Below are 48,684 nucleotides of genomic sequence, written 5' to 3'. Positions count from 1 at the left end.
GACCCTAGTTACTTGAGCAATTCGAACAGCGCGACGTTGCCACTCTTCTCTAGGCCGGTGACCAGGAAATGCCGGCCGTTGTGCTCGATATGCGCCAAGCCTTCCGGCGCCAGCTTGCCGGAACCGGCACCTTCGCCAGCGCCGACTACCTGCAGCACCTTGGGCTGCTCAGGCGCATCCAGATCAATCAGCGCCAGCGAATCCGCACGCTCCAGGGTGGCCACCGCCAGGCGTTTGCCGAAGGCATCAAAACTCACCACGCCTTCCGGCTCGCTGCCCTTGTTGGGGCTGCGTGCATCCGGGTAGACACCGGCCTGAGCGGCCCTAGCATCCAGCTGGTTACCGGTATCACCGAGCAACTTGCCGCTTATGGCATCGAACACGCTGAGCGTGCGCCCACCACCGCTGGGCAGGCCGGCCTTGGTCTTGGCGATTTTCGGGTCGGTGTCGCCTTCATCGGCGCTGATCAGGTAACGACCATCGGCGCTGACGGCCAGGGCATCCGGCTCGCGCAGGGCGAACAGCTCGGCGGTTGGCTGATACTGGCCGTCATCGACGATATCCGCCGCATGGCGCACGCTGCCGACGCCAAACACTTTGTCCAGCTTGCCTTGCAGCACATCGATCACGGCGATGGCATTGTTTTCCTGCAGGCTGACATAGGCACGCGCGCCGTCCGGGCTGAAGGTCACGTACTCCGGCTCGATATGCTCGGGGCTGGTGCCGAACGGTACTTTCAACTCTTCGCCGTCGATCATCCGCTCCAGTAGGCGCTTGTGCTCGGCCTGGGTGGCGCCCTCGACACCTTTCAGGTCCGGCAGGGTGATCAGGCTGTGCGTGGCCGCCGCCACACCGCCACGCAGGTCGATCAGGCTGATCGAGCCGTCGCCGCTGCGAAAGCCCTCGCCGTCGCGCACATAGCCTTCACCTTCGTTGGCCACCACGATGAAATCACCCTTGGGCGAGAACGCCAGGCTGTCCGGCCAGATGCCGATTTCCACGGTATTGAGCAGCTTGCCATCGGCCGCCGCACGCAACTCAACCCGGCCATTTTTCAGGCCATCGCTGTTGCGGATGCATACGGCAAACAGGTCTTCGCTGGGATGAAAAATCGCCGAGGTGATTTCCCCCGTGCCGGCTGCCAGCAGGTTATGCCGGGCAATGCGCTTGAGGCCCTTGGCCGGGTCCAGCTGCAGCACATCCACCAAACCTTCGGCGCTGTTGGAGACAATCACGCGCAGACTCGAGGCCTGCGCACTGACAATTTCGGTGCCGGCAGCAAAGCCGCTCTGATACAACGCCAGGGGTTTAAGCTCCAGGGCCGAGGCCAAAGGAGCCAGGGCAAACAGCGCACAGAATGTAGGGATTCGCAGCACAGCAACTATCCTTATGCAAAGACACGGGGATTGGACAAATCCGCAGCAGTCTTCACGCGCAGGATGACGTTTTAATGAACCATTAATGGCGTTTTATCTGCGCCTGCGCGTTGGTATTACTGGCTTATGACCACGCGTACGCGATATTCCCGGTTGTCACTAACAGGCCGTTGAAAAACTACCTGCGTTGGCAATACTGCGTTGAAAACGGCCTCACAGCCTAAGGCTGAACGTGCTTTAGCACGGCCCCTCTGGGGTGAGCGAAGCGAATCAAATGCTCATTTACAGCACGTAAACTCGGCTTTTTCGGCCGTTTTCGCCTTGTCTGCCTGTCTCGCCTACATTTTTCAACGGCCTGTTAGCCCAGCGCACTCGCCCCCGCCCAAAACCCTCAGCTGCACTATCGCGGGCTCACCGTGCGGCCATCTGCACCTGCAACAGATCGGCCACCGGCAGCGCCACGCCCAGGCGGCTGAGGTTCCAGTAGTGCCCCTCCAGGGTGCGATTGACCAGCAAGGTGGCTGGCGCCGGTTGCAGGCTGCCCAACGCGCCCAGCACATCGGGCAATAGCCGCTGCACCTGTTCATGCAGCGGCGTGGCGGCAAAATCCCAGTGCACGCCAGGCTGCAGCAGCGGCCCGAGCAGACCGTGCAGTTGACGGTACAAGCCATAGGGCGTGGTCGATTGCGGCTGGCGCGTGCCGAGCGCCTGGAAGGCCTGTTCCAACTGCTCACCATCGCGGGCCTGCAAGGCCTTGTAGGTTTGTACATAGGCCGCCAGCAATGGCGCGGACAGCGTCTGCACGCAGCCGAAGTCATACACCACCAGCTCACCGGCTGCGGTGTAGGCGAAATTGCCCGGATGCGGATCGGCATGCAGCAGGCCCAGCTCGAAAGCCTGGGCGCTTAGCCAGCGCACCAGGGTCAGGGCCAGACGCTCACGCACCTCGGCACTGGCCTGGCTGACTTCGGCAAAGGGCAGGCCGGCTTCCTCGCTGAGCGCCAGCACACCGGGGCGACAGAGATCTTCCAGGGGCTGCGGCAGACGCAGGCCCGGCCAGCCGGCGAAATGCGCGCGAAAGTCCTGCAGGCGGCGCATTTCCGCCGGGTAATCCAGCTCCGCCTCGATCACCGCCGTTAGTTCCTGATACAGGCCCTCCAGCTGCGCGGCCGGTGCGCGAAACAAACGCCCCAGCGGCAGCAGACGGCGTAGCTGACGCAGATCCGCCTGGCAGATTTCGGCGATGCCCGGGTATTGCACCTTGAGCACCAACGCCCGACCATCCGCCGCGACGGCGCGATGCACCTGGCCCAGGGACGCGGCGGCAAAGGGTTGTTCGTCGATTTGCTGAAAGAACCGCTCGAGGTCCGCGCCATACACCTGCTGCAAATGCCCGCGCAGGGCGCTAAAGGGCAGGGCCGGCACGCGGTTCTGCAAGTTGCCCAGGGCCTCGGCTATCGGTTCGGGCAACACATCCTGCCATTGTGAAGCCAACTGCCCGAGCTTGAGCACCGGGCCTTTCATCTGCCCCAGTACGTCGCCCAGTTGCTCGGCCACCGGCTGCCAGTCGATAGCCGCGCGACCGGGCAGCAGGCTTTGCCCCATGACACTGCCGGCGATGCGCGTGGCAGTGCCGGTCAACTTGAGAAAGCGCCCCAGTGCGGAGACCGGGGGCAAGGAGGATTTGCCCATAGTGACAAGCTCGTCAGGCCAAAGCCCGATCATGCACCTGCCCAGCGGCACAAACCAGACACATCAGGGCGCGTTGCGCGCACGAAATGCCGTGGTCCGCCCCGGCCAAGCGATTGGCGCACACAGCCGCGCCACCTGGCCCAGATAGCTGAGTCTTCCGCTGGACGTTACACGCAGCTCACGCCCCCGTTTGGGTGAGTGGCAGAGTGACGCGGTGCGACTACTCTCTGCAGCTTTTCAGCGCTAGAGCCAACTCGATGCTTGCCGCTTTGCCGCAACGCCTCTACCTCTGGGAACGCCGCACCCTCTATCTCGGCCCTCTGCACTCGCCGGTTCAGCTGTCTCTTGCCGCGTCGCGGTTGTTGATCGGCCTGCAGGGCAATATCCGCTTTCGCCACTACGCTCAACAGCACGACTCTTATGCTCGCAGCCTGTTGCTGCCCGTGGGCTGGCAAGGCACGGTTGATAGCGCACGGCTGTGGGTAGCGGACTGTCACCTGGATGCCACTGGTCTCGATTATGCCGTGCTGCGCCAGCTGGCCAGCCGCCAGGAGCAGGCGGCCTATTGCGATCTGCACAATGAGCAGCAACTTATCAGCGCCTTTGACGCGGTCAGCCAGCACCTGACGCTGCCCGACACCCTCTACCCACAACTGGACGCTTGGCTGAACCCGCCCGAACTGGTCGCGCGCACGGCTTTTCGCTGCGATCCGCGCATACTTGCCACCCTGCAACGAATAAAGACCAGCACCCAGGAGAACCTCAGCGTCGACAGCCTGGCGCAGCAGGTCGGGTTGTCCACGTCCCGCCTGGTCACGTTGTTCAAGGATCAAGTCGGCGTACCGATTCGCCGTTACCGGCTGTGGTATCGGCTGTTCCTCTCCACCCAGCGCATCGCCCGCGGTGCCAGCGTCACCGACGCCGCGCTGGAGGCGGGTTTCGCCGATGCCGCGCACTTCGCGCGCACCTATCGCAACATTCTCGGCTTCCAGCCCTCGGCACTCGTGCGGCCACGCGCCGGGCTGCAGGTGTTTGTCGAAGGCGCTTAATTCACGACAGTCAATTCATTCAAGCCCAGAGCCTATCCAGCGGTTAGCGTAAGGCCAGGTCACACCGGCGCCTTGATCAGCCTGTGCGCTAAGGGGCCTGCCCGACAACAATAAAAACGCCTGGAGACACCATGCCTGCCATACCATTCAAAGGGTCTACATTCGCCTTGTGTGCTGCCCTGCTGCTGGGCAGCAGCGCGGCCAGCGCCGCGCTGTCACCCGCCGCCCCGGGTGCCGACACGGTGTGTTCCTACACCAGCGGCCTCAGCTCCACCAGCTACTCATCGGCAAAGGTCACCTACCCTTGCGGCCTGAGCGCAGCCAGTTATCCAGCCACCACCCTGACCGGCGGCTACTCCAACACCAAGGAGGATATGACCTGGCTGGCCAACCACCTGACTAGCCACGGCTATATCGTTATTGCCATTACCCCCAACAACATCTTTGGCACCCCGCCAGGCTGGGCGACCGCACACAAAGGGGGCATCAGCAAACTGAAGGCGGAAACCACGCGCAGCAGCTCACCGATCTACCGGAAGGTGGCAACCAGCAAACTGGGCATTACGGGCTTTTCCATGGGCGGTGGCGGCGCACTGCTGGCAGCGGCCGATCTCAAGACTCAGATTGCAGTCGCGCTGCCCCTCGCCCCCTACCTCGGCTTTAGCTCGCCCAATTATTCGAGCATCAGCGCCAAGACCTTGATCCAGGCCGGGGCCAACGACACCGTTTCCTATCCGTCCACCGTTGCCAGCTACTACCAGTCGCTGCCGACCAGCCTCACCCGCGCGCTGACCACCTTCAGGGGCGCGTCCCACCTGGACTGGATCAACAGCGGCAGCGCCACTCAGCATGCCCGGTTCAAAACCCTGGTGACTTCCTGGATGAAGGTTTATCTGAATGGCGACAGCGCCTACCAGACCCACCTGGATGGTGCCGAGCATGATCGCCACCTGGCGGAAGACTGGTTTACCCGTTTCGAGTATGTGAAATAAGGCCAGTCGCGTTAGCCAGCGATGGCGGCCATTTAAGGCCGCGATGAAATGCCAGCAGGGACGCTGCGCATGGCCTTATGGCCTTGAGCGAAACATTGTTCAGCGCCTTCCCCTCCTCAAAGGGCAAAGCGCTTGTCCAGCCCGCTGTAGCCCAGCCCCACCCCCTTGTGCACTTTCAGCTGCACCGGGATGCGCTCCTTGAGCGCCTCCACATGGCTGATCACACCGATCATCTTGCCGCTGGCGTTCAGGTTATCCAGGGCATCGAGGGCCACCTCCAGGGTTTCGCCGTCGAGGGTGCCGAAGCCTTCGTCGAGAAACAGCGAGTCGATGCTGGTCTTGTGGCTGACCAGATCGGACAACGCCAAGGCCAGTGCCAGGCTGACCAGAAAGCTCTCGCCGCCGGACAGGGTGCGGGTGTCGCGCGCCGCATCGGCCTGCCAGGTGTCGAGCACCTCCAGCTCCAGTTCGCCACTGCTGCGCCGCGCCAGCTGGTAGCGACCGTGCAGGCGTTCGAGCTGCTGATTGGCCAGGTAGACCAGATGATCCAGGGTCAGGCCCTGGGCGAACTTGCGGTATTTGGCGCCATCGGCCGAGCCGATCAGGCTGTTGAGTTGCTGCCACACATCGTATTCGCCCTGCTTGGCTTGGATCCCGGCAAACAGGCTTTGCTGGCCTTGCCTGCGCGCATCGTCGCCCTGCAGCTGGGCGCGGATTTCGCCCTGGCGCTCGCTCAGGGCTCTTAGTTGGGCGTTAAGGGCAAGCAGCTGTTCGTCCAGTTGCGCGAGATCGCGCACGGTGGCCGGGCTGGCCTGCAAGACGGCCAGCTGCTGCGCGGCGGCACTGGCCAGGGCCTGGGCATCGCTCAGGGCCTTAGTCAGGCGCGCCTGCAGTTCAGCGAGCCGCTGGTGCTGCTGCTTATCCAGCAAGGCGGCCAGATAACTTGCCTCATCGCTAAAGGGGCTGGCGCTTAGCGCCGCTGCCCACTCCAGCTCGGCCTGCTGCAGCCGCGCCTGATCATCCTGCAGGCGGCTGGCCAGGGCCTGGCGGCTACCGGCCAGCTGCTGCTGGCGGCGCTGCGCGTCTTCAAGTTGAACCTGCGCCTGCTGCAAGTCTGCCTGCGCATCGGCGGGCTTGGCCAAGGTCGGTTGATCGGCCAAGCCCAGCGCATTCCAGCGCTGCTGCCAAAGTTGAGCCTGCTGCACAGCAGCTTGCAGGCCATGCTCCAGCTCGCCGAGCTGGCGCTGTAAATCCAGGCTCTGCTGCTGATTGTGCTGCCAGTGCTGCCACTCGCCCTGACGCTCGCTGAGCCAGGCGCTGGCATCGTCCGGCAGCTGATAACCGAAGCTGGCCAGGGCCTGGCTGAGGCTTTCATTGCGCTCGTCGGCAGCCGCTTGCATCTGCTGCAGGCGCACCTGGCCTTGCTCGCTCTGCTCCTGGCGTTGCTGCAGTTGCAGGCGACCCAGCGCCTGTTGCTGTTGCAACTCGCTGCACTGCTGCTGCACGGCCAGCCGCGCCTGCTGGTGCTGCTCAAGCTGGCTACCCAGCTGTTGCAACTGCTCAAGTTGCTGCTGCAGTTGCTGCAGCTCACTGCTTTGTTGCGCCTGGCGCTCCGCCAGGGCAACGGCATCGGCCAGCGGGCTTTGCAGCTGCGCACTAAGCGCCTGCCAGCGTTCACCCTGCTCGGCCTGGGTCTGCCGGCCCCGTTCAAGCTGCTGCTGTTGTTGCTCCAGGCGCGCGGCGAGTTTTTCCAGCTCGCCGGCCAGTTGCCGACCTTGTTCGGTCAGGGCCTCCAGCTCGGCACGCTTGCTGCTGAGCAGCGCCCGGGTGGCCGAGACGTCCAGGGCCTGGTAGGCGCTGATCGCCGGGTGCGACTCGGAGCCGCACAGCGGGCAGGCCTCGCCGGGTTGCAGCTGGGCGCGATGGGCTTCGAGGGCCTGGATGCGCTGCTCCTGCTCCAGCAGTTTTTCCTGGGCCTGCACCTGCTGCTGCAGGTCCTTGTAGCTCAGGCGCAACTGCGCCACCTCGCCGCCCTTGGCCTGGTGCTGCTCGCGCAATAGCGTCAGGGCGTTGGCCAGCTGGGTTTGCTCGGCCGCCAGGCGTTGCCCAGCCGTGGCCAACTCGCCCAGCTGGGTCAGCACAGCGCCCTGGATATGCAGCTGCTGCCAGCGCTCACGCAAGGCTGCCTCACTGCGCCCGGCGAGCAGCGCCTGCTGTTGCTGCTGCGCAGTGTCTTCCTGCTCACGGGCCTGCTGCAGGCGATTCTGCGCGGCATCCAGCTGCTCGGTTTGCTGGCCGAGCTGCGTTTGCAATGCGGCGATGCTTGCTTGCAGCTGCTGCTGAGCGTGTTGCAGCTGGGCGATTTCCCCGGCCAGTTGCTGACGCGCTTTTAGCTGCTCGCCCCAACTGCCGAGCTGCTCACCCAGACGCCCATGCTGCGGCTGCGCGGCCAGTTGTTGCTGCACCTGCTGCAGGCGTTCGGCCAGCTGCTGACGCTGATCCTCGCAGGCGGCGAGCAGCGCGGCGCTAAGCTCGCGGGCCTGCCAGGTCTGCTCGGCAATCGCCTGCTCGACCTGGCGCTGTTCGCCGGCATTGAGCTGCAGGCCCTGCTCGGTCTGCGTCAGGCTCTGGCGGGCCTGCTGCCAGGCATGGTGCAACGGCTGCAAACGCAGCGCCGGCTCGCTGGCGGCCAATTGCGCCAGCTGCGGCTGGGCTTGCTGTAAATCGTCCTGCGCCGCCTGCTCGGCCTGCTGGCTGGCGTGCAATTGCGCCTGGCTCTTGCTCAGCTCCTCACTCCAGCGGCGCTGGCGCTGCAACTCGGCCTGCTGTGCGCCGAACGCGGCCTCATCAACAGCCAGCTGCTCGGCCTGGGCCTGCAACTCGGCGCGCTGCTCTTCGCTAAGCAGCTCGACCCCTTCGGCCTTGGCACGCAGCTGATCGAGGGCGGTTTTTACCTCGCGGCACTGCTCGAACACCCGCTGGGAAATCTGCCCGTAGATATCGGTGCCGGTCAGCTCTTCCAGCAGCTCGGCGCGCTGGTTGGCGTTGGCTTCGAGAAAGGCAGCAAAACCGCCCTGGGCCAGCAGCATGGACTTGGTAAAGCGCTCGAAATCCAGGCCCGTCAGGCGCTCGGTCTCGCGCAGCTTCTCGTTGATCTTGTCGCTGAGGATCTGACCGCTGGCAGCAGCCAGCTCGACCTTAGGCGCCTGCAATGCGCCATCGGCCTTGTCGCGGGCGCGGCGCTGGCTCCAGAAGGCGCGGTAGGCCACACCCTTGACCTCGAATTCGACCTCGGCCAGGCAGTCGGCGGTGTGCCGGCTCATCAGTTCATTGGCGCTGGCCGACACCGTATTCATGCGCGGGGTGCGGTGATACAGGGCCAGACAGATGGCGTCGAGCAGCGTGGTCTTGCCCGCCCCGGTCGGCCCGGTGATGGCGAACAGGCCGTTGTCCCTAAAGGGTTCGGCGCGAAAATCGATCTTCCATTCGCCCTTCAGCGAGTTGAGGTTTTTCAGGCGCAGGCTAAGGATCTTCATGCCTCGCCCTCACGCAGCTCACTCACCACCTGCTGATACAGCCCCAGCAAGCGCGCCTGCTCGGCCTCATCCAAGACTTCACTGCTTAGCCGTTGCGCGAATACATCCTCCACGCTCAGCTCATCCAGGGTTTCCCTGGCCTGGCCCTGCAGGCTGGCACTGGCTGTGCCGCGCTCGCGGCGGATACGCAGCACCTCCACCGGCAGCCCCTCGCACAGCGCGGCGATACGCTGTTGCAAGTCGCTCAGGTAATCATCGGTGCCGACCAGCACCTCCAGCCACACCGGCTGCTCGGCGCTGCCCTGTGTGGCCGCCTGCTGAATGGCGGCTTCCAGCTCCTTTAGCGAACCGCGCAAGGACAGCAGCGGCTGAAAGCGCGGTACCAACAGCGCAGTGATCTGGCGCAAGCCGCTGCCATCCAGTTCCACCAGCAGCACCTCCTTCTGCTGCCTGGCCTCATCGAAGCTCAGCGGGATCGGCGAGCCGCAGTAGCGGATATGTTCCAGGCCACCGACCTTCTGCGGGCGGTGGATATGCCCCAGGGCGATATAGGCGGCCGGCGGAAAGGCGCTGGTGGGAAAGGCTTCCAGGCTGCCGACATAGATCTCACGCACCGAATCGCTGGTGCTGGCGCCAACTGTGGTGAGATGCCCGGTGGCGATAATCGGCAAGTTACCGCCCAGTTCGACACGCTTGGCCTCGGCCAGGGCGTAGAGGTTCTGGTAATGCTGTTGAATCGCCTGTTGCAGCGACTGCTGTTTGTCCTGGGCGCTCTGCCCGGCCTGGCTCAGCAATACATCGCGCGGGCGGATAAAGGGGACGGCGCAGAGAACCGCCCCGGGAGAGCCATCGCGCCGATGCAGCACCAGCAGCTGCTCTTCAAGGTGTTCACTGACACCCGGAATCACCCGCGTGCCGAGTTGCGCCAGCAGGGTCTTGCTCTCGCCGAGCATGGCAGGCGAATCATGGTTGCCGCCCAGCACCACCAGCTCGCAGCCGCTGGCGCGCAGTTCGACGATAAAGCGGTTGTACTGCTCACGGGCATAGCTGGGCGGCGCGCCGGTGTCGAAGATATCGCCGGCAATCAGCACGGCATCCACCGCTTGCTCGCGCACCTGCTCGATCAGCCAGGCGCAGAAGGCCTGGTGCTCGGCCTGGCGGGTCTTGCCCATAAAGTGCTGGCCCAGATGCCAGTCGGAGCTATGCAGGATGCGCATGCTTAGAACACCCAATCCTTGACCACCATATGGGTCTTCACTTTCTGCATGCCGGGGAAGTTTTCGATCTCGCCACGAATCTCGCTCAGCCGCTGCATGCTCGACGCCTCGATCACCACCAGCATATCGGTCTCGCCGCTGATGCCGCTGCAGCGGCGCACTTCGGGGTACACCCGCATCAGCTCGACATAGTGCTCGCAGCGCCCGCCCTGGTAGAACAGCTCCAGATAGGCCTTGATCGCGGCCTCGCCGGGCAGCCTCACCTGGGCCTGGTAGCCGCCGATCACGCCGCTGTGTTCCAGCTGACGAATCCGCTCGCTGACCGCCGAGCGCGACAGGTTGACCTCGCGGGCGATCTGGCTGACGGGCAAACGCGCATCGGCGCGTAACAGGGCGAGTATCTGCTGATCGAACTTATCCACGCGGGGCTCTCAAAAAAGGCAACTCGACGGTCAATTGCGCCAACTCGCCGGTCAAAGCCGACGCTTCGCCAGCAGCCTGTAACAGGCGGGCGATTTAACATGGCGAACGAAACCGCAGAGCATACAACATGAGCCGTCTGAATCAGGAATTGGGCCTGCTGCAAGGGATTGGCCTGCTGAGTACCTCGCTGCTGGGCACCGGGATTTTCGTGATCCCGGCGCTGGCCGCCACCGCTGCCGGCGAGGCCTCGCTGTGGGCCTGGCTGCTGCTGATCGCCCTGGTGCTGCCGGTGGCCTTTACCTTCGCCCAGCTGGGTCGCCACTTCCCCCATGCCGGCGGCGCGCCGCACCTGATTGGCCGCGCCTTCGGCCCGCGCATGGAGCGCCTCAGTGCCCTGCTGTTTCTTGCCGTGCTGCCGGTGGGTTTACCGGCGGCGCTAAATATTGCCAGCGGGTTCTGGCAAACGCTCTTCGACTTGAGCCGTAGCCAAGCCCTGGCGATCCAGCTGGCGACCATCGCCGCCATGCTGCTACTCGGCCAACGTCCGGCCAAGGCCAGCGGAATGATTCAGGGCGCGATTGCCGTGGCGATTATCGCCACCATCTCCTTGATCTGGTGGGTCGGCGATCTGCCTGTCAGCAGTCAGCCGCTGCTGCCGCCGATCAGCGGCTCCTGGCACTTGCTGCCGGCGGCGCTGGGGGTGATGTTCTGGTGTTTTGTCGGCATCGAGGCCTTTACCCATATGGGCGAGGAGTTCAAGAACCCCGAGCGCGACTTCCCCTTGGCGCTGCTGCTGGGCGTGCTGCTGGCCGGCCTGGTGTACTGGGCCTGCTCGGTGGCGGTGCTGAGCCTGCATAGCTACGGCGATGTGCAGACCGATGCCGCATCGCTGCCGCGCATGCTCGACCTGCTGCTGGGCGAGAAGGCACGCTGGATCGCCGCCACCGTGGGCTATCTGGCCTGCTTTGCCTCGATGAACGTCTATATGCAGGGCTTCGCCCGGCTGATCTGGAGCCTGGCCGACGAAGGCAAACTGCCGGCCAGCCTGGCCCAGCGCAACCAGCACGGCGTACCGGCCCGCGCACTGCTGCTGGTGATCCTCAGCTGCGCCCTGTGCGCCAGCCTGGCCAACGTGCTCGACCTGACGGTGGACGACCTGATCCGCTACGCCAACGGCAACTTCGTGGTGATCTACCTGCTCAGCATGGCCGCCGGTGTGGTGCTGCTGCGTGGCATCTGGCGCGCCCTGGCCGCATTCAGCGCACTGCTGTGCGGCCTGGTGCTGCTGATGCTCGGCATGGACGCCTGGTATGCCCTGGGCTTGCTGCTGGTGCTCGGCCTGCTGGACCGCTGGCGCGAGCAACGTAATGGCCGGCTGGCCAGCCTAAGCAGCTGATAATCGCGCGCAGGACACTTAGCTTGAAGGAGCATTGCGGCTATCCTCAGCCCAGGCAATAACAAGGACCGACCATGCGCCGCATCCTCCGCGATCTGAAAATCCTGATCCTCACCAACCTGTGGATAGTGCCGGTGCTGGCCGGGTTGGTCGGCGCGCTGTTCTACTTCGCCGCGCCGCCGCCACCGATGCATGCGCGTATGGCTACCGGTGCTGCGGGCGGCGGTTACCACGCCTTCGCCGAACGCCTGCAAGCCGAACTGGCGCTGCAGGGCTTCGACCTAGAACTGGTGGAGAGCGCCGGTTCCGCGGACAACCTGGCCAAGCTCGGCCAGGGCGAGGTGGAGCTGGCCCTGGTACAGAGCGGCCAGGAGCTGAGCCTGAGCGAGGAGGCGCGCGGCAAGCTCAATGGCCTGGGCGTGATGTACCGCGAGCCGCTATGGCTGTTCACCGGCCGCAAGGTCAAGTTCCAGCGCCTGGCCGACCTGCGCAAGCTGCGCCTGGCCATAGGTTCGGCCGACAGCGGCACCCAGGCGGTAACCGCCGCGCTGTTTGCGGCCAACCGCATCGAACCGGCCGACTACCCCAAGCGCTGGCAGCAACTGGGCGGCAGCAAGGCTGCCGATGCACTGATTGATGGCAAGCTGGACGCCGCCTTCTTCGTCGGCCCGGCGGAAAATCCGTTGATCCAGCGCCTCGCGGCCGAACCCAAGGTGCGCCTGGTCAGCCTGCGCCGCAGCGAGGCCTATCTGGCGCGCCTGCCCTATCTCAGCCGCCTGGAAGTCGGCGAGGGCATGCTCGATATGCAGCACAACAGCCCGGAGCGCGACATCGTTACCCTCGGCCCGGTCGCCACCCTGGTGGCGGGTGAAGAGTTCCATCCCTCACTCACTCCGCTGATCCTCGAAGCGGCGAAAACCGTGCTGAAAAACGGCAGCCTGCTCGACCCCGCCGGCAGTTACCCGGCCCGGCCGCCGCTGTCACTGAACATCCTGGCTGAGGCCGATTACTACTACGCCAAGGGCTTGCCGATCCTGCAGCGCTACCTGCCATTTCGCATCGCCTCGCTGGCCGACCGCTATATCATCCTGGCCATCCCGCTGCTGGTGCTGTTGTTCCCGCTGTTCAAGGCCGTGGGGCCGATCTACCAGTGGCGTATCCGCGCGCGCATCTACCGCTGGTACAAGCACCTGCGCGAGATCGACCAGCTGCTCTACAAGGGCAAGCTGCCGAGCGACCTGGACGCCGAAATCGCCCGCCTGGAGCGCCTGGAAGACGAGCTGGCGCGGGTCGAGGTGCCGCTGTCCTACTCCAGCGAGCTGTACCAGCTGCATATGCACCTGCGCTATATGATCGAGCGGCTGCATGCGCTGCAGCAGCGCCAGTTGACGGCCAGCTAAGCCCGCAGCACAAGCCGCCACCTAGATTTATTGCAGACAAAGAAAACCCCGCCAAAGCTAAGCCCTGGCGGGGCTTGGCATTTCAACCGCTCACTTGATCCAGTGTTTGCCCCAGTGGGTGATGTCGTAGCTCTGGGCACTACGCGCCACACTCTTCTCGGCCTTGGCCGCCTCGATCTGGTCATCGACCACCTTGGTGGAGAACGACAACCAGCTGGTCACAAAGGCCATCGCATCGCCGTTGATCTCCAGAGCACGCTGGGCGATGTTGTTCAGGTCATCGCAACTGGCGTGGTAGCAAGGGTCAAGCGCGATCCCCGCAGTACCGCCATAAAGGTTGGCCTGCTCTGGCGTCTTCAGCACCTCGGCCCCGGTGAACAAACCACCGAAGGCGATGCCATCGAGGAAGAACTGCGCGTAATCCGAACGGAAGGTGATCTCATCGCCTTCAGAAGGCAAACCGCGCAACTTGTAGTACTCCTCAAACAGCTTCTCGATGGCTGCCGAACCGGGTGGACCTTGCAGACCGAACGCAGAACCGTCGCCGTCATAGATGAAGTAGGCGAAGTTTGGCGAAGCGATCATGTCGAAGTTCAAGTACGCCTTGAGCTTGCCCTTCTGCTCGGCCGGCAGCTGGTTGACATAGTAAGTCGAGCCGACCAACCCCGACTCCTCAGCGCCCCACCAGGCAAAACGCAGCTTGTTCTTCGGTCGCACCTTCTGCAGCTGCAACGCCAGTTCCAGCAACGCGGCGCTGCCTGAGGCGTTGTCGTTGATGCCGGCACCCTCATACACCGAGTCGAGGTGAGCCCCAGCCATCACCACATTGTTGGCATCGCCGTAACGGCTCTCGGCGATCAGGTTGAAGGTCTGCGTGCGCTCGCGCACCACGTCAGCCAGCATGCGCACCTGGGTTTCTGCGCTCTGCGCCAAGCCCACCCCCACATCGTAGGTGGCGAAGAACACCGGAATACCACCGGCATAGCTGTCACCCAGGGTGGCATTCAGTAAGCCCTTACGGTCTTCGCTGTTGCCCTGGTTGAAGATGATCACCCCTGAAGCACCGGCAGCAGCGGCGTTCTCCGCTTTCAACTGGAAGTTACAGCTGCCGCGCTGCAACAAGGCGATGGAACCGGAGGGGAAGTCGAGAAAGTCCTCCGCCTCACAACCACTGCTCGACAGGTTACCCACGCCCAGGGCGATATCCACAGCCGCCACTTGCGCACTGACCTCACCCTCTTCGGTTTGCGACAGGTAGGTAAAGTCCACATCCCACTCATACAGCGCTGGCGTCGGTGCCAAGGCCTGCAGCTCGCCGGGCCCTTGTGGGTAATAGGCGGTGAAGGGGAATGGCTGCACCTCTACGCGATAGCCGGCACTTTCCAGGGTGGATTTCACGTAGTCGATTGAACGCTGGTAACCCGGCAAGCCCGCAGCACGATTACCGCCATTGGCCTGGGCAATATCCTTGAACATCTGCAGGTGAGTGGCGGTGTTGCTCGCCTGCATACAGCGCGGCAACCCCAAGGTAGTGCTGTTGAGCAGGCCAAAACGACATTCCAGAGGACCCAAGCGGGTCGGGCTCCAAAACGCATTAAACAGTTGGCTACTACTTTTGTTCGCATCTGCGAGCACCTCGCCCGAGATCGCCGCCAGTAGGCCTCCCACAATTAAGCCGCTTTTCACAATCTTGTTATGCATGCTGCCTCCAATCCATATATGGAGCGTTTAGGTGCGGCAGCGCTTGTGACACCGCCGCGATAGGTCCCTTTACTGCGTCGTGTGGACGCTACATAACCTAGACGTGGATATTCATCTGCGCGAACCGATATCTATAATTTTCTTGAAAATAAGAACTTATCGACGAACATGAGCGCAATTGGCCAGCATTTAGCCATTAGATATTGAGCTCCAGAGGCAGATTTCGGGCGACTTAACCACCCGGCATGGCACGCGGGCAGATGGAGAGAGACCTGTACTCAGGTAAACTCTGCGCACATTTTGTAGACCGGTTCCGTGTTGGCCTCGCCAACAGCCCGGAGCCATCACCCCCCTGCGACTGAGCTGAAGACCTCGCCCATGCCGATCCGCCACTGCATCGTCCACCTGATCGACAAAAAGCCCGATGGCACCCCCGCCGTGCTGCATGCCCGGGACACCGAACTGGGCGCGTCCCAGGCCATCGAGAATATGCTCGCCGACCTCAATGAGAGCTACAACGCCAAGCAAGGCAAGGCCTGGGGGTTTTTCCATGAGGAGTCCGGGGCCTATCCGTTCAGCGGCTGGCTGAAGAACTACCTGGAAGACGGCCAGGACTTCGCCGCCTTTAGCCGCCAGGCGGTGGAGCAGCTGCAAAAGCTGATGGAAGAATCCAACCTGTCCACCGGCGGCCATGTGCTGTTCGCCCACTATCAGCAGGGCATGACCGATTATCTGGTGATCGCCCTGCTGCACCACAGCGAAGGCGTGGCGGTGAACGAGGCGCTGGACGTGACCCCGGCCAAGCACCTGGATCTGGGCCAGCTGCACCTGGCGGCGCGGATCAATATCTCCGAGTGGCAGAACAACAAGCAGTCCAAGCAGTACATCTCCTTTATCAAGGGCAAGAACGGCAAGAAGGTCTCGGAATACTTCCGCGACTTTATCGGCTGCCAGGAAGGCGTCGACGGCCCGGGCGAAACCCGCACCCTGCTCAAGGCCTTCAGCGATTTCGTCGAAAGCGAAGACCTGCCCGAAGAACAGGCCCGCGAGAAGACCAAGACCCTGGTCAGCTATGCCGCAAACCAGGCCAAGCAAGGCGAGCCCATCACCCTCGACGAGCTATCCGGACTGATCGACGAAGAACGGCCCAAGGCCTTCTTTGAGCATATCCGCAACAAGGATTACGGCATGGCCCCGGAATTTCCGGCGGACAAGCGCACCCTTAGCCAGTTCCAGCGCTTTACCGGGCGCGCCGAAGGCCTGTCGATCAGCTTCGAGGCGCACCTGCTGGGCTCAAAGATCGAGTACGACGAGAGCAGCGACACCCTGGTGATTCGCAACCTGCCGACGCAGCTGACCGATCAGCTCAAGCGGCGCAAAAACTGAGTCCATCACCCCAACGGCAAGGAGTGCCCATGAAGAAAGTTGTTCTGCTGTTGAGCGCGCTGGCGCTCTATCAATACTGGGATGACCTGCAGGGTTGGTTGCAGCCGCCGCTGGCCGATCGGCCGGGCGAAGTGGTGCTGTATGCCACGCAATGGTGCGGCTACTGCGCCAAGACCCGCGAGCTATTGGCAGAGGATCAGGTGGCGTACCGCGAGATTGATATCGAAAAGGATGCCGCCGGAGAGGCGACCTTCAAGGCCCTGGGTGGCCGTGGCGTGCCCCTGCTGGATATCAAGGGCACGCTTATTCACGGCTACGACCCGCAGGCGATGCGGGCCGCGTACTGAAACCTCGGCGCGCGCGTTCAACAGAGCGCGCCGAGTGCTTCGGCCTTACAGTGGCTTGATGGCGAAGCCCATACGTGGGAAGTGCACATGCACGGTGCCGGCGCGTGGGTCGTCGCGGCGCAGGATCAGCTCTTCGCTGCCGCTGAAGACCAATTCACCCTCGACCGCATCCACCCCGTAATCGATGGCGGAAATCGCCACCTGCTGGCCAACGGCAAAACCATTGGGATCAGCCAGTGCGGCATCCGGTAGCGCGGCCGGGGTGGCGTCGCGGGCGATACCGACAGCCTCTTCGCCGCTCATTTCACTGCACGAGCCGTGACCGAAGTCCAGCACCCGCGCCAGCCAGGTGGTCACCGCCGGGTAGGCGTCGACCAACGGCGCAGTCACCGGCGTGCCGCGCAGGAACCACAGCGGGTGAGCCATGGCGATGTCGGCCAGCGACGGCGCGCCAAACAGGAAGTCGCCCTGCTCGCGCTCAAGCTGTTGCTGCAGACGCGTCATCAGCGTGGGCCACTGGTGCTTGGCCACATCCAGCGGAATACGCGTTGCCAGGCCGCCATTGAACAGGGTCGAACGGTCGGCGATAAAGGTCTTGAGAAACTCCGGCGGTAGCTTGCCGAAGCGCGCGGCAATGGATTCCGGCTGGAACACCAGGCTGACCGCATGCAGGAATACCTGGGAATCGGCCCACTGGGCGAAGCAGGCGACGTTGAATTCCTGGCCTTCGGGGAACAGCGCCGGGGTGTGCTTTTCCGCTTCCAGACGGCGAGCGATCAGCGCAGTGTCGCAATAGATATCCGCGCCCACCTGCAACACCGGAGTCTTGCGGTAGCCACCGGTCAGTGCGGTCAGATCCGGCTTGGGCATGATTGGCGGAATCATCACCGAGCGCCAGGACAGCTGCTTGAAACCGAGCATCAACCGCGCCTTTTCGGCGAAGGGCGAGGTCGGATAATGGTGCAGGATCAACTCGTGCATAACAGGCTCCGCAGCAGTTCAGGTAGACCCGCAGCTTAACCGCGCAAGCCCTGGCGGCCTACCCGCTTAGCCTGATAACGCGTTATCAGTGACGGCGATAACAGGCATGGCGGCGACCAGGGCTTCCTTGGCCGGTTTGCTCAGGGCCTTGATCGCCCGCTCGCGGCGCAGCGCATCGCCTTTGCCGGCGCAGGGTTCGATATACACCAGGGCCTGCGCCGGGCTGGAGTGGAAGAAGCGCGCGCCCTTGCCGCTCTGGTGCTTGGCGAAGCGCTTGTGCGGGTCGTCGCTGATGCCGCAGTACAACGCGCCATTGGCCGCCCGCACCAGGTAAACAAACCAGGGCTTGGCGGCAGCGGGACTTTCCACAGGGAGCACTTCAGGCATTATGAAGATCGGCAGGCAAACACGGTCGCCGAGCTTAACAGACCGTTGAAAACGTAGCGAGGCAGGCAAGACAAGGCAAAAACAGGCGAGGAAGCGGAGTGTACTTTTGTACATGAGCAATCCGAGCCTGTTTTTAACGCAGTATTGCCAACGTAGGTAGTTTCTCAACGGACTGTTAACGATTCTTCTGAAAGGCTGCCAAACCTTTGGCTGCCTGCTGGCGAATGGCGTTCTGCACAAAGGGCGCCCAGCCCAGCAACCGACCTTTGAGGCCCAGCGCCTGAGCGGCCCAGCGCCACAGATCGAAATGATCCTGGTGCTCGCTGATCTTGCCATCGCGAAAGCGGAAGTTGGCCTCGATAGAGTTGACCACCGTATTGCCGGTCTGGCTAAAGGTATAGGTCGCCACCCAGCGCGCCGTTCCAGACTGATCATCCGCTGTCACGCCGTCAAAGGTCAGGGAAAAGCCCTGCGCCTTGGCGCAGAGCATGCGCCACATATCGCCAGCCGCCGCACCACGCAGGTCGGTAAACACCGGGTCGCTGAACTGCACGTCCGCGCTATAGCAGCTGGCCATGGTCTCGGCATCCAGCTGCTGGAAGGCCTGGTAGAAACGGCTGATCAGCGCGGCGTTGGGGTGAGTCATGGGGCGAACTCCGTTAGGGAACGTGCGAACAGTATTGTCGCTGAACCGCTGCCGCGCGATTGGCGTAAACGACATACTTGAGGTGGCCCCAGATAATCGCCGTGCGCACCCTACGGCTTAAAATACCGCGCCCTAACCACCGCCACGGTGGCCGCGCGCAGCAGGCCGATAAACAGCTGTTCCACATCCGTCAGCAGCTGGTTTTCCGGGGTGACCAAGTACACCTCGTTAACCGGCAGCTCGTCGTAGGGCGGCAGCTGGAACAACAGCTTCTGCGCCACAAAGGGTTTGGCGCCTTCCACGGTCAGGGCGCCGAAGCCGAGGCCGGCGAGGATCAGCCGGCGCACTTCTTCCTCGTTGGGCGACACCGCCACCAGGCGCCCCCAGAACTGCTGTTCGGTGCGCACCGAGTTGACCGCGCTGAGGCCCTCGCCGGGCTGATCGCTCTCGAAGGAGACATAGGCCAGGCCGCGCAGGTCCGCCGCGCTCAGGTCCGCGCGACCAAACAGCGGATGGCGCGGACCACAATAGAAGGCCATCTGCTCGTAGCCGAGCAGGTCGAAGTGCAGGCCGGTCTGGGCGGTTTTCTTGTTGCTGATGCCGATATGCAGGCTGCCCCGAGCCACCGCGTCAACGATATCGGCGCTGGGCTGGGAGCTGAGGCTGATCAGCACATTGGGATAGAGGCGATGAAACTGCGCCAGGCTGTCGTCGAAGGGTTGGCAGCTGACATGGCTGGCCACCTGGATATGCAACTCGCCGAGCACCGCACCGGCCTCGCCGGCGTACTGCTCGGCCATCTTGCCGATAATGCTGCCGGCCGAGGAAATGTACTCGTAGACCCGCAAGCCCTGTTCGGTGAGGGAGAACATGCCCTTCTTGCGCTGGATCAGGCGCATGCCCAGGTGTTCTTCCAGACGCTTGAGGGCATTGCTCACGCTGGGCTGGCTGAGCGACAGCTTGCGCGCCGCGCCGGTGATGCTGCTTTCCTCGACTATCACCAGAAAGGTGTACAGCAGGTTCCAGTCCAGGTTGCGCAGCAAGCGCTCGCGGGGCGACAGCATGATCGGTGGTTCTCCCAGGCAGGCCGTCATCTCGGCCACTCCGGGGGCAACAGTGCACCGCTCAGGCTATCGCGCGCAAGCCCGGTTTCAGTCAAGGTCATGGGCCAGCAGATCGGCGTACTCGCCACGACGACGGATCAGCCGGCTGCCCTGCTGCAGGTCCACCAACACCGCGGCAGCGGACTGGCGGCCGCAGTACTGGCTCATCATCTCCAGGGCGTAGGCGCCTACGTCGAGCAGGGCGATCACATCGCCCTGGGCGGTGGCCGCCGGCAGCTCGCGCAGGTTGGGCTGCTGCACCAGCACCTGTTCCAGTACCGCACGATGCTCGGCCAGCGCCGGCTCTTCGGCGATCAGGTCCGCCACCGCGCCCTCACCCTCGATGTCGTAGTAGGTGTCGCTGCTGTCGCACAGCGGCCCGGCCATGCGGCAATGCTGGGTGTCCCGGTCATCGGCGCGGGAGGCATTGAGCATATGGAAGTACCAGCCGTTATACAGGTCGAACAGCACGCTATAGCCGGCGTCCAGGTAGAACACCGGGCGACCCTGGCGCTGTTTGTGCGCCTCGATGCGGGTCAGCAGGATCGCGGTATCGCTGACCATGCTGCGCCCCGGCTCGACGATCAGCTCGATCTGCTCACCCAATGCCTGGGCCACCGGTCTGATCAGGTGTTCGGCAAGCAGGGCGAAGTCGATCTCGGTGCGGTAGTTGGCGCGGTAGTGCGGCGCCACCGTATCGAAGTTGGCCTCGGCGCTGCTGTAGTTCTTCGGAAAGCCGCCGCCCAGGTTCACATGCTCCAGCGGGTAAGGCAGGCGCTCACTGACCTGACGCACATAGTCGATCAGGAAGTTGGCCTCGGTCTGATACACCGCAATGTCGGTGATCTGGGTGCCGATATGGGCATGCACGCCCACCAGCTTGAGCTGCTGCGGCTGGGCAAGAATCAGTTCGATGGCCTCGCTTTGCTCGGCGGCGGTCATACCGAACTTGGAGCTGGAAGTGCCGGTCTGCCAACCGGCAGCGGCGCCGCCCTGGATCTCCGGGATGATGCGCAGGCTGACCCGCGCCTGCTGGCCCAGCTCACTGGCCACGCTGAGAATGCGCGCCAGCTCCGACAGCGAATCGACGTTGATCGCCTTGATCCCGGCGCCTATCACCTCGCGCAGCTCGCCGACCTGCTTGGCCACACCGTTGAACACCATCTGCGCCGGGGCGAAGCCGGCGAGCTGCGCCTTGTAGAACTCGCCGCCGGAGTTGACCTCCAGGTCCAGGCCGCAGTCCTTGAACAGCTTGAGCACCGCCAGGTTGGCGCAGGCCTTGCTGGCGAAGCAGACCCGGGTGTTGCCGTGCACGCGGCGGAAGTTGCCCAGGATATCCCGGGCGTTATCGCGCAGTTTACTTTCCGAGTAGACGAACAGCGGCGAGCCATAGCGCTCGACCAGATCAAGGGCGCTTACCCCATCGATCAGCAGCTGGTTATGGGCGCTTTCCAGGTGCTGCGCTCGATTCCAGGGGTGCAGGGAGACGACTTGACTCATGGCATCACTCACTCAAACAAAACAGTTGAACATCAGTATTGGCTGGCCAGCAGGCGGCGCAGGTTGTCCGATTGCGGGGCATTGAACAGCTGTTCGGGGCTGCCCTGCTCCTCGATGCGGCCCTGGTGCAGGTACACCAGCTTGGAGGACACCTCGCGGGCGAAGCGCATCTCGTGGGTAACCATGATCATGGTGCGGCCCTCCTCGGCCAGCTCGCGGATCACCTTGAGCACCTCGCCCACCAGCTCCGGGTCCAGGGCCGAGGTGGGCTCATCGAACAGCATCACCTCCGGGTCCATGGCCAGGGCGCGGGCGATGGCCACCCGCTGCTTCTGCCCGCCGGACAGGCAGTCGGGGTACATCTGGCACTTCTCCAGCATGCCGACCCGGGCCAGCAGCTTCTTCGCCTGGGCTTCCACATCGGTGCGGTTGCGCTTGTGCACCAGGCAAGGGCCAAGCATCACGTTTTCCAGCACGGTCATATGCGACCACAGGTTGAACGACTGGAAGACCATGGCCAGACGCGCGCGCACCCGCTCGATCTGCCGCTGGAAGCGCCGCGAACGCCCGCCACGGCGGTTGGTGCCCAGCTCCAGCTCCTCGCCGTGCACCCGCAGGCGGCCGCTGTCGGGGAACTCCAGCAGGTTTATGCAGCGCAGCAAGGTGCTCTTGCCCGAGCCGCTGGAGCCGATGATGCTGATCACGTCGTGCTTCTCGGCGGTCAGCGAAACGCCCTTGAGCACCTCGATACCGGCGAAGGTCTTGTGCAGGTCTTCCACCTGCAAGGCAGCGTTGGTCATAAAGAAACTCCGGCGGATACCCGCTTGGCAGCGGCTGAAGACAGGGTGGACGGCGCCTGGCGCAGGCGCTGATGCCGGGTCAGGCACAGCTCCAGGCGCCGCCAGAGCCAGACGAAGGCGCTGGTCAGCAGCAGGTAGAGCACGGCCGCCCAGAGGTACACGGACAGGTCGAAGGTCTGCGAGAAGATGCGCCGGGTCTGGCCCATCACATCGAACAGGGTGATTACGCTGACCACCGCACTGCCCTTGAGCAGCAGGATGATCTCGTTGCCCAGGGCCGGAAAGGCGATGCGGTAGGCATTGGGCAGGATGATGGCGCGGTACTGGTTAAAGCGCGACAGGCCCATGGCCACGCCCGCCTCGATCTGCCCGTAGGGCAACGCACGCAGGCCGCCACGCAGGATCTCCACCTGATAGGCCGTGGAGTTGAGGACGAAGGTCAGCAACGCGCAGTAGTAGGGGTCACGGAAGAACCACCACAGCCCCAGCTGGCTTAGCTCGGCGCGAAACTGACCGGAGCCGTAATACACCAGAAACAGCTGGGCCAGCAGCGGCGTGCCGCGCAAGAACGAGACGAACAGGCGAATCGGCCAGCGCAGCAGGGTGCAGTCGCTGCAGCGGCCGATGGCCAAGGGCAGCGCCAGGGCGCAGGCCAGCAGTGCGGCGATGGCGGTGAGTTGCAACGTCAGGCCAGCACCGGAGAGCAGTTGGGCGGAAAACCGCGTGAGGATATCCATCATGCCGCCTGCCCTCCCGTGCGGTAACCGCGGCCGGCTCGGCGCTCCATGCGGCCCAGCAGGCATTCGCAGAGCAGACACACCAGCCAGTAGGCCAGGCACACCACGAGAAAGAACAGAAAGGGCTTCTTGGTGGTGCCCACGGCGATATTGGCCATGCGCATCAGGTCGCTCAAGGCGATCACCGAGACCAGCGCAGTGTCCTTGAGCAGGTTGATCCACAGGTTGCCCAGCCCCGGCAACGCCAGGCGCAGCAGTTGCGGCAGCTCGATCACCCGGAAGATGCTCAGCCGGCGCAGGCCCATGGCCTGTCCCGCCTCGCGCTGGCCGCCATCCAGGGCCTGCCAGGCACCGCGCCAGACTTCGCTGGAATAGGCGGCGAAGACCAGGCCCAGGGCCAGCACCCCGGCAATAAAGGGGCTCAGCTCCAGATAGCCAGCCTCGGGGTCATACCAGCGCAACAGGGCGTTCAGGCCCATGCCCACACCGTGGTAGATGATAAACAGGGTGAGCAGCTCGGGCAGGCCGCGCAGGGTGGTGCTGAAAGCCAGGGCCAGGGCGCGCGCCGGGCGTGCGCCAAACAGCGCCAGCGCCGCCACCAGCAGGCCCAGCAGCAGCCCAACCGGCAGGCTGGCCAGCGCCAGGGCCAGGGTGACCCCAAAGCCCTGCAGCAACTCGTCGCCCCAGCCGGCGTCACCGAAGCTCAGGTAGATGAGCCAGTCCATAACAAATCCTCTTCTCGTTCAGCGGGTGGGCCGTGCTTGGCTCACTGCTCCAGGGTCAGCAGATTGACCGAGAAGAACTTGTCGTTGATGGCCTGGTAGGTGCCATCGGCGATGATCGCCGCCAGCGCCTGGTTCAGCTGCTGACGCAGTTGTTCATCCTCCTTGCGCACGGCCATGCCGACGCCCTCGCCGACATACTTGGGGTCGCTGATCGGCGCGCCGACCAGGCGGCAGCAGCTGCCATCTTTAGACTTCTGGGTCCAGTCGAGCATCGGGATCATGTCGCCGACCTGGGCATCCAGGCGTCCGGAGGCCATGTCCAGGTTCACCGCATCCTGAGTCGGATACAGGCGCACATCGGACTCGGGGAACCTGGCCATCAGATAATCGGCCTGGGTGGTTGCGCCCTGGGCACCGATGGCCTTGCCGGCCAGGGCGGTCGGACTGAAGTCCTTGAGCTCGGAATCCTTGGCCACCACGAAGGTCATCGCCGACTTCTGGTAGGGGTCGCTAAAGGCCACCTTCTGTTTGCGCTCCGCGGTGATAAACATGGAGGCGATCACCACATCGTATTTCCCTCCCAGCAGCCCGGGGATGATGCCGTCCCACTCCTGAGCCACCAGGCTGCACTTGGCCTGCATGCGCTCGCACAGGGCCTGGCCGATCTCGATATCGAAACCAGCCAGTTGGCCGTCGGCGGTGTAGTAGTTGAACGGTGGGTAGGCGCCTTCAGTGGCGATGCGCAGGGTCTTGCCTTCGGCGGCCTGGGCGGCGCCGAACGGCAGAAGGCCGAGGCCGGCGCAAAGCAACAGGGAACGGAGAGTCTTATTCATCTTATTTTCCTCTGGAGTCGGGTTTCGCGGTGCAAGCGGCCGTCACCCGCAAGCCGTCTTCACATCGCACTGGATGACCGCCTGGTCACCGCCGCGAGCCAAGAATCCGCCCGCGCCTAGCATTTATCAAATGTATATTTATTATGTTATGCATAACTCAGAGCTATGCGTGTGCCCGAAAAAACCGCGACCCTGAACCGCGCAGCGGGCCGTTGATGCACTGGCAATGGCCATGCGCAGCCGCCTGACACAGGCGTGAGCACCTCACGTATCTGCGACCATCCACAAGCGCTTGCGCCCCCCCTCGCCACACCAGCTAATTTGTCGCCTCTGCCGCTAAAAAACCTATAGCCCAAGCCCTCTGCCACGCCGCCCCGGCGCTTTACGGGTGGGCACGTTTTTACCTTGCCAGCGACTACAAAAATCATAATTTCGCCATTCCTCGGCGCCGAACAGAATGCGGCCAAGCCCCACACATCGCCGCAATAGAACAACAACGTTCGGAATCAGAGGACCCCTGCCATGACCGACCTGAATCAAAGCGCCTTGCACAGGCACACCGGCGCGAGCCTTGAAGGAACAGCAATCGACACCCTGGTGGTCGGTGCCGGTCAGGCCGGTGTGGCCATCAGCGAGCACCTGAGCAAGCTCGGCGTGCCGCATCTGGTGCTGGAACGCAATCGTATTGCCGAAGCCTGGCGCAGCGGGCGCTGGGATTCGCTGGTGGCCAACGGCCCGGCCTGGCACGACCGCTTTCCGGGCCTGGAATTCGACGACCTCGACGTCGACGCCTTCGCGCCGAAAGAGCGCATGGCCGCCTATTTCGAGGCCTATGCGCAGAAGTTCGAAGCACCGATCCGCACCGGCGTGGAGGTGAAGAAGGTGGTGCGCAACAGCGACCGTCCGGGTTTCACCATCGAAACCTCAGCCGGCGTGATTCAAGCCCATCGTGTGGTCTGCGCCACCGGGCCGTTCCAGCGTCCGCTGATTCCGGCCATCGCGCCCAAGGACGAAGGCCTGTACCAGATCCACTCCGCCGCCTATTTCAACCCGCAGCAGTTGCCCGAGGGCGCGGTGCTGGTGGTCGGTGCCGGCTCGTCGGGGGTGCAGATCGCCGATGAACTGCAGCGCTCCGGGCGCCAGGTCTACCTCTCGGTCGGCCCGCATGATCGGCCGCCGCGCAGCTACCGCAACCGTGACTTCTGCTGGTGGCTCGGCGTGCTCGGCGAGTGGGATGCGGAAGCCGCCCAGCCGGGCAAGGAGCACGTGACCATCGCCGTCAGCGGTGCCCGCGGCGGCCATACCGTGGATTTCCGGGGCCTGGCGCAGCAGGGCATGACCCTGGTCGGCCTGACCAAAGCCTTCGACAACGGCGTGGTGAGCTTCCAGCCCGATCTGCTGGAAAACCTTAAGAACGGCGATAAGAACTACCTGGCGCTGCTGGATGCGGCCGACGCCTATATCGCCCGCAATGGCCTCGACCTGCCGGAAGAACCCGAGGCCCGCCGCCTGCTCCCGGACCCGGAGTGCGTGACCCAGCCGCTGCGCGAACTGGACCTGGCCAAGGCCGGCGTCACCTCGATCATCTGGGCCACCGGCTATGCCGTGGATTTCAGCTGGCTGCAGGTAAATGCCTTCGACGCCAAGGGCAAGCCACAGCACCAGCGCGGCGTGTCCAGCGAGCCAGGGGTGTACTTCCTCGGCCTGCCGTGGCTGTCGCGTCGCGGTTCGAGCTTTATCTGGGGCGTGTGGCACGACGCCAAACACGTCGCCGGGCATATCGCCACCCAGCGCACCTATCTGGCTTACCGCGACAGCGCCGCGCGCCAGCTCGCCGACTGAGCGCCTTACCCCGCTCGCTGAACGAGGCCCTGCGGGGCCTCCTCAACCCCTCCCCTTACAGGAAGCAAGTCGATGCCCACCCATACCCGCATCCGCATGTTCAACAGCAAAGAAACCTACCCCAATCAGAATCTCGACAACGACCTGTGCCAGGCCGTACGCGCCGGCAACGCCGTGTATGTACGCGGGCAGATCGGCACCGACTTCAGCGGCAAGCTGGTCGGCCTCGGCGACCCACGCGCCCAGGCCGAGCAGGCCATGAAAAACGTCAAGCAACTGCTCGAAGAAGCCGGCAGCGACCTGTCGCATATCGTTAAGACCACCACCTACCTGATCGACCCACGCTACCGCGAGCCGGTCTACCAGGAAGTCGGCAAGTGGCTCAAGGGCGTGTTCCCGATCTCCACCGGCCTGGTGATCAGCGGCCTTGGCCAGCCGGAGTGGCTGATGGAGATCGATGTGATCGCGGTGATTCCCGATGACTGGAACCAGTAAGGAACGCATATGACCTTTTCCATCGTCGGCCGCTGCGCCGAAACCGGCCAGCTGGGCATCGCCATCAGCTCGTCGAGCATCGCCGTGGGGGCGCGCTGCCCCTGGCTACGCGCCGGGGTGGGTGCGGTGGCCAGCCAGAACATCACCCTGCCGGCCCTCGGCCCGCAGATACTCGATGCCTTGGAAAACGGGCTGGAGCCGGCGGCGGCGCTGGACCAGGCGCTCAGTCGCAACGGCTACAGCCAGTACCGCCAGGTCGCGCTGCTCGACAGCCAAGGCCGCAGCGCACTGTTCTCCGGCAGCCAGGCCCTGGGCCTGCACAACGCCCTGGCCGGCGAACAATGCGTGGCAGCCGGCAACCTGCTGGCCTCACCGAAAGTGATCGGCGCCATGGTCGATGCCTTCGAACACAGCCAGGGGCTGCTGGCCGAGCGCCTGCTCGCCGCCATGCATGCGGCCATGGTGGCCGGCGGCGAAGCCGGGCCGGTGCATTCGGCGGCGCTCAAGGTGGTCGGCGACCTCACCTGGCCGCTGATCGACCTGCGCGTGGACTGGGCCGATAACAACCCGATTGGCCAGCTGGATCAGCTCTGGCAAGCCTACCGCCCGCAGATGCAGGACTACATCATCCGCGCCCTCGACCCCACCGCCGCGCCCAGCTATGGCGTGCCGGGGGACGAGTAGAGACAGGCAGCCGAGGCGCTGGGTTACGCCGCTACGCGGCTAACCCATCCTACGCAGGCCGTGTAGACGCAGGCGCCGTAGGATGGGTTGAGCGCAGCGATACCCATCATCCGCAATCCACAGGAGACACCCCATGCCCAGCAGCCGCGACCTTCTGGCCCAGCTGATTGCCTTTCCCACCGTCAGCCGCGACTCCAATCTGGCGCTGATCGAATTCGTCCGCGACTACCTGGCCGACCTCGGCGTGGCCTGCGAGCTGGACTACAACAGCACAGGCAGCAAGGCCAATCTGTTCGCCACCATCGGCCCGACTGAGCGCGGCGGCGTGCTGCTGTCCGGGCACAGCGACGTGGTGCCGGTGGATGGCCAGACCTGGACCCTGCCGCCCTTCAGCCTTACCGAGCGCGACGGCAAGTTGTATGGTCGTGGCACGGCCGATATGAAGGGCTTTATCGCCTGCGTGCTGGCCGCCGTGCCGCGCTTTCTCGACCAGCCGCTGCGCCTGCCCGTGCATCTGGCGTTTTCCTATGACGAGGAAGTCGGCTGCCTCGGCGTACGCTCGCTGCTGGCCGAGTTGCAGCAACGGCCGAACAAACCCGTGCTATGCGTGATTGGCGAGCCCACCGAACTCAAGCCGGTGCTCGGCCACAAGGGCAAGCTGGCCATGCGCTGCCAGGTGCAGGGTGCGGCCTGCCACTCGGCCTATGCACCCCAGGGGGTGAATGCCATCGAATATGCCGCCAGGTTGATCGGCAAGCTGGGCGAAATCGGCCTACGCCTAAAGGCAGTGGAACGCCAGGACAAGCGTTTCGATCCGCCCTATTCCACAGTACAGACCGGGCTGATCAGCGGCGGCCGCGCCCTGAATATCGTCCCGGCCGAGTGCCAGTTCGACTTCGAGGTGCGTGCCCTGCCCAGCGACGACCCGCAGCAGGTGGCCGATGAACTCAAGGCCTATGCCGAGGCCGAACTGCTGCCGCAGATGCGCGGCGTCAGCGCGGCCAGCGCCATCGCCTTCCAGCCGCTGTCGGCCTACCCGGGCCTGGCCACCGACCCGCACAGCCAGGCCGCCGAACTGCTGGCCCTGCTTAGCGGCTCGCGGGATTTCAGCACCGTGGCCTTTGGCACCGAAGGCGGCCTGTTCCACCAGGCCGGCATCCCCACCGTGGTCTGCGGTCCCGGCAGCATGGAACAGGGCCACAAGCCGGACGAATTTGTCAGCCAGCAGCAACTGGATGGCTGCGACGCCATGCTGATGCGCCTGGCCGACTGGTTACAGCGGGATAACTGAGTCACCCTTGCCCGGCCTGCCGGGCAGAGGTGCAGGCCGGGCTTTTTTCCGCAGCATCAGCAAGCAGCGCGCCTCTGGGCATCTGCCACTGCCTGCCGTTTTGCCGGGCAGCCCACACACAGGCGGCCAAGCCCAATGGCTGGCTCGCCGGCAGCCCGCGCGGCGCCAGAAGCAGCCAGCACCTCCGCACCAGCCCGGCTATTCACGCCCCCGCCAAGCTTCGGGCCGTTTCCGGCAACCTGGCGATCACCTTGATCTCGAACTGAAAACCATACAGCCAGGTGACGCCGACGCCAGTCAGCGTCGGGTGCGGCGCATCCCCCCAGAACTCTGGCAGCACCTTCCAGATGGTTTCCAGGGTCGCTTCGGGGTCGACGATAAAGAGGCTGACATCCACCACATCGGCGAAGGTGCAACCAGCAGCGGCCAGGATCGCATTCAGATTATTGAAGGCGAGACGCACCTGGGCCTCTAGATCGGGTTCGGGCGAACCATCTTCGCGGCTACCCACCTGCCCCGAAACGAATAAAAAACCATTGCTACGAATAGCCGGCGAGTAGTGATTGCGCTCATAAAGCGCCTGGCGCCCTGGCGGGAAAATCACATCACGTTGCGTCATTGAGTGCCTCCAGCAGTACGGGAACGGGTACTGAGAGGACTGTAAGCACTTGTGCCCAGGCGATAAACGCGCAACTGTGGCTAACACTGTTTGCAAAACCCAAACAATCCGCACGGCAGCGGAGGAGCAGTAATGGACCGTTTCGCGGCGATGCAGGCCTTTGCCCGGGTGGTGGAAACCGGCAGCTTTACCAAAGCGGCTGACACCCTGCAGATCAGCAAGACCAGCGTGAGCCAACTGGTGCAGCAGCTGGAGGCACGGCTACGGGTCAAGCTGCTTAACCGCACGACCCGCAAGGTCAAGGTTACGCCGGAGGGAACCCTCTATTACCAGCGGGTCGTGCGCCTGCTGGCTGACCTGGACGAGACCGAGAGCAGCCTGTCCAGCGCCTCGACCCTGCCCAGCGGGCGCTTGCGCGTGGATGTGCCAAGCCCGCTGGCCAGCCAGATACTGATACCGGCCTTGCCTGGGTTCTACGCACGCTACCCCGATATCCAGATCGACATGGGGGTCAGTGACCGCATCGTGGACATACTCGATGAGAACGTCGACTGCGTGCTGCGCGGTGGCGAGCTACGGGAGCAGTCCTTGATCGCGCGGCGGGTAGGCGAACTCCAGCTGGGTCTGTTTGCCGCCCCCGACTATCTGGCACGCGTGGGTATGCCGGAGCACCCGCGAGCGCTGGAAGCAGCGCCCCACCATGTCGTCGGCTTTCTCTGGGCACGCAGCGGCAAACCCCTGCCCTATGCCCTGCACAGCCACAGCGAGACGCTGCAGCTCAAAGGCCGCTATGCCCTGGCCGTCGACGATGGTAACGCCTATCTGGCGGCCGGCCTGGCCGGCTTGGGCGTGCTGTGCCTGCCCAGGTATATGGCGGCAACGCACCAGGCCCGCGGCGCCTTGGTGCCATTGTTCGAGCACTGGCAGCTCGACCCGATGCCGGTTTATCTGGCCTATCCGCCGAACCGACATCTCAGCCTCAAGCTGCGGGTTTTTATCGACTGGGTCAGCGAGCTGATGGCGCAACTGGCGCCAGTCGGCGAGCGCCCTGGCGGATAACGACTGGGCCGCAAGATGCGCACTCCCCAGCCCTGAGCGATGGCATTAGCAACGTGGGCGGGCGCTCTGGGCACACCGCCGTTGCGCCGCTAAGCGCGAGGACCTGTGGTGCCGCGCGCGTTCTTCTTCTGCAGAATCAGCGACGCCTCGTTAAAAGCATTCTGGAAGGCATCGCCGCCGATCCATGCCACGGCCGTATCTTCGTCTTCAGCATGGAAGATCCCGCGATAGACGATCAGCAGGCCCATCATAAAATCGGTGGCCGCCTCCTCCGTTTCCTCCGCCACCACCAGTTCCAGCACCGGGTATTGCAGAAATACCAGGCACATCGCCAACAGGCTGATGCCCTCGCCGACCTTCATCGCCTGGAACAGATCATCGAAGTTCGCCGGATCGAAACCCTGCTCCTCGATATCCTTGAAGTCGAAGGTGCTCAGATCGATGGCCACATCATCGAACGGCTCGTTGATCAGCGGATTGGCCAGCAAAGGATGCACCCCATTGGCTTTGGCCTTGCCCACACGGTTCTGCTTGGCCTTGGCTTTGGCCCGCTGGGCGCGTTTTTGCTGTTTATCTGGAGAGGCCATGGCGGCGCGTTCCTTGTTCGAGGCAGCCATGCGGATGGCGCGGATAATGGGGCGCGTATTGTATGCAGTCTTGGCGCGTTTAGCCGGCCCGCAGGGGAGATTTATTGGCCTGTTCCAGCTATTCGCAGTCGACTCAAGGCTGCTGATAGTGATGGGCAGGAGGCGGCCAGAAGCAATGGGCCACTTGCTATGGCCGTGCTGTGACTACGGGTGCAGGAATAAAGCCCTCTGCGGTCAGCATGCGAATCACGCCGCGGAGGAGGAAGTTGTAGGTAAAGCCGAGTGTGTACTGCCGAGCACCGGGCTGGATTGGCACCAGCATCCCCCTGTCCACCAGCTTCTTGATTTGGTAGGTCCGCTGCGGCCCATTCAAGCCAGGCATAGCATCAGCAAGCTCTGCCGACTTGGCCACTCCAGTGTCAGTTTCCAACAGGCGTCGGAGGATCGACTGTTCCTGCTGAGTGATGTGCTCGCGCTCGCGGGCAAAGTTGAGTGCAGGCACCAGGATCTCGGCTTTAAGGTAGCGATAATCACACAGGCGATCGAGCTTGTTCAGCTCAGCTAGGATGCCCTTAAGCACGTAAACACACCAACTCTCCAGGCCTTCTTGGGTTCCGCGATCAGCCTCCCCGAGCCTCTCGTAATAGCGCTCGCGGTCGTTACAGAACACTGCAGTGGGATTCAGTAGACGGCCGCCAGCGGAGACATCGAACCCGTACTTAATCAGCATCAAGTAGGTCAACAAGCGGACAACTCGGCCATTACCATTAGTGAACGGGTGAATCCACCCAAACCGATGGTGCGCAATCGCCACCTTCATGAGGTCGTATTTCTGCGGGTCGCGCGCGTTGACGAAAGCCACCAGCTCGTCCATGTAAGCCGAAACCTGTACTGGGTCGGGGGGCAGGTGTTCCGATTGCGCAATACGAACTGGTCCAGTCCTGAACTGACCTGGGGTGCGATCCCCTTCGCGGTCTAGCTCGCCGACAGTGATGGCATGCAGCTCTCGAATAAGGTGCTGGCTAACCTCGCTACCTTCCGTGAAATGCTCCTCGATGTAGGTCATGGCCTTCTCGATGTTGGAGATCTCACGCAGCTGGTCGGTGGCTGCGTCACGGCCCTCCATCTTACTTTCCACGTAATCAGCCAGGGTTGTGTGGTTGCCCTCGATGCGGGCAGAGCCGAGGCTCTCCAGAATGTGGAATACACTCTTGAGCTGGAAGAAGAGGCTTGGCGGAGTCGACCCGGTGAGCCTGAAGCGGCGGAGGTGTTCCAGCTCGGTCAATACGTCGACAAGCGGCGAATCGAAGGACGGATTAAGCAGCGCCAAATCGTGGTGAGTGAAGGTAGGCATATTCTCACTATCTCAAGCCTGAATAATCAATATGTCAAAGAATACAGCCAGAGCAAGCATATTCACTGGCATTCAAGCGTTATCTCTGAGTGCATTAAGTCAAATCCCACATGAACACTATCTGAAAACTCCCTCGCGAGTAAGTCGAAAACGTGCTCTTCCGGTGCCAGTGCCGCGGCCAGCTGCGGCCCATCGGCAAATTGAGTTGACGATGGGGGCCTGGCGCCTGTCATGACCAGCAACTACTGGCCGATTGCAGCCTGCTGTATCGCCAAAAGCAAACGATTTCCCCCTTGTAAATCTGCCCCTTACTGCGGCATCGGGTTTCCAATGCCATCCCACAACCCGACCAGCCGACCATCCGCTGCCAAGGCATAGGTTGCACCGCCCACAGTCTTCGAGTTCCATCAGACCTGCAAAAGATGGTAGCTAAACGGCGCGGCCCGGAGCCTGTTCCAGGCGCGTCCATAACGCCCAGCGCGGTGCGGCGGGTCAGGCGCATTTCGTCCACCCGCATTGCCAATGGGCGCCCCTGCCCGCTGCGCCCTGACTGGAGGAAAGATGCCGAGCCCCTATCAGCCCCTGCACTGCGACCTGCACGACTATCTGGAGATCGCCTGCATGCACGGTTATGAGTTGCAGGTGGAACTGCGCGATGGGTCGAGCTTTGTGGCCGTGGCGCTGACCACGCGCACGGCGCCGAGCAAGGAGGAGTTTCTGCTGCTGCACAATGCCAGCGGCCGCTTCGAGGTACGCCTCGACCGGCTGCTGGCCATTACCCCGCTAACACCTGGGGCCAGCTTTGCCCGCATTCTGATGAGCAGTCGTGACAATGGCTAAGGCGTTGCGCCGAGCATTGGCAAGCGCTGCCTGCAGCGGTTACTGCGGCCCCTTTCCCGTCCCCAAGTTCGCCTGGCAGTACTCGACAAACAGCTGCGCCGGCTTGGTCAGCTGGGCGCGTTTGAGCCAGGCGGCGGCCAGCCCGGAGCCGGTGACGTCCTCGGCGATATCCACCGCCACCACCTTTTTGCCGTCGTAGGTGCATTCCGAATGCGGGCGGGTGACCAGCAGGGAGAAGCCAAAGCCCTGGCCGACCATGCCGCGCACCATCTCGATGGACGGCGAGCTGAAGACGATATTGGGCGTCAGGCCCAGCTCTTCGAACAGGCTGACGAAATAGGTGCGGCTCGGCAGCACGTCGAGCAGGATCATCGGTTCCAGGCACAGGTCACGCAGCGACACCTGGGCCTGGCCGGTAAAGCGGTGGCCTTCGGGCAGTAGGGCGTAGGGCTTCTGCGGGGTCATCAGCGCTTCGCTGACGATGGTGGCGTCGAGGTCGTGGTCGTAAAGAATCGCCAGGTCGAAGCGCCCGGCGGTCAAACCCTGGATCAGCTCCTGCTGCTCGCCATCGCGGATGCGGATTTCCACCCCGGGGTAGAGCGCATTGAAGCCGGCAATCAGGCGCGGCAGGTACAGCGGCGCCACGGTTTCGAAACAGCCGATATCAATCTGCCCGGCCACCACGTCATTGTCGGCCAGGGCGTTCTGCTCGAACTCGCGGGCCATGCGCATCAGCTCCTGGGCCTTCTTGTAGAAGCGCGCACCGCCGGGGGTCAGCGATACGCCCTGGGCGTGATGGCGGATAAACAGCTGCAGGCCGAAGCTTTCCTCCAGCCCCTTGATCGCCGTGGAGATCGACGGCTGGGCGATATACAGCTTGCGCGAGGCCTCGGCGACGCTGCCGCACTCCACGGTGGTGACGAAATACTTGAGCTGACGCAGGGTGTAGGCGGCCATGCGATACCTCCTTAATAGCGGCTTGCTGGCCGTCTTGTACTGATTGTCTGCCGCCAACATACCCCAGGCCTGCGGGTGGGGCTGCCCAGTTTTTTAATGGCCTGCGAGTATAAATTTACTAATTTTCCTTAAGCCCAACCTGCGCCACCATCCACTTCAACAAGCATAAGAAGCCGTTTACGGTATCGACCAGCCGCTGGCGCCACAGGGTACGTCGCTGGCAGCCCAAGCAAGAGGATAGAGGCGATGTTGGACCATAGCGATTGGCAGCAGCGCGCCGCCGCGCAAGGCTTTATCACCCAGGCACTGATCGACGGCCAGCTGCGCGCGGCCCAGAGCGGCGCGACCTTCGCGTCGATCAACCCGGCCAGCAACCAGTTGCTGGCCGAGGTGGCCGCCTGTGATGCAGCCGATGTCGATGCCGCCGTGGCCAGCGCCCGCCAGGCTTTCGAGCAAGGGCCCTGGGCGCGCATGGCGCCGCGTGAGCGCAAGCAGGTGTTGCTGCGTTTGGCCGAGCTGATCCTGGCCAACCGCGAGGAACTGGCGCTGCTCGACTCGTTGAATATGGGCAAGCCGGTGATGGACGCCTACAACATCGACGTACCCGGCGCGGCCCAAGTGTTCAGCTGGTACGCCGAAGCCCTGGACAAGCGCTACGACGAAGTGGCGCCGACCGCCAGCGACGCCCTGGCCACCATCACCCGCGAACCGCTGGGAGTGATCGGTGCAGTGGTGCCGTGGAACTTCCCGCTGGACCTGGCCGCCTGGAAACTCGCCCCGGCCCTGGCGGTGGGCAACTCGGTGGTATTGAAACCTGCCGAGCAGTCGCCCTTCTCCGCCCTGCGCCTGGCTCAGCTGGCCCTGGAAGCGGGCTTGCCGGCCGGGGTGCTGAACGTGCTGCCGGGCCTGGGTGAAACCGCCGGCAAGGCGCTGGGCCTGCATCAGGATGTGGATTGCCTGGCGTTTACCGGCTCCACCGAGGTGGGCAAGTACTTTATGGCCTACGCGGCGCAGTCCAACCTCAAGCAGGTTTGGCTGGAATGCGGCGGCAAGAGCGCCAATCTGGTGTTTGCCGACTGCCAGGACCTGGACCTGGCGGCGGAAAAGGCTGCCTTCGCGATCTTCTTCAACCAGGGCGAGGTCTGCTCGGCCAACTCGCGTCTGCTGGTCGAGCGCTCGATCCACGATGAATTTGTCCAACGTCTGATCGCCAAGGCTCAGCAGTGGCAACCCGGCGACCCGCTCAACCCGACCAGCCGCGCCGGCGCCATAGTCGACTCGCGCCAGGCCGAGCGCATCATGGGCTTTATCGACAGGGCGCAGAGCCAGGGCGCGACCCTGGCCTGTGGCGGCCAGCGCCTGAGTTTCAACGGCTCGGACAATTTTATTCAGCCGACCATTTTCACCGGCGTCACGGCGGATATGCAGCTGGCTCGCGAGGAAGTCTTCGGCCCAGTGCTGGCGGTTATGCCCTTCGACAGCGAGGACGAGGCCGTACGCCTGGCCAACGACAGCCAATACGGCCTGGCCGCCTCGTTGTGGACCGACAACCTGCACCGCGCGCATCGCGTGGCCAAACGCCTGCGCGCCGGCAGCGTATCGGTGAATACCGTGGACGCCCTGGATGTCTGCGTGCCGTTCGGCGGCTGCAAGCAATCGGGCTTTGGCCGCGATCTGTCGCTGCATGCCTTCGACAAGTACAGCCTGATAAAGACCACCTGGTTCCAGCTGCGCAGTTAGTGCGCAGCCGCTAACTGCGCCCTCAGCCCCCCCAGACAACTGCGCTGCTTACAGCGCAATGGACAGCTGCGCCCGCAAAAGCGCAGCAAACAACTGCGGCCCCTGCCGCGTATGGCTCACCTGACACAACAACAAGATTGCAGGAGAACTCCCATGCACGACCCCGATATCAGCCTTGCGTCCCCCGTTGGCCTGGCTCAAGCAAGCGCAGCCGCGCGCACACGCAAACCCAGCCTGGGCCTCACCGCCCTGCTCGCCGTGGCCATCGGCCTGGTGGTCTCCCAGGGCGTGATGGTGCTGATGCTGCAAGGCGCGGGCATCGCCGGCCTGGGCTTTCTGATCCCCCTGGCGCTGGCCTTTGTGCTGGCCCTGACCTATGTAGTGTCGTTCGCCGAGCTGGCGCTGATGATCCCCCGCGCCGGCAGCCTGAGCAGTTACACCGAGGTGGCCCTGGGGCATTTCCCGGCGATTCTGGCGACCTTCTCCGGTTATGTGGTGGTGGCGATGTTTGCCCTGTCGGCGGAATTGCTGCTACTCGACCTGATCATCAACGAGGTCTACCCCGGCGCGTTCCCGAGCATGTTGATCGCCTATGGCGTACTCGTGGTGTTTACCTTGCTCAACCTGCTGGGTATCGACATCTTCGCCCGCCTGCAGTCGGCGCTGGCGCTGATCATGGTGATCGTGCTGCTGGCCCTGGGTTTGGCAGCGGTGACCGGCAGCGGCAGCGAGCCGGCGCTGAGCACCTCGATAACCAGCGACTGGAACCCCATGGGCGCCAGCGTGATGACCCTGGTGGCGCTGGCCATCTGGGGCTTTGTCGGCGCCGAGTTCGTCTGCCCGCTGGTGGAAGAATCGCGCAATCCAAAGCGCACTATTCCCTGGTCGATGATCCTCGGCGTGACGGTGATCTTTATCACCATCGCCCTCTACTGCGTCGGTGCACTGCTCTATGTGCCGCAGGATGCGCTGGCCAGTTCGGCCCTGCCGCACTACCTGTTCGCCACCGCCCTGTTCGGCGAAACCGGGAAGATCTTTCTGGTAGTGGCCGCCATCACCGCCACCTGCAGCACGGTCAACACCTCGCTGGCGGCCATCCCGCGCATGCTCTACGGCATGGCGGTCAACGGCCAGGCCTTCCCCCAGTTCAAGTTGCTCAGCAATAAATACCAAGCGCCCTGGGTCGCCGTACTGTTCGTGGCCGCCATCACCGGCCTGCCGGTGGTGTTTATGGGCGACGACCCGGCCGCCATCGGCCTGTTGCTGCTGGCGGCGGCGGTAGCCTGGCTGCTGGCCTACATCATCTGCCACCTGGATGTGATCGCCCTGCGCCGTCGTTATCCTGATCTGGCCCGCCCATTCAAGACGCCCTTCTACCCGCTGCCGCAGCTCCTCGGCATCGCCGGCATGCTGGTGTCGATCTACTACGTGTCGCCCACCCCGGAGATGACCGCTTCAATCTTCTACAGTGCCGGTGCAGTACTCGGCCTGGTGTCGGTGATCGCCGTGCTGTGGATCAAGCTGGTAATGCGCAAACCGCTGTTCACCCCGGAGCCCATCGACAAGGTGCTGGCCCGCCAATGAAGTCCCGCCGGGGGTTCGTCCCCGGCTCACTCGAACACCACAACTATTCACCGAGGTTGCTGAAATGACCGTCCCACACACCCCCAACCGTCAGACCCAGGACTACCAGGCGCTGGATGCCGCCCACCATATCCATGCCTTTCTCGACCAGAAGGCGCTGAATGCCGAAGGGCCGCGCGTGATGGTGCGCGGCGAGGGCCTGTACCTCTGGGATAACGATGGCAAGCGCTACCTCGACGGCATGTCCGGGCTGTGGTGCACCAACCTCGGCTATGGCCGCAAGGATCTGGTCGCCGCTGCAAGCAAGCAGATGGAGCAGCTGTGCTACTACAACATGTTCTTCCACACCACTCACCCGGCGGTGGTGGAACTGTCAGAAACCCTGTTCAGCCTGCTGCCCGCCCACTACAGCCACGCCATCTACACCAACTCCGGCTCCGAGGCCAACGAGGTGCTGATCCGCAGCGTGCGCCGCTACTGGCAGATTCTCGGCAAGCCTGAGAAGAAGGTGATGATCGGCCGCTGGAACGGCTACCACGGCTCCACCCTGGCCAGCACCGCCCTGGGCGGGATGAAATTTATGCACGAGATGGGCGGCATGCTGCCGGATATCGCCCATATCGACGAACCCTACTGGTACGCCAATGGCGGTGAGCTGACGCCCGCCGAATTCGGCCGCCGCTGCGCCCTGCAACTGGAGGAGAAGATTCTCGAACTGGGCGCGGAAAACGTCGCCGGCTTTATCGCCGAACCCTTCCAGGGCGCCGGTGGGATGATCTTCCCGCCGCAGAGCTACTGGCCGGAAATCCAGCGCATCTGCCGCCAGTACGACGTACTGCTGTGCGCCGACGAGGTGATCGGTGGTTTCGGTCGCACCGGCGAATGGTTCGCTCATGAACATTTCGGCTTCCAGCCAGACACCCTGTCCATCGCCAAGGGCCTGACCTCGGGCTATGTGCCCATGGGCGGCCTGATACTGAGCAAACGCATCGCCGAGACCCTGGTGGAACAGGGCGGTGTATTCGCCCACGGTCTGACCTACTCCGGCCACCCGGTCGCGGCCGCGGTGGCCCTGGCCAATATCAAGGCGCTGCGTGACGAAGGCGTGGTCAGCCGGGTCAAGGACGACACCGGCCCTTATCTGCAGCAGTGCCTGCGTGAGGTGTTCGGCCATCACCCGCTGGTCGGTGATATCCAGGGCACCGGCCTGGTCGCCGCCCTGCAGTTCGCCGAAGACAAGGCCAGCCGCAAGCGCTTCGCCAATGAAGGCGATATCGCCTGGCGCTGCCGCACCCTCGGCTTCGAGGAAGGGCTGATTATCCGCTCTACCCAGGGACGCATGATCATGGCCCCGGCCCTGGTGGCCGGACGAGCTGAGCTGGACGAACTGGTGGAGAAGACCAAGCGCGCGGTGGATCGTACGGCCATGGAACTGGGCCTGCTGTAACAAGCGTGCCAGCGCTGCTGCCGATCACCCAACCGCCCGACCACAGGTCGGGCGATTGGGCTTCCCCCGTCTGGCGCGGACAGTGGGAGTCAGGGTTGAGCGGCCCCGAGCGGGGCCGCCGCTGTCACTTCTGGCTGTAGCTCTGGATCAGATTGGCATAGGCCGGTAAATGGCCGCCGAGGATGCCGCCAAACCCTTCGATATCGTTGCGCCAGTCACGGTGCAACTCGCAGCCAACGCTGAACCAGTTGAGCATCTGCGCGCCGGCATGGGCCATGCGCATCAGGGCGGCGTCGCGCACACTGGTGTTGAAGGTGCCCGAGGCGTCGGTTACCACAAACACTTGGTAGCCGGCTTCCAGCGCCGACAGCGTCGGGAAGGCCACACACACGTCGGTCACCACGCCCGCGATGATCAACTGCTTGCGCCCGGTCGCCTTGATCGCGTTGACGAAATCTTCGTTGTCCCAGGCGTTGATCTGCCCAGGGCGAGCAATATAGGGCGCATCGGGAAACAGCGCCTTGAGCTCGGGCACGATCGGCCCGTTTGGGCCATTCTCGAAGCTGGTGGTGAGGATGGTCGGCAGCTTGAAGAACTTGCCGATATCCGCCAGCGCCAGCACATTGTTCTTGAACTCATCCGGGCTGTAATCACGCACCAACGACAGCAGGCCGGCCTGATGGTCGACCAACAGCAGCACGGCCTCATCCTTGTTCAACCGGTTATAGGTAAAAGACATGGTTAACCTCCTTGCAATAACGATACGGGCAGGCGCGAACAGGCATGCCGTGGGCTTTCAGCATAGTGCGCTGAGCGCTTTCCAACCTCCCGGCACCGCGCAAAATGGCTTTTCGATAAACGCGAACAATGCCTACCGGTAACCGCGCTTATCCTTAACCAATCCCCCTTCCAGAGGGCTATGTACCTGTTATGTGTTGAATCGTCTCGAACAGTTTTACAGTGCATGAAGCGCGGTAATACGTAGGGTGGGTTAGGCGCGAGCCGGGAACAAGCAAACACCATCGGCTCCCAACGCGCCGTAACCCACCATGGTGGTCTACCGGGAAACCGCAATGGTGGGTTACGCGGCGCTCGAATGGCGTGGTGCCCCATAACCACCCCTCCTGCGCCGCTAACCCACCCTACAAAATCGGCCTGCAACACATAATCGGAACATAGCCTTCCAGAGAGCGCCATGAAGCTGGATCTACAAGAAATCGAGACATTTATTCAGGTGGTCGAACACGGCAGCGTCAGTGTGGCCGCCGAGCGCCTGGCGATCTCCAAGTCGGTGGTCAGCAAACGCCTAAGCGATCTGGAAAAGCGCCTGGAAGCCAAGCTGCTGTTCCGCTCCACGCGCAAAGTGACGCCCACCGAAAACGGCGTGCAGTTCTATCAGCAGGCCAAAGCGGCGGTGGCGGGTCTGCACCAAGCGGCCGAAGCCGCCGCCTTCACCGACAGCGGCCTGTGCGGCACCCTGCGCATCCTCGCGCCGATGAGTTTCGGCACCCTCTGGCTGGCTCCGCTGATCGCCGATTTTATGCAGCAGCACCCGCGCATCCAGGTGGCGTTGCAGCTGGACGACCGCGTTACCGACTTCGAGCGCGAAGGCTATGACCTGTGCCTGCGCATCTCGCGCATCCGCGACAGTGCGCTGATTGCCCGCCAGCTGGCCGTCAGCCCGCGGGTGCTCTGTTGCAGCCCGGAATATGCGGCGCGTCATGGCACACCGAGCACCGCCGCGCAGATTCTCGAACACCCCTGTATTGGTTACTGCAATGTCGCGGCGGGCCAGGTCTGGTCGTTCGAGACCCTGGATACACCCGGCGAGCCCATCACCCTGGCGCCCCAAGGCCGCTTTACCAGCAACAATGGCGAGGCCATGCGCGATATGGCCATTCGCGGCTTGGGCCTGACCGTGCTGCCAGCCTTTATCGTCCAGCCACACCTGGCCAACGGTTCACTGCTGGCCCTGGAGCCTGGCGTACGACCAAGCGATGATCAGATCTACGCCCTCTACCCGCGCTCCAGCCGCGCCTCACCCAAGGTGCTCGCGCTGTGCGACTTCCTCCAGCAGGCCCTGGCCACACAACCCTGGACACAGAAAAGCTCAGCTGCTGATACATGACACACACCGTTACACTGCGCGCTTTACCCAGGAGAGCAGTCGATGCAACAGGTTGCGGTGTACGGTGTAGGCGATGCCTCTTATCAGGCTGCCGGCGGAATCGAAGGCCTGCGTCGCCTGGTCGCGGACTTCTATCGTTTGATGGATGAACGACCCGCGGCCGCAGAGCTGCGCCAGCTGCATGGTGCGAGCCTGGCACTGGCCAGCGACAAACTGGCCTGCTTTCTCAGCGGCTGGCTCGGTGGCCCCAAGCTGTTCAGCGAAAAATATGGCTCAATCGCCCTGCCGGCCTTTCATGCCCAGTGGCCCATCAGCGAGCAGCTAAGCCAAAGCTGGCTCAACTGCATGGCGCAGGCCATCGCCCTGCAGCCCTTTTCGCCGGCGTTTGCCGACTACCTGCTGACCCAGCTGCATGTACCGGCCCAGCGCATTGTGCAGGCCAGCCGTAATCGGCATGGCGGGCTCAACACCGATCAGCCAGACTGACTCCAGCGCTCAGCTGCGGCCTGATCGGAGCAACGCCCTTCGACCCAGCGCGGGCCTTCGGCGGTGTCTTCCTTCTTCCAGAACGGCGCGCGGGTTTTCAGGTAGTCCATGACGAAGTTGCAGGCATCGAAGGCCGCCTGACGGTGGGCGCTGCTGGTGCCGACAAACACGATCGGCTCGCCTGGCTCCAGACGGCCGATGCGGTGGATCACCTCGATACCCAGCAGCGGCCAGCGTTGGGTGGCTTCCTCGGCAATCTTGGCCAAGGCCTTTTCGGTCATACCGGGGAAGTGTTCGAGAAACAGGCCGCCGACTTCGCGCCCCTCGTTGAAGTCGCGCACATAGCCGACAAAGCTGACCACCGCGCCAATGCCTAAGTTGGCGGCATGCAGGGCGTTAAGCTCAACGCCCGGATCGAAGGGTTGCGACTGGACACGAATACTCATGGAAAATTGTCCTCAAAGCTTAGCGAGCCTAGTTCTGTAGGGTGGGTTAGCGGCGCTGAACCGGATTGGCGCAATCACCGCAAGATCTGCGCGCCGCGTAACCCACCATGTGCCAGACCCAACAGCATGGGTAGCATGAGGGACATCCATGTCCCTCACCCTGCGGGCAGCTAAAGCTGTGCAATTCGGCATCCTGCCGTTTTGTCGCTGCGCTCACCCCATCCTACAAACCACTTTCAGCCGCCAGTAACAGTGGGAAAGAATGCCACTTCATCGCCAGCCGTCAGCGGCTCGTCCAGGCTGCACAGCTCCTGATTGCGCGCGCACATCAGGTTCTGCTCGGCCAGCACGTCCCACACCCCGCCGCGTGCCAGCAGGTGTTGGCGCAGTTGATCGAGGCTGGCGAATTCAGCGTTCAGCTGTTCACCATCCAGGCCGAGGGTTTCACGGTAACGGGCGAAATACTGCACGCGGATCATTTATTCTCTCCAGCCACAAAGTGGCCACTCTTACCGCCGACCTTCTCCAGCAGGCGCACGCTTTCGATCAGCATGCCGCGATCCACCGCCTTGCACATGTCATAAATAGTCAGCGCGGCGACGCTGGCGGCGGTCAGGGCTTCCATCTCCACTCCGGTCTGCCCGCTCAGTTTGCAGCGCGCGGTGATGCGCACGGCATCCGCGCCCTCAGGCGTTAACTCCACCTTGACGCTGGTGAGCATCAGCGGATGGCACAGCGGGATCAGATCACTGGTTTTCTTCGCCGCCTGAATACCGGCGATACGCGCCACGGCGAACACGTCGCCCTTGGGGTGCTCGCCCTGGGCAATCATCTGCAGGGTTTCTGGACGCATGCGCACCAGAGCTTCGGCCACGGCTTCACGGACGGTCAGGGCTTTGTCGCTGACGTCGACCATATTGGCGCGACCTTGGGCATCGAGATGGGTTAACACAGACAGACTCCAGGCAGGTGTCTGGCGATTGTAAACCCAGGGGTCAGGTTTCGGCACCTGTGAATGCCAGGGGATTCAGACGGGAGGTTATGCCGCGAGGTCCGCACCCGGCCCTGCAGCCGTAAAGGCCTGCAGGGCGAGCGAGGTGGAGGGGCGTTACATATGGGTTTCGGCGTACTCGGCAAGGATCGAGCGCGGCACCCCTTGCAGGGTGATGTGCACGCCATGCTCGAAATCTTTGAAGCGCTCCGTCAGGTAGGTCAGGCCCGAGCTGGGGGCCGACAGGTAAGGGGTATCGATCTGCGCCAGGTTACCCAGGCACACCACTTTGGAGCCGGTGCCGGCACGGGTGATGATGGTTTTCATCTGGTGCGGGGTGAGGTTCTGGCATTCGTCGATCAGGATCAGGCTCTGCTGGAAGCTGCGCCCACGGATATAGTTGAGCGATTTGAACTGCAGCGGGACCTTTTGCAGGATGTAGTCGACGCTGCCGTGGGTGTTCTCGTCGTCCATATGCAGGGCTTCGAGGTTGTCGGTGATGGCGCCAAGCCAGGGCTCCATCTTCTCGGCCTCGGTGCCGGGCAGAAAACCGATCTCCTGATCCAGACCCTGCACGCTGCGGGTGGCGATGATGCGCCGATAGCGCTTGCTGACCATGGTCTGTTCGATGGCCGCCGCCAGGGCCAGGATGGTTTTACCGGAGCCGGCCGCGCCGGACAGGTTGACCAGATGGATGTCCGGGTCGAGCAGGGCAAACAGCGCCAGTGACTGGTAGATATCCCGCGGGCGTAGCCCCCAGGCTTCCTGGTGCATCAGCGGTTCCTGGTGCATATCGAGAATCAGCAGTTCGCCGTGTTTGATGCCCTTGATCCAACCGACAAAGCCCTGCTCGTCGATGATGAACTCGTTGACGTGCACCGCCGGCAGGTTGTCGGTGAGTTGCACGCGGTGCCAGGTGCGGCCGTGGTCCTGACGGGTTTCCACCTTGTTCACGCGGTCCCAGAAGGAGCCGTCCATGTTGTGGTAGCCCTGCGACAGCAAGGAGACGTCGTCGACCAGCTGGTCGGTGTGATAGTCCTCCGAGTCGATGCCACAGGCGCGCGCTTTCAGGCGCATGTTGATGTCTTTGGTCACCAGCACCACGTTGAGACCGGGACGGCGCGCCTTCAGCTCTACCAGCTGGTTGATGATCTTGTTGTCGTTGAGGTCTTCCGGCAGCCAGGTGACCGGGGTGGCGCTCTTGCTCATCAGAATCGACAGGTAGCCGCACGGGCCGCTCTTGTCGCGCTGGATGGCCACGCCGTGCTCCACCTCATCCGGGTTGGCGCTGCCGAGGATCTTGTCGATCAGACGGATGGCCTGGCGGCACTCGGCGGCCACGCCCTGTTTGCCGGTTTTAAGCTTGTCCAGTTCCTCCAGTACGGTCATCGGGATGGCGACGTGGTGCTCCTGAAAATTCAGCAGCGCGTTGGGGTCGTGGATCAGCACATTGGTGTCGAGGGCGTACAGGGTTGGAGCGGTGGGCTTGGAGCGTCCGTGGTCATCCATACTCGGTCACCTTTTCTAGTAGCCAAGCAACGCAGGGGCGAGTCTGCGCCGCGGAGGGGCCGTCGACTCCTCAGGACGGGGGCTGAGAAGGCTGCAAAAAGGTGAGGGCCAATGGCCGCCACCTGTCTGCAGGGTTCGGCGGTCTTGCCTTTTAATTACTCCTTTTTAGATGACAGAAAAACGTTTTTTTACGCGTTTAGCGGTTTATTTATCGGATCGAAAAATAGCGCTTGGCGCACTGCGCGGTCGCCGTTAAAGTCGGAAGTCCCACCGGCGTTCGAGCCGACATATTTTTACCTGTTAGCCGTGTTCCACCCCGTGCTTGTCGGCACAGCGATTGACCTCCACGGTCACATGCGCCAGTTCGGCAATCCCCGCCAGCCGCGCCTTGTAGCGATCCGCCGAACCCTCGCCATGGGTCACCACGCTGACGATGCAGGCGAACTGCGCCCGGCCCACGCGCCATAGGTGCAGATCGGCCAGTTCAGTGTCCGCCTCCTGGGCCAAAGCGCTGCGCACGCGCTCGACCACCGGGCTGTCCATCTCGCGATCGAGCAGCACCTTGCCGGTCTCGATCAACAGGCCCTTGGCCCACACCGCGATGATCACCGCACCGATTATGCCCATCAGCGGGTCGAGCCAATCCCAGCCCAACAGCAGGCCGCCCGACAGCGCGACGATGGCCGCCAGCGAGGTCAGCGCATCGGCCAGTACATGGATAAAGGCCGCGTGGCGATTCAGGTCCTTGCCCGCAGGCGCTGCCGCGTGATCGTGATCGTGATCGTGATCGTGATCGTGATCGTGATCGGTATGAGCATGGCCGTGATCATGGCTATCGCGCAGCAGCCAGGCGGATGCCAGGTTGACCAGCAGGCCAACCACCGCCACCCACAGCGCCATATCGAAGGCGATCACCTGGGGCTGCCACAGCCGCCACAACGACTCGCACGCCAGCATCGCCACCACCACCAACAGCAGCAGCGAACTGGCGAAACCGGCTAGCACCTCGATCTTCCAGGTGCCAAAGGCGAAGCGCGGGTCATGGGCGTAGCGCCGCGCCAGCAGGTACGCCAGAGCGGTCAAGCCGATGGCGAGCATATGCGAGGCCATGTGCCAGCCATCGGCCAGCAAGGCCATGGAGTTGAACGCATAGCCGGCGACAATCTCTACCAGCATGGTCACCCCGGTCAGCGCAGCCACGCGCCAGGCCTGACGTTCGGCGGTGGTTTCCAGCGGACGGTAATCGTGGGACGGCTCCCAGCGCGAATGATTGCAGGCGGTCATAACAGCTCCTTGGCGGATTCGACCTGGGCAGACTACAACCCCGTGGCGGCCCCTGGGTCAAGCGCCTCAATCGACCTTATAGGTAGTCTCAAGCGCCAGCAGCGCGCAGGCCCTTAAAAAACGCAGGCGAGGCAGCCGAGACAAGGCGCTACGCCAGTAACAGCCTTCGGCTGGTCAAGCGGCGAGAAACGCAGCGCCGCGAAGTAACAGCCAGCGGCTGACCCGCAGGGTGAGCGCAGCGAATCAAGCGGAGTGTACGAGTTGTACATGAGCATTTGATTCGCTTCGCTCACCCCAGAGGGGCCGTGCTAAAGCACGTTCAGCCTTAGGCTGTGAGCCTGTTTTTAACGCCGTATCGGCAACGCAGGTAGTTTTTCAACGGCCTGTTAGAATCGCCACAGACTTTCAGGAGCAGAGCTTATGTTGATGGTGATTTCCCCGGCCAAGACCCTCGATTATGAGACGCCGCCGGCGACCCCGCGCTTTACCCAACCGGAACACCTCGACCACGCCCAGGACCTGATCCAGCAGCTGCGCGACTTCACTCCGGCGCAGATCGCCGAGCTAATGCACCTCTCGGACAAACTCGCTGGCCTTAATGCCGCACGTTTCGGCAGCTGGGAACGGCCGTTCAACCCATCCAACGCCAAGCAGGCGCTGCTGGCGTTCAAGGGCGATGTGTACACCGGGCTTAACGCCGAGGATTTCAGCGAAGCCGACTTCGACTTCGCGCAAACCCATCTGCGCATGCTCTCCGGCCTGTACGGCGTGCTGCGCCCGCTCGACCTGATGCAGCCCTATCGCCTGGAAATGGGCACCAAACTGGCTAACCCGCGCGGCAACAACCTCTATGACTTCTGGGGTGAACGCATCAGCGGCTGGCTAAATGAAGCGCTGGCCGCCCAGGGCGACGAGGTGCTGCTCAACCTGGCGTCCAACGAATACTTCAGCGCAGTGAAACGCAAGGCACTGAATGCGCGGATCATCGACACCGAGTTCAAGGACCTGAAGAACGGCCAGTACAAGATCATCAGTTTCTACGCGAAAAAAGCCCGTGGCCTGATGGCCCGCTATGTGATCAAGCAGCGCCTGACCGATCCGGCCGGCCTCAAGGACTTCAACGACCAGGGCTATCGTTATTCGGCCGAGCACTCTAGGCCTGATAGTCTGGTGTTCCTGCGTGACCATCCCGACCACCCCTAGCCCGAGGCCTGAGTGATGCTGATTGGCGCAATTCTGCTACTGAGCTGGCTGATCCTGCTGATCCGCTACCCGAGCAAGGCGCTGCCGATTTCCCTCGCCGCGCTGGTCGGTCTGGGGCTGATCGCCAGTTGGGTGCTCTGGCAGGAAAGCCGCGAAAACCGCCACCTGGCCCATCTCGAATTACGCCTTAACTACGCACCGGAGCGCTGCCCGGCGGATCGCCCATTGGCCCTGAACCTGAAGAACGGCAGCCAAGCCGCGCTACTCGAACTGCATTGGCAGATCGCCGCCTACCGCCCGGGCGACAGCATCAACCTGGCCGAGCGCCTGTATGAAACCCCACGCTACAGCGGCCCCGGCGAATTGCTGCCCGGTGCCGACTGGCAAACCTGCCTGCCGCTACCCACCCTGCGCAGCGGCTACCGCGCCAGTACTCTGGAGTTTCGCGCCGAGCGCCTGCAAGGCAGCTTCAGTCGCTAAGATGCCCTGCCAATAAAAACAACAAGGAAAACCGCATGACCCAACCCAGCGTACTGATCACCGGATGTTCCAGCGGCATTGGCCGCGCCCTGGCCGAGGTCTTTCAGCAGGCCGGTTATCAGGTCTGGGCCACTGCACGCAAAGCCGAAGACCTCGCCGCCCTGAGCGCCGCCGGCTTTCACGCCGTGCAACTGGACGTCAACGATGGCCTGGGCCTGGGCCAACTGGCCGAGCGTCTGAAAGCTGAAATTGGCGGCCTCGACGTACTGATCAACAACGCCGGCTACGGTGCCATGGGCCCGCTGCTCGATGGCGGCGTCGAAGCCATGCGCAAGCAATTCGAAACCAACGTGTTCGCGCTGATCGGCGTGACCCGCGCACTGTTCCCGCTGCTGCGGCAAAACAAGGGCCTGGTGGTGAATATCGGCAGCGTTTCCGGCGTGCTGGTCACCCCGTTTGCTGGCGCCTACTGCGCCTCCAAGGCCGCCGTGCATGCCCTCACCGACGCCCTGCGCCTGGAACTGGCGCCCTTCGCCATCGAGGTGATGGAAGTACAGCCCGGGGCGATTGCCTCCAGCTTCGGCGCCAACGCCAGCCAGCAGGCCGAACAGCTGATCGACCAAGCCTCGCCCTGGTGGCCAATCCGCGAGGGCATCCGCGCCCGCGCCAACGCCTCGCAGGACAACCCCACCCCCGCCAGCCACTTCGCCCGCAACCTGCTGGCCGCCGTGCAAAGCAAGCCCCGACCCAACTTGCTGCGCCTGGGCAACGGCAGCCGCAGCATGCCGCTGCTGGCCGCCCTGGTGCCCAAACGCCTGCTGGAAAGCGTGTTGAAAAAACGCTTCGGCCTTAATCGCAGCCTCTAGGAGCACGCCAGATGAGCGAGCCAAGCGTGCATAGCGTCGCAGTGACCCGCCTGGCCCTTGGCGGTGTGCTGGCGGTGATCGTGCTCAACCTGCTGCTGCGTACCTTCGTCAAACTCGGCGGCGTACTCAGCACCCTGGTTGTTGCTGCGCTTGTGGCGAGCGGCATGGCCCTGTGGTTTACCTGGCGCCACCAGCGCCGCCCCCTGCAAGGCGAACGCCGCCGTTTGCTCGCGCTCTACGGCGGCATCCTGGCCCTGCTCTACCTGGGCTTATTGGCGATGATGGCGCTGCAGGATGATCCCAGCCCGATGGGGCTGCTGATCTTTGGCCTGCATTATTTTTGTTATCCGCTGATGGCCTGGCTGGTGTTTGCCAAGGTAATAAGCAAACGCAGCTAAGGGGTCACAGGCAACCAGCCCGTAGGATGGGTTGAGCAATGCGATACCCATCGACAATTGCGCGCTCAACGCAGCCAGTCGCCCGGACAAAAAGCCTGATGGGTATCGCTGCGCTCCACCCATCCTACGGATTACCGCTTTGCTCTAGCGCTTGATGGTCTTAAGCA

General features: G+C 63.2%; 46 protein-coding genes. 21 read left to right on the top strand and 25 right to left on the bottom strand.

Translation table 11 applies throughout. The annotated features are described in order from the left end of the window. Positions 1-8: 8 nt before the first annotated feature. Together WA145_RS00670 and WA145_RS00665 are read right to left on the bottom strand one after the other, a co-directional pair. Positions 9-1,376 (bottom strand): choice-of-anchor I domain-containing protein, encoded by a 1,368-nt coding sequence (locus WA145_RS00670; RefSeq protein ID WP_422579719.1) that lies wholly within the window; start codon positions 1,374-1,376, stop codon positions 9-11. 411 nt (positions 1,377-1,787) lie between these two features. Continuing rightward, positions 1,788-3,068: an ABC1 kinase family protein gene (locus WA145_RS00665; RefSeq protein ID WP_422579718.1), complete on the bottom strand. Its 1,281-nt coding sequence runs from the start codon at positions 3,066-3,068 to the stop codon at positions 1,788-1,790. Between the two features lie 257 nt (positions 3,069-3,325). On the opposite strand from WA145_RS00665, the gene WA145_RS00660 reads away from it, so the two are divergent. Together WA145_RS00660 and WA145_RS00655 are read left to right on the top strand one after the other, a co-directional pair. Beyond that, complete coding sequence (locus WA145_RS00660; protein WP_422579717.1) at positions 3,326-4,117, top strand: helix-turn-helix domain-containing protein; 792 nt, start codon at positions 3,326-3,328, stop codon at positions 4,115-4,117. Between the two features lie 131 nt (positions 4,118-4,248). Beyond that, on the top strand, positions 4,249-5,109 hold the full coding sequence (locus tag WA145_RS00655; RefSeq protein WP_422579716.1) for a hypothetical protein: 861 nt from the start codon (positions 4,249-4,251) through the stop codon (positions 5,107-5,109). Positions 5,110-5,225: 116 nt separating this feature from the next. Here the strand turns inward: WA145_RS00655 and WA145_RS00650 are convergent, their stop codons facing one another. Genes WA145_RS00650 through WA145_RS00640 form a run of 3 tightly spaced genes read right to left on the bottom strand, consistent with a single transcriptional unit; the run spans position 5,226 to position 10,284 of the window. Continuing rightward, on the bottom strand, positions 5,226-8,645 hold the full coding sequence (locus tag WA145_RS00650; protein WP_422579715.1) for an AAA family ATPase: 3,420 nt from the start codon (positions 8,643-8,645) through the stop codon (positions 5,226-5,228). Then, on the bottom strand, positions 8,642-9,862 hold the full coding sequence (sbcD, locus tag WA145_RS00645; protein WP_422579714.1) for an exonuclease subunit SbcD: 1,221 nt from the start codon (positions 9,860-9,862) through the stop codon (positions 8,642-8,644). The genes WA145_RS00650 and sbcD overlap by 4 nt, the downstream gene beginning before the upstream one ends. A gap of 2 nt (positions 9,863-9,864) precedes the next feature. After that, positions 9,865-10,284, bottom strand: a complete 420-nt coding sequence (locus tag WA145_RS00640; RefSeq protein WP_422579713.1) for an Lrp/AsnC family transcriptional regulator — start codon at positions 10,282-10,284, stop codon at positions 9,865-9,867. A 128-nt stretch (positions 10,285-10,412) separates the two neighbouring features. Here WA145_RS00640 and yjeH point away from each other — a divergent pair, with 128 nt between their 5' ends. After that, the gene (gene yjeH / locus WA145_RS00635) at positions 10,413-11,681 is read left to right on the top strand and encodes an L-methionine/branched-chain amino acid transporter (protein WP_422579712.1); all 1,269 of its coding nucleotides are present in this window, start codon (positions 10,413-10,415) and stop codon (positions 11,679-11,681) included. Between the two features lie 74 nt (positions 11,682-11,755). After that, positions 11,756-13,081 carry a TAXI family TRAP transporter solute-binding subunit gene (locus WA145_RS00630; RefSeq protein WP_422579711.1) on the top strand — a complete coding sequence of 442 codons (1,326 nt, stop codon included), beginning with the start codon at positions 11,756-11,758 and terminating at the stop codon, positions 13,079-13,081. A 90-nt stretch (positions 13,082-13,171) separates the two neighbouring features. On the opposite strand, the gene WA145_RS00625 is transcribed toward WA145_RS00630, so the two are convergent. Further along, positions 13,172-14,782, bottom strand: coding sequence for a M28 family metallopeptidase (locus WA145_RS00625; RefSeq protein WP_422579710.1), 1,611 nt, complete (start codon positions 14,780-14,782; stop codon positions 13,172-13,174). 378 nt (positions 14,783-15,160) lie between these two features. On the opposite strand from WA145_RS00625, the gene yejK reads away from it, so the two are divergent. Next, the gene (yejK, locus tag WA145_RS00620) at positions 15,161-16,168 is read left to right on the top strand and encodes a nucleoid-associated protein YejK (RefSeq protein WP_422579709.1); all 1,008 of its coding nucleotides are present in this window, start codon (positions 15,161-15,163) and stop codon (positions 16,166-16,168) included. Positions 16,169-16,197: 29 nt separating this feature from the next. Next, the gene (locus tag WA145_RS00615) at positions 16,198-16,515 is read left to right on the top strand and encodes a glutaredoxin family protein (RefSeq protein ID WP_422579708.1); all 318 of its coding nucleotides are present in this window, start codon (positions 16,198-16,200) and stop codon (positions 16,513-16,515) included. Positions 16,516-16,560: 45 nt separating this feature from the next. Here WA145_RS00615 and WA145_RS00610 read toward each other — a convergent pair whose 3' ends face one another. From WA145_RS00610 to WA145_RS00570, 9 genes are all read right to left on the bottom strand, one after another. Continuing rightward, positions 16,561-17,496: a glutathione S-transferase family protein gene (locus tag WA145_RS00610; protein ID WP_422579707.1), complete on the bottom strand. Its 936-nt coding sequence runs from the start codon at positions 17,494-17,496 to the stop codon at positions 16,561-16,563. 66 nt (positions 17,497-17,562) lie between these two features. Then, positions 17,563-17,883 (bottom strand): GIY-YIG nuclease family protein, encoded by a 321-nt coding sequence (locus tag WA145_RS00605; RefSeq protein ID WP_422579706.1) that lies wholly within the window; start codon positions 17,881-17,883, stop codon positions 17,563-17,565. A 175-nt stretch (positions 17,884-18,058) separates the two neighbouring features. After that, positions 18,059-18,529 (bottom strand): nuclear transport factor 2 family protein, encoded by a 471-nt coding sequence (locus WA145_RS00600; RefSeq protein ID WP_422579705.1) that lies wholly within the window; start codon positions 18,527-18,529, stop codon positions 18,059-18,061. A gap of 110 nt (positions 18,530-18,639) precedes the next feature. Further along, positions 18,640-19,623: a LysR family transcriptional regulator gene (locus WA145_RS00595; protein WP_422579704.1), complete on the bottom strand. Its 984-nt coding sequence runs from the start codon at positions 19,621-19,623 to the stop codon at positions 18,640-18,642. A gap of 57 nt (positions 19,624-19,680) precedes the next feature. Next, positions 19,681-21,132 carry a diaminopimelate decarboxylase gene (gene lysA, locus WA145_RS00590; protein WP_422579703.1) on the bottom strand — a complete coding sequence of 484 codons (1,452 nt, stop codon included), beginning with the start codon at positions 21,130-21,132 and terminating at the stop codon, positions 19,681-19,683. Positions 21,133-21,164: 32 nt separating this feature from the next. Continuing rightward, the gene (locus WA145_RS00585; protein WP_422579702.1) at positions 21,165-21,932 is read right to left on the bottom strand and encodes an ATP-binding cassette domain-containing protein; all 768 of its coding nucleotides are present in this window, start codon (positions 21,930-21,932) and stop codon (positions 21,165-21,167) included. After that, entirely contained in the window at positions 21,929-22,672 is a 744-nt protein-coding gene (locus WA145_RS00580; protein WP_422579701.1) for an ABC transporter permease, read from the bottom strand. Before WA145_RS00580 ends, WA145_RS00585 begins: the two co-directional genes overlap by 4 nt. Then, positions 22,669-23,394 carry an ABC transporter permease gene (locus tag WA145_RS00575; protein ID WP_422579700.1) on the bottom strand — a complete coding sequence of 242 codons (726 nt, stop codon included), beginning with the start codon at positions 23,392-23,394 and terminating at the stop codon, positions 22,669-22,671. The genes WA145_RS00580 and WA145_RS00575 overlap by 4 nt, the downstream gene beginning before the upstream one ends. 41 nt (positions 23,395-23,435) lie before the next feature. Then, positions 23,436-24,227 (bottom strand): ABC transporter substrate-binding protein, encoded by a 792-nt coding sequence (locus WA145_RS00570; RefSeq protein WP_422579699.1) that lies wholly within the window; start codon positions 24,225-24,227, stop codon positions 23,436-23,438. A gap of 522 nt (positions 24,228-24,749) precedes the next feature. Here WA145_RS00570 and WA145_RS00565 point away from each other — a divergent pair. From WA145_RS00565 to argE, 4 genes are all read left to right on the top strand, one after another. Beyond that, a complete protein-coding gene (locus WA145_RS00565; RefSeq protein WP_422579698.1) occupies positions 24,750-26,069 on the top strand; it encodes a flavin-containing monooxygenase in 1,320 nt (439 codons plus the stop codon). A gap of 72 nt (positions 26,070-26,141) precedes the next feature. Further along, entirely contained in the window at positions 26,142-26,564 is a 423-nt protein-coding gene (locus tag WA145_RS00560; protein WP_422579697.1) for a RidA family protein, read from the top strand. Positions 26,565-26,573: 9 nt separating this feature from the next. Continuing rightward, positions 26,574-27,248 carry a DUF1028 domain-containing protein gene (locus tag WA145_RS00555; RefSeq protein WP_422579696.1) on the top strand — a complete coding sequence of 225 codons (675 nt, stop codon included), beginning with the start codon at positions 26,574-26,576 and terminating at the stop codon, positions 27,246-27,248. 133 nt (positions 27,249-27,381) lie between these two features. Continuing rightward, on the top strand, positions 27,382-28,539 hold the full coding sequence (gene argE, locus WA145_RS00550; protein ID WP_422579695.1) for an acetylornithine deacetylase: 1,158 nt from the start codon (positions 27,382-27,384) through the stop codon (positions 28,537-28,539). A 202-nt stretch (positions 28,540-28,741) separates the two neighbouring features. On the opposite strand, the gene WA145_RS00545 is transcribed toward argE, so the two are convergent. Then, positions 28,742-29,158 carry a RidA family protein gene (locus WA145_RS00545; RefSeq protein ID WP_422579694.1) on the bottom strand — a complete coding sequence of 139 codons (417 nt, stop codon included), beginning with the start codon at positions 29,156-29,158 and terminating at the stop codon, positions 28,742-28,744. 132 nt (positions 29,159-29,290) lie between these two features. Between WA145_RS00545 and WA145_RS00540 the strand changes: the two genes are divergently transcribed. Continuing rightward, positions 29,291-30,217: a LysR substrate-binding domain-containing protein gene (locus WA145_RS00540; RefSeq protein ID WP_422579693.1), complete on the top strand. Its 927-nt coding sequence runs from the start codon at positions 29,291-29,293 to the stop codon at positions 30,215-30,217. 89 nt (positions 30,218-30,306) lie between these two features. On the opposite strand, the gene WA145_RS00535 is transcribed toward WA145_RS00540, so the two are convergent. Together WA145_RS00535 and WA145_RS00530 are read right to left on the bottom strand one after the other, a co-directional pair. Next, a complete protein-coding gene (locus WA145_RS00535; protein ID WP_422579692.1) occupies positions 30,307-30,804 on the bottom strand; it encodes a hypothetical protein in 498 nt (165 codons plus the stop codon). Between the two features lie 187 nt (positions 30,805-30,991). Next, positions 30,992-32,158 (bottom strand): Fic family protein, encoded by a 1,167-nt coding sequence (locus WA145_RS00530; RefSeq protein WP_422579691.1) that lies wholly within the window; start codon positions 32,156-32,158, stop codon positions 30,992-30,994. 561 nt (positions 32,159-32,719) lie between these two features. Between WA145_RS00530 and WA145_RS00525 the strand changes: the two genes are divergently transcribed. Further along, positions 32,720-32,998 carry a Rho-binding antiterminator gene (locus WA145_RS00525; RefSeq protein ID WP_422579690.1) on the top strand — a complete coding sequence of 93 codons (279 nt, stop codon included), beginning with the start codon at positions 32,720-32,722 and terminating at the stop codon, positions 32,996-32,998. A gap of 39 nt (positions 32,999-33,037) precedes the next feature. Here WA145_RS00525 and WA145_RS00520 read toward each other — a convergent pair whose 3' ends face one another. Then, positions 33,038-33,955 carry a LysR family transcriptional regulator gene (locus tag WA145_RS00520; RefSeq protein ID WP_422579689.1) on the bottom strand — a complete coding sequence of 306 codons (918 nt, stop codon included), beginning with the start codon at positions 33,953-33,955 and terminating at the stop codon, positions 33,038-33,040. Between the two features lie 246 nt (positions 33,956-34,201). Between WA145_RS00520 and WA145_RS00515 the strand changes: the two genes are divergently transcribed. The 3 genes from WA145_RS00515 (at position 34,202) to WA145_RS00505 (ending at position 38,726) form a co-directional block, all read left to right on the top strand. Beyond that, positions 34,202-35,695: an aldehyde dehydrogenase gene (locus WA145_RS00515; protein ID WP_422579688.1), complete on the top strand. Its 1,494-nt coding sequence runs from the start codon at positions 34,202-34,204 to the stop codon at positions 35,693-35,695. Positions 35,696-35,848: 153 nt separating this feature from the next. Further along, a complete protein-coding gene (locus WA145_RS00510) occupies positions 35,849-37,279 on the top strand; it encodes an APC family permease (RefSeq protein ID WP_422579687.1) in 1,431 nt (476 codons plus the stop codon). Between the two features lie 64 nt (positions 37,280-37,343). Continuing rightward, the gene (locus tag WA145_RS00505) at positions 37,344-38,726 is read left to right on the top strand and encodes an aspartate aminotransferase family protein (protein ID WP_422579686.1); all 1,383 of its coding nucleotides are present in this window, start codon (positions 37,344-37,346) and stop codon (positions 38,724-38,726) included. A gap of 124 nt (positions 38,727-38,850) precedes the next feature. On the opposite strand, the gene ycaC is transcribed toward WA145_RS00505, so the two are convergent. Next, entirely contained in the window at positions 38,851-39,465 is a 615-nt protein-coding gene (ycaC, locus tag WA145_RS00500) for an isochorismate family cysteine hydrolase YcaC (RefSeq protein WP_422579685.1), read from the bottom strand. Between the two features lie 456 nt (positions 39,466-39,921). Between ycaC and WA145_RS00495 the strand changes: the two genes are divergently transcribed. Together WA145_RS00495 and WA145_RS00490 are read left to right on the top strand one after the other, a co-directional pair. After that, positions 39,922-40,854: a LysR family transcriptional regulator gene (locus WA145_RS00495; protein WP_422579684.1), complete on the top strand. Its 933-nt coding sequence runs from the start codon at positions 39,922-39,924 to the stop codon at positions 40,852-40,854. Positions 40,855-40,896: 42 nt separating this feature from the next. Beyond that, positions 40,897-41,340, top strand: coding sequence for a group II truncated hemoglobin (locus WA145_RS00490; protein WP_422579683.1), 444 nt, complete (start codon positions 40,897-40,899; stop codon positions 41,338-41,340). On the opposite strand, the gene moaE is transcribed toward WA145_RS00490, so the two are convergent. The 5 genes from moaE to dmeF form a co-directional block, all read right to left on the bottom strand. Further along, positions 41,328-41,786, bottom strand: a complete 459-nt coding sequence (gene moaE / locus WA145_RS00485) for a molybdopterin synthase catalytic subunit MoaE (protein WP_422579682.1) — start codon at positions 41,784-41,786, stop codon at positions 41,328-41,330. The genes WA145_RS00490 and moaE overlap by 13 nt on opposite strands. Positions 41,787-42,022: 236 nt before the next feature. After that, positions 42,023-42,265 carry a MoaD/ThiS family protein gene (locus tag WA145_RS00480; RefSeq protein ID WP_422579681.1) on the bottom strand — a complete coding sequence of 81 codons (243 nt, stop codon included), beginning with the start codon at positions 42,263-42,265 and terminating at the stop codon, positions 42,023-42,025. Beyond that, positions 42,262-42,738: a cyclic pyranopterin monophosphate synthase MoaC gene (gene moaC, locus WA145_RS00475; RefSeq protein WP_422579680.1), complete on the bottom strand. Its 477-nt coding sequence runs from the start codon at positions 42,736-42,738 to the stop codon at positions 42,262-42,264. Before moaC ends, WA145_RS00480 begins: the two co-directional genes overlap by 4 nt. A 156-nt stretch (positions 42,739-42,894) precedes the next feature. Then, positions 42,895-44,286, bottom strand: coding sequence for a PhoH family protein (locus WA145_RS00470; protein ID WP_422579679.1), 1,392 nt, complete (start codon positions 44,284-44,286; stop codon positions 42,895-42,897). A 300-nt stretch (positions 44,287-44,586) separates the two neighbouring features. Beyond that, positions 44,587-45,570 carry a CDF family Co(II)/Ni(II) efflux transporter DmeF gene (dmeF, locus tag WA145_RS00465; protein WP_422579678.1) on the bottom strand — a complete coding sequence of 328 codons (984 nt, stop codon included), beginning with the start codon at positions 45,568-45,570 and terminating at the stop codon, positions 44,587-44,589. A 420-nt stretch (positions 45,571-45,990) separates the two neighbouring features. Between dmeF and yaaA the strand changes: the two genes are divergently transcribed. Genes yaaA through WA145_RS00445 form a run of 4 tightly spaced genes read left to right on the top strand, consistent with a single transcriptional unit; the run spans position 45,991 to position 48,517 of the window. Then, a complete protein-coding gene (gene yaaA / locus WA145_RS00460) occupies positions 45,991-46,773 on the top strand; it encodes a peroxide stress protein YaaA (protein WP_422579677.1) in 783 nt (260 codons plus the stop codon). Between the two features lie 15 nt (positions 46,774-46,788). After that, on the top strand, positions 46,789-47,253 hold the full coding sequence (locus WA145_RS00455) for a multidrug transporter (RefSeq protein ID WP_422579676.1): 465 nt from the start codon (positions 46,789-46,791) through the stop codon (positions 47,251-47,253). Between the two features lie 35 nt (positions 47,254-47,288). Continuing rightward, entirely contained in the window at positions 47,289-48,119 is an 831-nt protein-coding gene (locus WA145_RS00450; protein WP_422579675.1) for an SDR family oxidoreductase, read from the top strand. 11 nt (positions 48,120-48,130) lie between these two features. After that, positions 48,131-48,517, top strand: coding sequence for a hypothetical protein (locus tag WA145_RS00445; RefSeq protein ID WP_422579674.1), 387 nt, complete (start codon positions 48,131-48,133; stop codon positions 48,515-48,517). Positions 48,518-48,684: the final 167 nt, after the last annotated feature.

Source organism: Pseudomonas sp., from assembly GCF_049301935.1.
GTDB lineage: Bacteria > Pseudomonadota > Gammaproteobacteria > Pseudomonadales > Pseudomonadaceae > Aquipseudomonas.
The sequence above is the reverse complement of the archived record's forward strand: the minus strand, read 5'-3'. Positions and strand labels throughout refer to the sequence as shown.

Bases quoted from the DNA above. Each gene is read 5' to 3' on its own strand.
- WA145_RS00580 (WP_422579701.1), bottom strand. From the start codon at position 22,672: ATGATGGATATCCTCACGCGGTTTTCCGCCCAACTGCTCTCCGGTGCT.
- yjeH (WP_422579712.1), top strand. From the start codon at position 10,413: ATGAGCCGTCTGAATCAGGAATTGGGCCTGCTGCAAGGGATTGGCCTG.
- WA145_RS00510 (WP_422579687.1), top strand. From the start codon at position 35,849: ATGCACGACCCCGATATCAGCCTTGCGTCCCCCGTTGGCCTGGCTCAA.
- WA145_RS00545 (WP_422579694.1), bottom strand. From the start codon at position 29,158: ATGACGCAACGTGATGTGATTTTCCCGCCAGGGCGCCAGGCGCTTTAT.
- yejK (WP_422579709.1), top strand. From the start codon at position 15,161: ATGCCGATCCGCCACTGCATCGTCCACCTGATCGACAAAAAGCCCGAT.
- WA145_RS00650 (WP_422579715.1), bottom strand. From the start codon at position 8,645: ATGAAGATCCTTAGCCTGCGCCTGAAAAACCTCAACTCGCTGAAGGGC.
- WA145_RS00585 (WP_422579702.1), bottom strand. From the start codon at position 21,932: ATGACCAACGCTGCCTTGCAGGTGGAAGACCTGCACAAGACCTTCGCC.
- WA145_RS00610 (WP_422579707.1), bottom strand. From the start codon at position 17,496: ATGCACGAGTTGATCCTGCACCATTATCCGACCTCGCCCTTCGCCGAA.
- WA145_RS00655 (WP_422579716.1), top strand. From the start codon at position 4,249: ATGCCTGCCATACCATTCAAAGGGTCTACATTCGCCTTGTGTGCTGCC.
- WA145_RS00530 (WP_422579691.1), bottom strand. From the start codon at position 32,158: ATGCCTACCTTCACTCACCACGATTTGGCGCTGCTTAATCCGTCCTTC.
- sbcD (WP_422579714.1), bottom strand. From the start codon at position 9,862: ATGCGCATCCTGCATAGCTCCGACTGGCATCTGGGCCAGCACTTTATG.
- yaaA (WP_422579677.1), top strand. From the start codon at position 45,991: ATGTTGATGGTGATTTCCCCGGCCAAGACCCTCGATTATGAGACGCCG.
- WA145_RS00470 (WP_422579679.1), bottom strand. From the start codon at position 44,286: ATGGATGACCACGGACGCTCCAAGCCCACCGCTCCAACCCTGTACGCC.
- WA145_RS00630 (WP_422579711.1), top strand. From the start codon at position 11,756: ATGCGCCGCATCCTCCGCGATCTGAAAATCCTGATCCTCACCAACCTG.
- WA145_RS00520 (WP_422579689.1), bottom strand. From the start codon at position 33,955: ATGGCCGCCTACACCCTGCGTCAGCTCAAGTATTTCGTCACCACCGTG.
- WA145_RS00505 (WP_422579686.1), top strand. From the start codon at position 37,344: ATGACCGTCCCACACACCCCCAACCGTCAGACCCAGGACTACCAGGCG.
- WA145_RS00615 (WP_422579708.1), top strand. From the start codon at position 16,198: ATGAAGAAAGTTGTTCTGCTGTTGAGCGCGCTGGCGCTCTATCAATAC.
- WA145_RS00495 (WP_422579684.1), top strand. From the start codon at position 39,922: ATGAAGCTGGATCTACAAGAAATCGAGACATTTATTCAGGTGGTCGAA.
- WA145_RS00570 (WP_422579699.1), bottom strand. From the start codon at position 24,227: ATGAATAAGACTCTCCGTTCCCTGTTGCTTTGCGCCGGCCTCGGCCTT.
- WA145_RS00525 (WP_422579690.1), top strand. From the start codon at position 32,720: ATGCCGAGCCCCTATCAGCCCCTGCACTGCGACCTGCACGACTATCTG.
- WA145_RS00575 (WP_422579700.1), bottom strand. From the start codon at position 23,394: ATGGACTGGCTCATCTACCTGAGCTTCGGTGACGCCGGCTGGGGCGAC.
- ycaC (WP_422579685.1), bottom strand. From the start codon at position 39,465: ATGTCTTTTACCTATAACCGGTTGAACAAGGATGAGGCCGTGCTGCTG.
- WA145_RS00455 (WP_422579676.1), top strand. From the start codon at position 46,789: ATGCTGATTGGCGCAATTCTGCTACTGAGCTGGCTGATCCTGCTGATC.
- WA145_RS00450 (WP_422579675.1), top strand. From the start codon at position 47,289: ATGACCCAACCCAGCGTACTGATCACCGGATGTTCCAGCGGCATTGGC.
- dmeF (WP_422579678.1), bottom strand. From the start codon at position 45,570: ATGACCGCCTGCAATCATTCGCGCTGGGAGCCGTCCCACGATTACCGT.
- WA145_RS00665 (WP_422579718.1), bottom strand. From the start codon at position 3,068: ATGGGCAAATCCTCCTTGCCCCCGGTCTCCGCACTGGGGCGCTTTCTC.
- WA145_RS00480 (WP_422579681.1), bottom strand. From the start codon at position 42,265: ATGATCCGCGTGCAGTATTTCGCCCGTTACCGTGAAACCCTCGGCCTG.
- WA145_RS00565 (WP_422579698.1), top strand. From the start codon at position 24,750: ATGACCGACCTGAATCAAAGCGCCTTGCACAGGCACACCGGCGCGAGC.
- WA145_RS00540 (WP_422579693.1), top strand. From the start codon at position 29,291: ATGGACCGTTTCGCGGCGATGCAGGCCTTTGCCCGGGTGGTGGAAACC.
- WA145_RS00595 (WP_422579704.1), bottom strand. From the start codon at position 19,623: ATGACGGCCTGCCTGGGAGAACCACCGATCATGCTGTCGCCCCGCGAG.
- argE (WP_422579695.1), top strand. From the start codon at position 27,382: ATGCCCAGCAGCCGCGACCTTCTGGCCCAGCTGATTGCCTTTCCCACC.
- WA145_RS00560 (WP_422579697.1), top strand. From the start codon at position 26,142: ATGCCCACCCATACCCGCATCCGCATGTTCAACAGCAAAGAAACCTAC.
- WA145_RS00490 (WP_422579683.1), top strand. From the start codon at position 40,897: ATGCAACAGGTTGCGGTGTACGGTGTAGGCGATGCCTCTTATCAGGCT.
- WA145_RS00515 (WP_422579688.1), top strand. From the start codon at position 34,202: ATGTTGGACCATAGCGATTGGCAGCAGCGCGCCGCCGCGCAAGGCTTT.
- lysA (WP_422579703.1), bottom strand. From the start codon at position 21,132: ATGAGTCAAGTCGTCTCCCTGCACCCCTGGAATCGAGCGCAGCACCTG.
- WA145_RS00605 (WP_422579706.1), bottom strand. From the start codon at position 17,883: ATGCCTGAAGTGCTCCCTGTGGAAAGTCCCGCTGCCGCCAAGCCCTGG.
- WA145_RS00625 (WP_422579710.1), bottom strand. From the start codon at position 14,782: ATGCATAACAAGATTGTGAAAAGCGGCTTAATTGTGGGAGGCCTACTG.
- WA145_RS00555 (WP_422579696.1), top strand. From the start codon at position 26,574: ATGACCTTTTCCATCGTCGGCCGCTGCGCCGAAACCGGCCAGCTGGGC.
- WA145_RS00445 (WP_422579674.1), top strand. From the start codon at position 48,131: ATGAGCGAGCCAAGCGTGCATAGCGTCGCAGTGACCCGCCTGGCCCTT.
- WA145_RS00660 (WP_422579717.1), top strand. From the start codon at position 3,326: ATGCTTGCCGCTTTGCCGCAACGCCTCTACCTCTGGGAACGCCGCACC.
- moaE (WP_422579682.1), bottom strand. From the start codon at position 41,786: ATGAGTATTCGTGTCCAGTCGCAACCCTTCGATCCGGGCGTTGAGCTT.
- WA145_RS00535 (WP_422579692.1), bottom strand. From the start codon at position 30,804: ATGGCCTCTCCAGATAAACAGCAAAAACGCGCCCAGCGGGCCAAAGCC.
- WA145_RS00600 (WP_422579705.1), bottom strand. From the start codon at position 18,529: ATGACTCACCCCAACGCCGCGCTGATCAGCCGTTTCTACCAGGCCTTC.